The organism is Verrucosispora sp. FIM060022, assembly GCF_003977705.1.
GTDB classification, from domain to species: Bacteria; Actinomycetota; Actinomycetes; order Mycobacteriales; family Micromonosporaceae; genus Micromonospora; species Micromonospora gifhornensis.
Map to the genome: position 1 here is coordinate 1 of NZ_RQIV01000014.1, position 56,988 is coordinate 56,988.

Annotated in this window: 52 protein-coding genes and 4 pseudogenes; 25 read left to right on the forward strand and 31 right to left on the reverse strand. The window is 70.1% G+C overall.

The window, feature by feature from the left end; genetic code table 11:
- The 6 genes from EG812_RS26355 to EG812_RS26380 form a co-directional block, all read right to left on the reverse strand.
- Positions 1-4,540: type I polyketide synthase (locus tag EG812_RS26355; RefSeq protein ID WP_148113824.1), on the reverse strand; the 4,540-nt coding region annotated here is incomplete at its 3' end.
- Positions 4,537-5,604 (reverse strand): alpha/beta hydrolase, encoded by a 1,068-nt coding sequence (locus EG812_RS26360; protein ID WP_126713156.1) that lies wholly within the window; start codon positions 5,602-5,604, stop codon positions 4,537-4,539. The genes EG812_RS26355 and EG812_RS26360, both read right to left, overlap by 4 nt.
- Positions 5,601-6,356 (reverse strand): 2-oxo acid dehydrogenase subunit E2, encoded by a 756-nt coding sequence (locus EG812_RS26365; RefSeq protein WP_013733055.1) that lies wholly within the window; start codon positions 6,354-6,356, stop codon positions 5,601-5,603. The genes EG812_RS26360 and EG812_RS26365 overlap by 4 nt, the downstream gene beginning before the upstream one ends.
- The gene (locus EG812_RS26370) at positions 6,353-6,589 is read right to left on the reverse strand and encodes an acyl carrier protein (RefSeq protein WP_013733056.1); all 237 of its coding nucleotides are present in this window, start codon (positions 6,587-6,589) and stop codon (positions 6,353-6,355) included. The genes EG812_RS26365 and EG812_RS26370 overlap by 4 nt, the downstream gene beginning before the upstream one ends.
- On the reverse strand, positions 6,586-8,454 hold the full coding sequence (locus tag EG812_RS26375; protein WP_013733057.1) for an HAD-IIIC family phosphatase: 1,869 nt from the start codon (positions 8,452-8,454) through the stop codon (positions 6,586-6,588). Before EG812_RS26375 ends, EG812_RS26370 begins: the two co-directional genes overlap by 4 nt.
- Positions 8,451-9,476 carry a 3-oxoacyl-ACP synthase III family protein gene (locus EG812_RS26380; protein ID WP_126713158.1) on the reverse strand — a complete coding sequence of 342 codons (1,026 nt, stop codon included), beginning with the start codon at positions 9,474-9,476 and terminating at the stop codon, positions 8,451-8,453. Before EG812_RS26380 ends, EG812_RS26375 begins: the two co-directional genes overlap by 4 nt.
- Before the next feature lie 164 nt (positions 9,477-9,640).
- Here EG812_RS26380 and EG812_RS26385 point away from each other — a divergent pair, with 164 nt between their 5' ends.
- Together EG812_RS26385 and EG812_RS26390 are read left to right on the forward strand one after the other, a co-directional pair.
- Complete coding sequence (locus tag EG812_RS26385; protein WP_126713159.1) at positions 9,641-11,419, forward strand: RHS repeat-associated core domain-containing protein; 1,779 nt, start codon at positions 9,641-9,643, stop codon at positions 11,417-11,419.
- A complete protein-coding gene (locus tag EG812_RS26390; protein WP_013733060.1) occupies positions 11,412-11,837 on the forward strand; it encodes an allene oxide cyclase barrel-like domain-containing protein in 426 nt (141 codons plus the stop codon). The genes EG812_RS26385 and EG812_RS26390 overlap by 8 nt, the downstream gene beginning before the upstream one ends.
- A 46-nt stretch (positions 11,838-11,883) precedes the next feature.
- Here EG812_RS26390 and EG812_RS26395 read toward each other — a convergent pair whose 3' ends face one another.
- Positions 11,884-12,603, reverse strand: coding sequence for an AfsR/SARP family transcriptional regulator (locus EG812_RS26395; RefSeq protein WP_050814588.1), 720 nt, complete (start codon positions 12,601-12,603; stop codon positions 11,884-11,886).
- Between the two features lie 394 nt (positions 12,604-12,997).
- Between EG812_RS26395 and EG812_RS26400 the strand changes: the two genes are divergently transcribed.
- Complete coding sequence (locus EG812_RS26400) at positions 12,998-15,667, forward strand: helix-turn-helix transcriptional regulator (protein WP_126713160.1); 2,670 nt, start codon at positions 12,998-13,000, stop codon at positions 15,665-15,667.
- A 90-nt stretch (positions 15,668-15,757) separates the two neighbouring features.
- The gene (locus EG812_RS26405) at positions 15,758-16,948 is read left to right on the forward strand and encodes a cytochrome P450 (protein ID WP_013733063.1); all 1,191 of its coding nucleotides are present in this window, start codon (positions 15,758-15,760) and stop codon (positions 16,946-16,948) included.
- A 12-nt stretch (positions 16,949-16,960) separates the two neighbouring features.
- Here the strand turns inward: EG812_RS26405 and EG812_RS26410 are convergent, their stop codons facing one another.
- Positions 16,961-17,719: an AfsR/SARP family transcriptional regulator gene (locus EG812_RS26410; RefSeq protein ID WP_126713161.1), complete on the reverse strand. Its 759-nt coding sequence runs from the start codon at positions 17,717-17,719 to the stop codon at positions 16,961-16,963.
- Positions 17,720-18,438: 719 nt separating this feature from the next.
- On the opposite strand from EG812_RS26410, the gene EG812_RS26415 reads away from it, so the two are divergent.
- Positions 18,439-19,890, forward strand: a complete 1,452-nt coding sequence (locus tag EG812_RS26415; protein WP_126713162.1) for a hypothetical protein — start codon at positions 18,439-18,441, stop codon at positions 19,888-19,890.
- A 9-nt stretch (positions 19,891-19,899) separates the two neighbouring features.
- On the opposite strand, the gene EG812_RS26420 is transcribed toward EG812_RS26415, so the two are convergent.
- Positions 19,900-21,068 (reverse strand): IS3 family transposase gene (locus tag EG812_RS26420; RefSeq protein ID WP_126713163.1). Its coding sequence is split into 2 segments (ribosomal slippage): positions 19,900-20,781 and positions 20,784-21,068, totalling 1,167 coding nucleotides; the frame shifts between segments, so codons are not numbered across the junction.
- 55 nt (positions 21,069-21,123) lie between these two features.
- Here EG812_RS26420 and EG812_RS26425 point away from each other — a divergent pair.
- On the forward strand, positions 21,124-21,324 hold the full coding sequence (locus EG812_RS26425; RefSeq protein WP_126713164.1) for a hypothetical protein: 201 nt from the start codon (positions 21,124-21,126) through the stop codon (positions 21,322-21,324).
- A 433-nt stretch (positions 21,325-21,757) separates the two neighbouring features.
- Here the strand turns inward: EG812_RS26425 and EG812_RS26430 are convergent, their stop codons facing one another.
- The 5 genes and pseudogenes from EG812_RS26430 to EG812_RS29800 all read right to left on the reverse strand — a co-directional run.
- Positions 21,758-24,517: an FtsX-like permease family protein gene (locus EG812_RS26430; RefSeq protein WP_126713165.1), complete on the reverse strand. Its 2,760-nt coding sequence runs from the start codon at positions 24,515-24,517 to the stop codon at positions 21,758-21,760.
- On the reverse strand, positions 24,514-27,675 hold the full coding sequence (locus EG812_RS26435) for an FtsX-like permease family protein (protein ID WP_126713166.1): 3,162 nt from the start codon (positions 27,673-27,675) through the stop codon (positions 24,514-24,516). The genes EG812_RS26430 and EG812_RS26435 overlap by 4 nt, the downstream gene beginning before the upstream one ends.
- Before the next feature lie 8 nt (positions 27,676-27,683).
- Complete coding sequence (locus EG812_RS26440) at positions 27,684-28,406, reverse strand: ABC transporter ATP-binding protein (protein ID WP_126713167.1); 723 nt, start codon at positions 28,404-28,406, stop codon at positions 27,684-27,686.
- Entirely contained in the window at positions 28,403-29,332 is a 930-nt protein-coding gene (locus EG812_RS26445) for an ABC transporter ATP-binding protein (RefSeq protein ID WP_126713168.1), read from the reverse strand. Before EG812_RS26445 ends, EG812_RS26440 begins: the two co-directional genes overlap by 4 nt.
- A gap of 336 nt (positions 29,333-29,668) precedes the next feature.
- Positions 29,669-30,025 (reverse strand): annotated as a pseudogene (locus EG812_RS29800) (transposase); the annotation flags it as partial.
- Between the two features lie 367 nt (positions 30,026-30,392).
- Between EG812_RS29800 and EG812_RS29805 the strand changes: the two are divergent.
- The 3 genes from EG812_RS29805 to EG812_RS29815 all read left to right on the forward strand — a co-directional run bounded on the left by EG812_RS29805 (position 30,393) and on the right by EG812_RS29815 (position 31,483).
- Positions 30,393-30,938, forward strand: a complete 546-nt coding sequence (locus tag EG812_RS29805; protein ID WP_233579647.1) for a hypothetical protein — start codon at positions 30,393-30,395, stop codon at positions 30,936-30,938.
- A gap of 146 nt (positions 30,939-31,084) precedes the next feature.
- Positions 31,085-31,294 carry a hypothetical protein gene (locus EG812_RS29810; protein WP_233579649.1) on the forward strand — a complete coding sequence of 70 codons (210 nt, stop codon included), beginning with the start codon at positions 31,085-31,087 and terminating at the stop codon, positions 31,292-31,294.
- A gap of 6 nt (positions 31,295-31,300) precedes the next feature.
- Complete coding sequence (locus EG812_RS29815) at positions 31,301-31,483, forward strand: hypothetical protein (protein ID WP_233579650.1); 183 nt, start codon at positions 31,301-31,303, stop codon at positions 31,481-31,483.
- A gap of 313 nt (positions 31,484-31,796) precedes the next feature.
- Here the strand turns inward: EG812_RS29815 and EG812_RS26460 are convergent, their stop codons facing one another.
- Positions 31,797-32,447 (reverse strand): hypothetical protein, encoded by a 651-nt coding sequence (locus tag EG812_RS26460; RefSeq protein WP_126713169.1) that lies wholly within the window; start codon positions 32,445-32,447, stop codon positions 31,797-31,799.
- Positions 32,448-32,614: 167 nt separating this feature from the next.
- On the opposite strand from EG812_RS26460, the gene EG812_RS29140 reads away from it, so the two are divergent.
- The gene (locus EG812_RS29140) at positions 32,615-32,899 is read left to right on the forward strand and encodes a YxzC family protein (RefSeq protein WP_158632549.1); all 285 of its coding nucleotides are present in this window, start codon (positions 32,615-32,617) and stop codon (positions 32,897-32,899) included.
- A gap of 123 nt (positions 32,900-33,022) precedes the next feature.
- Here EG812_RS29140 and EG812_RS26465 read toward each other — a convergent pair whose 3' ends face one another.
- The 5 genes from EG812_RS26465 to EG812_RS26485 all read right to left on the reverse strand — a co-directional run bounded on the left by EG812_RS26465 (position 33,023) and on the right by EG812_RS26485 (position 37,166).
- Positions 33,023-33,694, reverse strand: a complete 672-nt coding sequence (locus EG812_RS26465; protein WP_126713170.1) for a DNA alkylation repair protein — start codon at positions 33,692-33,694, stop codon at positions 33,023-33,025.
- 482 nt (positions 33,695-34,176) lie between these two features.
- A complete protein-coding gene (locus EG812_RS26470; protein WP_126713171.1) occupies positions 34,177-34,830 on the reverse strand; it encodes an SRPBCC family protein in 654 nt (217 codons plus the stop codon).
- Positions 34,827-35,234 (reverse strand): ArsR/SmtB family transcription factor, encoded by a 408-nt coding sequence (locus tag EG812_RS26475; protein WP_013733115.1) that lies wholly within the window; start codon positions 35,232-35,234, stop codon positions 34,827-34,829. The genes EG812_RS26470 and EG812_RS26475 overlap by 4 nt, the downstream gene beginning before the upstream one ends.
- A gap of 339 nt (positions 35,235-35,573) precedes the next feature.
- Complete coding sequence (locus tag EG812_RS26480) at positions 35,574-36,338, reverse strand: hypothetical protein (RefSeq protein ID WP_126713172.1); 765 nt, start codon at positions 36,336-36,338, stop codon at positions 35,574-35,576.
- A gap of 147 nt (positions 36,339-36,485) precedes the next feature.
- Positions 36,486-37,166, reverse strand: coding sequence for a TetR/AcrR family transcriptional regulator (locus tag EG812_RS26485; protein ID WP_102656219.1), 681 nt, complete (start codon positions 37,164-37,166; stop codon positions 36,486-36,488).
- A gap of 125 nt (positions 37,167-37,291) precedes the next feature.
- Here EG812_RS26485 and EG812_RS26490 point away from each other — a divergent pair, with 125 nt between their 5' ends.
- Complete coding sequence (locus EG812_RS26490; protein ID WP_126713173.1) at positions 37,292-38,071, forward strand: SDR family NAD(P)-dependent oxidoreductase; 780 nt, start codon at positions 37,292-37,294, stop codon at positions 38,069-38,071.
- 33 nt (positions 38,072-38,104) lie between these two features.
- Here EG812_RS26490 and EG812_RS26495 read toward each other — a convergent pair whose 3' ends face one another.
- Complete coding sequence (locus EG812_RS26495) at positions 38,105-38,593, reverse strand: SRPBCC domain-containing protein (RefSeq protein ID WP_126713174.1); 489 nt, start codon at positions 38,591-38,593, stop codon at positions 38,105-38,107.
- Between the two features lie 141 nt (positions 38,594-38,734).
- On the opposite strand from EG812_RS26495, the gene EG812_RS26500 reads away from it, so the two are divergent.
- On the forward strand, positions 38,735-39,160 hold the full coding sequence (locus tag EG812_RS26500) for a winged helix-turn-helix transcriptional regulator (RefSeq protein WP_126713175.1): 426 nt from the start codon (positions 38,735-38,737) through the stop codon (positions 39,158-39,160).
- A 215-nt stretch (positions 39,161-39,375) separates the two neighbouring features.
- Here EG812_RS26500 and EG812_RS26505 read toward each other — a convergent pair whose 3' ends face one another.
- Positions 39,376-40,035, reverse strand: coding sequence for a class I SAM-dependent methyltransferase (locus EG812_RS26505; protein ID WP_126713176.1), 660 nt, complete (start codon positions 40,033-40,035; stop codon positions 39,376-39,378).
- A gap of 67 nt (positions 40,036-40,102) precedes the next feature.
- Between EG812_RS26505 and EG812_RS26510 the strand changes: the two genes are divergently transcribed.
- The 3 genes from EG812_RS26510 to EG812_RS26525 all read left to right on the forward strand — a co-directional run bounded on the left by EG812_RS26510 (position 40,103) and on the right by EG812_RS26525 (position 42,088).
- A complete protein-coding gene (locus tag EG812_RS26510) occupies positions 40,103-40,450 on the forward strand; it encodes a cold shock domain-containing protein (RefSeq protein ID WP_102656224.1) in 348 nt (115 codons plus the stop codon).
- A 250-nt stretch (positions 40,451-40,700) separates the two neighbouring features.
- A complete protein-coding gene (locus EG812_RS26520) occupies positions 40,701-41,261 on the forward strand; it encodes a hypothetical protein (protein ID WP_126713177.1) in 561 nt (186 codons plus the stop codon).
- On the forward strand, positions 41,258-42,088 hold the full coding sequence (locus tag EG812_RS26525; RefSeq protein ID WP_199743961.1) for a DUF5984 family protein: 831 nt from the start codon (positions 41,258-41,260) through the stop codon (positions 42,086-42,088). Before EG812_RS26520 ends, EG812_RS26525 begins: the two co-directional genes overlap by 4 nt.
- A 106-nt stretch (positions 42,089-42,194) precedes the next feature.
- Here the strand turns inward: EG812_RS26525 and EG812_RS26530 are convergent, their stop codons facing one another.
- The 4 genes from EG812_RS26530 to EG812_RS26545 form a co-directional block, all read right to left on the reverse strand.
- Positions 42,195-42,722 carry a hypothetical protein gene (locus tag EG812_RS26530; protein WP_126713178.1) on the reverse strand — a complete coding sequence of 176 codons (528 nt, stop codon included), beginning with the start codon at positions 42,720-42,722 and terminating at the stop codon, positions 42,195-42,197.
- A gap of 459 nt (positions 42,723-43,181) precedes the next feature.
- Positions 43,182-43,697: a PIN domain-containing protein gene (locus EG812_RS26535; RefSeq protein ID WP_126713179.1), complete on the reverse strand. Its 516-nt coding sequence runs from the start codon at positions 43,695-43,697 to the stop codon at positions 43,182-43,184.
- Positions 43,698-43,726: 29 nt separating this feature from the next.
- Positions 43,727-44,818, reverse strand: a complete 1,092-nt coding sequence (locus EG812_RS26540; protein WP_126713180.1) for a helix-turn-helix domain-containing protein — start codon at positions 44,816-44,818, stop codon at positions 43,727-43,729.
- A gap of 534 nt (positions 44,819-45,352) precedes the next feature.
- Positions 45,353-45,712 carry a winged helix-turn-helix transcriptional regulator gene (locus tag EG812_RS26545; protein WP_013733128.1) on the reverse strand — a complete coding sequence of 120 codons (360 nt, stop codon included), beginning with the start codon at positions 45,710-45,712 and terminating at the stop codon, positions 45,353-45,355.
- 80 nt (positions 45,713-45,792) lie between these two features.
- On the opposite strand from EG812_RS26545, the gene EG812_RS26550 reads away from it, so the two are divergent.
- Complete coding sequence (locus EG812_RS26550; protein WP_126713181.1) at positions 45,793-46,773, forward strand: zinc-dependent alcohol dehydrogenase family protein; 981 nt, start codon at positions 45,793-45,795, stop codon at positions 46,771-46,773.
- Between the two features lie 261 nt (positions 46,774-47,034).
- On the opposite strand, the gene EG812_RS26555 is transcribed toward EG812_RS26550, so the two are convergent.
- From EG812_RS26555 to EG812_RS29145, 5 genes are all read right to left on the reverse strand, one after another.
- A complete protein-coding gene (locus EG812_RS26555) occupies positions 47,035-47,919 on the reverse strand; it encodes a helix-turn-helix domain-containing protein (RefSeq protein ID WP_126713182.1) in 885 nt (294 codons plus the stop codon).
- Between the two features lie 14 nt (positions 47,920-47,933).
- Entirely contained in the window at positions 47,934-48,776 is an 843-nt protein-coding gene (locus EG812_RS26560; RefSeq protein WP_126713183.1) for an oxidoreductase, read from the reverse strand.
- A 257-nt stretch (positions 48,777-49,033) separates the two neighbouring features.
- A complete protein-coding gene (locus EG812_RS26565; RefSeq protein ID WP_126713184.1) occupies positions 49,034-50,185 on the reverse strand; it encodes a hypothetical protein in 1,152 nt (383 codons plus the stop codon).
- Positions 50,186-50,191: 6 nt separating this feature from the next.
- Positions 50,192-50,503: a hypothetical protein gene (locus EG812_RS26570; protein WP_126713185.1), complete on the reverse strand. Its 312-nt coding sequence runs from the start codon at positions 50,501-50,503 to the stop codon at positions 50,192-50,194.
- Between the two features lie 108 nt (positions 50,504-50,611).
- A complete protein-coding gene (locus tag EG812_RS29145; RefSeq protein ID WP_158632550.1) occupies positions 50,612-50,887 on the reverse strand; it encodes a hypothetical protein in 276 nt (91 codons plus the stop codon).
- Between EG812_RS29145 and EG812_RS30345 the strand changes: the two are divergent.
- The 9 genes and pseudogenes from EG812_RS30345 to EG812_RS26615 form a co-directional block, all read left to right on the forward strand.
- Positions 50,796-50,993 (forward strand): annotated as a pseudogene (locus tag EG812_RS30345) (TOTE conflict system archaeo-eukaryotic primase domain-containing protein); the annotation flags it as partial. The gene EG812_RS29145 and the pseudogene EG812_RS30345 sit on opposite strands and share 92 nt — an antisense overlap.
- Positions 50,975-51,172 (forward strand): annotated as a pseudogene (locus EG812_RS30350) (hypothetical protein); the annotation flags it as partial. The pseudogenes EG812_RS30345 and EG812_RS30350, both read left to right, overlap by 19 nt.
- Positions 51,173-51,231: 59 nt before the next feature.
- Positions 51,232-51,423: pseudogene (locus tag EG812_RS30145) on the forward strand (hypothetical protein); the annotation flags it as partial.
- Positions 51,424-51,565: 142 nt separating this feature from the next.
- Positions 51,566-52,828 carry an ATP-binding protein gene (locus EG812_RS26585; RefSeq protein ID WP_126713210.1) on the forward strand — a complete coding sequence of 421 codons (1,263 nt, stop codon included), beginning with the start codon at positions 51,566-51,568 and terminating at the stop codon, positions 52,826-52,828.
- A 650-nt stretch (positions 52,829-53,478) separates the two neighbouring features.
- Positions 53,479-54,000: a hypothetical protein gene (locus EG812_RS26595; protein WP_233579652.1), complete on the forward strand. Its 522-nt coding sequence runs from the start codon at positions 53,479-53,481 to the stop codon at positions 53,998-54,000.
- A gap of 54 nt (positions 54,001-54,054) precedes the next feature.
- Positions 54,055-54,696, forward strand: coding sequence for a DUF7003 family protein (locus EG812_RS26600; RefSeq protein WP_126713187.1), 642 nt, complete (start codon positions 54,055-54,057; stop codon positions 54,694-54,696).
- A gap of 218 nt (positions 54,697-54,914) precedes the next feature.
- Complete coding sequence (locus EG812_RS26605) at positions 54,915-55,442, forward strand: GNAT family N-acetyltransferase (protein ID WP_126713188.1); 528 nt, start codon at positions 54,915-54,917, stop codon at positions 55,440-55,442.
- Between the two features lie 80 nt (positions 55,443-55,522).
- Positions 55,523-55,921: a hypothetical protein gene (locus EG812_RS26610; protein WP_126713189.1), complete on the forward strand. Its 399-nt coding sequence runs from the start codon at positions 55,523-55,525 to the stop codon at positions 55,919-55,921.
- 173 nt (positions 55,922-56,094) lie between these two features.
- A complete protein-coding gene (locus EG812_RS26615) occupies positions 56,095-56,739 on the forward strand; it encodes an alpha/beta fold hydrolase (protein WP_126713190.1) in 645 nt (214 codons plus the stop codon).
- Positions 56,740-56,988 lie beyond the last annotated feature (249 nt).

Genomic DNA, 56,988 nt, shown 5'->3' on the forward strand with positions numbered 1-56,988 from the left:
GGGGGTTGAGGGCGTTGGTGACGGTGTCGAGGGCGTGGGCGAAGGTGGGGTTGGTGTCGTAGAGTTGGCGGCCCATGTTGAGGCGTTGGGTGCCTTGTCCGGCGAACAGAAACGCCACCTTCCCCGGCCGGATCGCCTCGGCGCGCCGGCGACCCGACTCCAGCTCCGCCAGTCCGGCCAGCAGTTCGTCCCGGTCGGCGCCCACCACGGCCGCGCGATGCTCCAGCAGGGGGCGGGTGGTGGCCAACGACAGCGCGACGTCCGCCGGGTCCAGCTCCGGGTTGTCCCGCACGAACCGGTGTAGCCGGCCGGCCTGCTCGGCCACCAGCTCCGGCTCCCGGGCCGAGACCAGCCAGGCCACGTGCCCCGTCGACGTACGCCGCGGCGGTGCCGGCTGCGGATCGCCGTGTTCGAGGATGACGTGGGCGTTGGTGCCGCTGATGCCGAAGGAGGAGACGGCGGCGCGGCGGGGTCGGCCGATGTCGGGCCAGGGTGTGGCTTCGGTGAGCAGGCTGACCTGACCCTCGGCCCAGTCGACGTGCGGGGTGGGTTCGTCCACGTGCAGCGTCGCCGGCAGGGTGCCGTGTTGCATCGCCTGGACGACTTTGATGACTCCGGCGATACCGGCGGCGGCCTGGGTGTGGCCGATGTTCGACTTCAACGAGCCGAGGTGCAGCGGCGTGTCGCGCCGCTGCCCGTAGGTGGCCAGGATGGCCCGGGCCTCGATCGGGTCGCCCAGGGCGGTGCCCGTGCCGTGCGCCTCCATGAGGTCCACATCGGAGGGAGCCAACCCGGCCACGGCCAGCGCCCGGCGGATGACCCGCTCCTGCGAGGGGCCGCTGGGTGCGGTCAGGCCGTTGGAGGCGCCGTCCTGGTTGATCGCCGAGCCGCGCAGCACGGCGAGGACCGGGTGGCCGTTGCGACGGGCGTCGGAGAGGCGTTCCAGCACGACGAGACCGGCGCCCTCGGCCCAAGCGGTGCCGTCGGCCGTGGCGGCGAACGCCTTGCAGCGGCCGTCCGGTGCGAGGCCGCGTTGTCGGCTGAACTCCAGGAACATGCCCGGCGTGGCGAGTACGGTCGCCCCGCCGGCCAGCGCCAGGGTGCACTCTCCCTGCCGCAGCGCCTGCGCCGCCAGGTGCAGCGCCACCAGCGACGAGGAGCACGCGGTGTCGACGGTGACCGCCGGGCCGGTCAGCCCCAGAGCGTACGCGACGCGTCCGGAGGCGACGCTCGCCGTGGTGCCGGTGAGCAGGTAACCCTCCGTGCCCTCGACCGGCTCGTGCAGTCGCGGCCCGTAGTCGTTGTCCACCACGCCGACGAACACCCCGGTTCGGGTGCCGCGTAGCGACTCCGGGTTCAGTCGGCCGTGTTCCAGCGCCTCCCACGCGGTGTGCAGCAGCAGCCGCTGCTGCGGGTCCATGGCGCTGGCCTCGCGCGGGCTGATGCCGAAGAAGTCGGCGTCGAACTCGGCCGCGCCGTCGAGGAATCCTCCCCGCCGCACATAGGTACGTCCCGGGGTGCCGGGATCCGGGTCGTAGAGCGCGTCGAGGTCCCAGCCACGGTCGGTGGGGAACGGGCCGGTGGCGTCCCGCCCGTCCCGCACGAGCTGCCACAGGTCGTCGGGTGAGCCGACCCCGCCGGGGTACCGGCAGGCCATGCCGATGACGGCTACCGGCTCGTCGCGGTAGCCGCTCTCCTGCTCCGGGTCGGTCGGTCCGCCGCCGGTCAGCGTCCGCAGGTGCGCCACCACGGCGCGGGGGGTGGGATGGTCGTAGACCAGGCCGGGGGAGAGGGGGACGCCGGTCGCCGCGGCGAGCCGGTCGCGGAACTCCACGCTGGTGACCGAGTCCAGGCCGAGATCGCGGAACGTGGTATCCGGGTCGATCGCTGCCGGGCCGACGCGGCCGTGGGCGACCGCGACGGCGGTACGCACCAGGTCGAGCAGTTCCTCGTCGGAGCGGCGGGGCGTGCCGTCGGGGGCGCGGGTGACCTCCGGTGCCGCGATCGCTGGGTTGTCCTGGTCTAGCCAGTGGCGGCTGCGCTGGAAGGCGTACCGGGGCAGGTCGACCGCCTGGCGGGCACCGAGCAGGGCGGTCCAGTCCACCGCCGCGCCCCGGGTGAACGCGGTGGCCAGCGCCGTCACGGCGGTGTCCGGCTCGGGGCGGTCGCGGCGCAGCACCGCGACGGCGGCGAGCTCCGCCACGTCGTGCGCCAGTGCGGTGAGCACCGCGTCCGGTCCGACCTCCAGGACTGTGCGGACGCCCCGGTCGCGCAGGTCCCGGACCGCGTCGGCGAACCGGACGGTGTCCCGGACGTGGCGTACCCAGTGCTCCGCGTCGGTCACGTCGGGGTCCGTCAGCGCGGACACCACGGGGATCGTCGGCTGCGCGAACTCGATGTCGGCCAGTGCCTGCGCGAAGGAGCCGCGCATCGGGTCCATCCGGGCCGAGTGGAAGGCGTGGCTGACCCGTAGCCGGCTGGTCCGCCGCCCCCAGCCGCGCACGGTCTCCTCGATGGCGGAGACGGGGTCGTCGTCGCCGGCCACCACGACCGACTCCGCCGCGTTCACCGCCGCCAGGTCGGCCCCGGGACGCAGGAGCGGTCGTACCTCCTCCTCGCTGGCCGACAGGGCGACCATGGCGCCGCCGGTCGGCAACGCCTGCATGAGCCGGCCCCGAGCCGCCACCAGGCGGGCCGCGTCGGGGAGGTCCAGCACGCCGGCCACGTGCGCGGCGGCGATCTCACCGACCGAGTGGCCCGCCACCGCGTCCGGTCGCAGACCCCAATGGGTGAGCAGCCGGAACAGCGCCACCTCCACGGCGAACAGTGCGGGCTGGGCGAACTCGGTGCGGTCGAGGGCGTCGGCGTCGTCGAGCACCTCGTCGAGGGGGCGATCCAGGTGCGGGTCGAGTGCCGCCGCGACCTCGGCGAACGCCTGGGCGTACACCGGGAACCGGGCGGCCAACTCCCGCCCCATGCCGGCCCGCTGGCTGCCCTGCCCGGTGAAGACGAACGCCAGCGTGCCGGCCGGGGAGCCGGTCACCGTGCCCGGGTGGGGCGTGCCGGCCGCCACCGCCGCCATCCCGGCGCGCAGGTCGGCCGCCGTCTCGCCGACCACCGCCGCCCGGTAGGGCAGCGTCGCGCGGGTCGTGGCCAGCGAGAACGCCACGTCGGCCGGGTCGGCGGCCAGGCTCGTGAGCTGCCCGGCCTGCGCCCGCAGGGCCTGCGGGGTGTGCCCGGAGACCACCCACGTCAGCGGTCGCGCCGCGGGAGCCGGCTTCCGCGCCGTCCGCAGCGGAGCCTCGGTGAGTACGGCGTGGGCGTTCGTGCCGCCCATGCCGAAGGAACTGACCCCGACGACCAGGGGCCGCGGCACGGTGTGGCTCTCGGTCACCACCCGCAGGTTCAGCTCGTTGAGTGGGATGCGTGGGTTCGGGGTGGCGAAGTTCAGGCTCGGCGGCAGCGTCCGGTGCCGTACGCAGAGCACGGCCTTGACGAACCCGACGATGCCCGCCGCGCCCTCCAGGTGCCCCACGTTGGTCTTGGCGGAGCCCACCAGCAGCGGCGTGTCGCGCAGCTGGCCCAGTGCCGCGCCCAGCGCGGCGGCCTCGACCGGGTCGCCGACGACCGTGCCGGTGCCGTGCAGCTCGACGTAGTCGACCTCGCCGGGCGTGGTGCCGGCCCGCTCGTGGGCCAGCCGGATCACCTCCCGCTGCCCGTCGCTGCCGGGCACGGTCAGGCCGTCGGTGACACCGTCGTTGTTGACCGCGCTGCCGAGCAGGACCGCGTGCACCCGGTCGCCGTCGGCGAGCGCCCGGTCCAGCGGCTTGAGCACCACCAGCCCGCCGCCCTCGCCGCGCACGTACCCGTTGGCCCGCGCGTCGAAGGTGTGGCAGCGGCCGTCCGGGGACAGCGCGCCGAAGCGTTCGGCGCCCAGCGTGCTCTCCGGCGCGAGGTTCAGGTTCACCCCACCGGCGAGGGCCAGTTCCGACTCGCCGCGGCGCAGGCTCTCGGCGGCCACGTGCACGGCGACGAGGGCGGAGGACTGCGCCGAGTCGACGGTGATGCTCGGGCCGTGCAGCCCCAGGTGGTACGAGACGCGGTTGGCGATGATCCCCCGGTTCGTGCCGGTCAACGAGTGCGGGCCGATGGCGTCGGGACCACGGCGGCGCAGCAGCGTCGCGTAGTCGTCGGAGATGGCGCCAACGAACACCCCCGTCCGGCTGCCGGCCAGCGCGTCCGGGCGGATCCGGGCGTCCTCCAGGGCCTCCCAGCTCAGCTCCAGCACCAGCCGCTGCTGCGGGTCCATGGCCGCCGCCTCGCGGGGCGGGACGCCGAAGAACTCGGCGTCGAACAGGTCCACCGCGTCCAGGAAGCCGCCCCTGCGGGCGCGCCCGTCCGGGTCGCGTCGGGACGCGGGCGGGTCGGTGATCGCCTCCCGCCCGTCGCGCAGCAGCGCCCAGAACGCCTCCGGGTCGGCGGCGCCGGGCAGCCGGCAGGCCAGACCGACGACGGCGACCGGCTCGTCGGGGGCGCTCACGCCCGTCCTCCCTCGACCTGGGCGAGCGCGCCGTCGACCGCCGCCCGGTGCCGTGGGTCGGCGCCGCTCATCTCGAGTACCTGGGCGAGGGTCCAGAGCCGGGTGTGCGGGAAGTGCGCGGGTGAGCCGTGCACGTCGTCGTGGGTGATCGTCCGGAAGTCGCGGACGTGCGTGCGGAGCAGGGCCGGGTCGGCGGGCGGGATGATCTCGTCGCGTCCGCTGGCCACGTACGCCACCGGGATCCGTACCCCGGCCAGGTCCTGCGGGGTCAGGGCCCAGTTGCGGACGTGGTCGAAGACCGTCGCCGGGGTGGTTTGCGTCAGCCGGGCCAGGGTGTCCACGGTGACGCGGGGCACCGCCGCCTGCCACTCCTTGTCGGTGAAGAAGGCCGCGACCGGTGCGCCGGCGGTGACGATTCCGCGCAGTCGGGGTTCGGACGGCGCCGCGCGCAGCGCCAGGTGCCCGCTGAAGCTCAGCGCCAACGCGTACGCCCGGGAGGCGTCCGCGCGTTCGGCCACGGCGTCCAGCAGCACGCCGAACAGGGCGGCGCTGTCCAGGTCGTAGCGCAGCTCGTTCTCGCCGACGCCCGGTAGCTCGGTGACCACGGCGGCGAAGCCGTAGCGCGCCAGCTCCGGCAGGATCGGCGCCCACTGCTCCTTGATGCTGACGATGCCGCCGGTCATCAGCAGCACCGGACGGCGTTCGGTCGTGGACAGCCCGGCGGCCCAGGCCCGGACCACACCGCCGGGCAGTCGCAGCTCCAGGCGTTCGATCCCCGGCACGGTACGACGCCACCGGTCGAACACCGCCACGCAGCGCCGCAGCGCCTCGGCCCGGCCCGGTGAGTCCACGAAGGGGAAGCGGGCCAGGTTGTAGAAGGTGGTGGCGGCGAGCAGGTCACCCGCCTGTTCCCGCTCCTCGCCGGCGCGGATCCACTGTGTCGTCCAGGAACGGGGCCCGTCGCCGTCGTCGTCGATACGGGCGAGCACGCCGTCCGCGCTGGCGTTCTGGGCACTGACGTGGGCGAGGACGTACTGCTTCAGCTCTGCGACGTCGTTGCTCATGCCGGGTTCTCCAGTTCCTGCTTGAGGTCGGTCAGCACGTCGGCCGCTTCCGCCCCGTCGATGACGCGGTGGTCGAAGGTCAGGCTGAGGCGCAGCACGGGTGCGACGGTGATCTGGCCGTCACGGACCACCGGCCGGTCGGCGACACGTCCCACGCCGATCGTCACCGTGGTGCCCCCGACGGAGTGGAAGCCGTCGACGTCGCGGTGCCCGAGGGAGGTCACCGCGACGGTGCCGGTGAGCAGCGGGCGGACGCGCAGGTCGCGCACGGCCCGCCGGAACCGGGCGTACGCCAGCGGCAGGGCCGAGGCGTGCACCCGACGGATGCCCGCGAACTCGGGAGCGCGTTCCGGGTCGACGGCGCGGATCCGGCTCAGGTGGGCCTGCACCTGGTCCACATCGGCCTCGTGGACATTCGGCACCACGGTCGCCAGCACGACGCGGGCCCCGTTGAGGACACCGTCCACGGTGACCTTGGCGTGCACGAACGGGTACCGGGCCACCCGGGCGCGCAGCCGGCCCTGGATCGCGGCGTTGGCCTCGGGATGCTTGGCGAGCACCCGGCCCGCCGCCACGACGACGTGGCTGACGATCGACTGCCGCCGTCCGTCCGCCCGCGCCCGGTTCCGCTCGGCCAGGACGCGGCTCATGTCCACCTCGGCGTCCAGGTGCACGGGCGCGAAGGACCGCACGGCCTCCAGGAAGAAGAGGGTGTGCCGGCGCTCGCGGGCGACGGGGGAGACGCTGGTCACCGATCCACCGCCGTCGCGTAGATCCCGCCCAGGCTGTCGGCGGTCAGGACGGCCGGGAGCGAGATGGACCGCCCGGTGGCGCGCTCCAGCGCCGAGCAGAGCGCGAGCAGGTGGACGGAGTCCCATCCGGCGACGTCGTCGAGGTGGCGGTCGAGGTCGCTCTCCTCGATGGGCAGCCCAAGCTCGTCGCGGACCAGGGTGACGAAGTCGTGGACGGATCGCAGGGTGCTCACGGGGTTCCTCCGGGGGGCCAGGAGCCGGTCAACTGGACGTGTTCCGGCGGTCGGGGCATGTCGGTCAGGTCGTGCCGGAAGTGGGTGGCGTCGAGACGCGTGAACCCGTTGCGGGGGTAGAAGTCGGCCACCTTGGCGTTGCGACGGCTGGGCAGGTACTCGGCGGTGACGGCGGACGCGCTGCTGCCGCGTGCGTGGCGCAGGATCTCGGCCAGCGTCGCCGTCTCCACCCCGCGGGAGAAGGCCCGGCAGCTCAGCACGAAGTTGTCGACGTGCAGGACGTCGTCGTCGTGGCGGAGGACGACCGCGCCGACGAGCCCGATGTCGCCGAAACGGTCGGCGCAGCGCACCGTGAGCACGGTTGCGGCGGGGTGGCGCAGCAGAGCGAGCACGTCGGCGGGCGCCAGTCGCCGGGTGGTCAGGTTGAACTGGTTGGTCCGCAGCGTCAACTGCGAGACGCGGGGCACGTCGGTCTCGTCGGCGACGGCCAGGTCCACCCGTACCTTGAGCTCCGCCAGGTAGTCGCGCAGCGAGTCGAAGGAGTGCAAGAAGTCGCGGCGCTCCACCTCCGCGCGGTACAGACCGGGTCGTTGCCGGTCCTCCGCCGTCAGCGTCACGGTGTCGAACCAGCCGTCGGCGAGCAGCCGTCCGACGTGATCGGCCGGCTCGTCGTCGACGGCGACCACCGCCACCTCGGGCAGTTCGCGGCGGACCAGGCCCTGCTCGAACGGGCTGTCGTCGACGAAGACGACGCTGTCGAGCCCGAGGTTGAGGTCCTCGGCGAGGGTGCGCAGGTTCTCGTGCTTGGGCCGCCAGTTCGCCACGACCCGGACGAAGTCGTCCTCCCGCAGTGTCATGCCTGGGTGCGCGCGCAGCGCCTCGCGTACCGGCTCGGGGTCGTTCTTGCTCACCGCGGCGACCAGCACACCCTGCGACCCGAGCTGGCGGACGACCCGCTGGAACTCGCGGAACGCCTCGCCCCGGTGGCTGTCGGCCACCTCGACGGCGAGCGGGCCGACCTCGCCGACGACCCCTCCCCAGACGGTCTCGTCCAGGTCCAGGGCGAGCACCTTGCGGGCCGCGCCGGCACGGGCCCGGGCCAGGTGGGCGACCTCGCGGGCGTAGGCGTGCAGCAGCGGCGGTGTCAGGTGCGCCTTGGCGTAGACGCTGAGCCGGGCGTCGCGGACCGCGAGCCCGGTCGCCGCCCAGGGGTCGAGGTCCACGACCACGACGGTCGGGTGGTCCTGCGACAGCCGCAGCAGGCGGGCGTTCGCCTCCCGCCACACGGCGCCGAGCAGGGCGCGGGACCGGTGGTCGATCAGTTGGGCGGGGAAGATCCTCGGCAGGGGGATCGTGTTGAGCACCACGGGGGTGGTCGAGCGGGCCAGCAGCCCCTCGATCAGGTCGATCTTCGCGGTGAAGGTGTGGGCCACGTCCTCGGGACGCCACGGTGTCGGCACCTGGTCGAAGACGACCTGGGCGTCGAGCAGGGTCAGCAGCAGCGACGAGTCGTCCGGGGCGGCGAGCGCGTCCAGGTAGCCGCCGAAGTCCCCGAGCCGGGGATCGAGCAGCAGGCCGTGCCGGGCCAACTCCACGGTGAGCAGCGGGACCAGCGGGGCCACCGTGCCGTACCCGCTGACGGTGATCGGCACGACCGGCACGTCCGGGTGCGCCGCCCGTACCGCGTCGGGGCCTACCCGTTCGAGCAGCCGACCCGCCCGGTGCAGCTCGGTGTCGGGCAGCTCGGCGAGCAGCGCGCGCAGGCGGGGGAACTCGGTGGGCAGCCGGCCGCTGCGGTACAGCTCGGACAGCTCAGCCGCCGCGTCCGACCCGGTGGCGGACGGGGCCGCGGCACCCGCTGTCACAGGCCCTCCAACGCGAAGCCCGACTTGATCCACTTGCTGGACTCGATGGACACACCCAGCGCCCGCTGTCCCCCGGCAAGTCGGGCGAGCGCCCGTTCGAGCTGGAGGAAGACGATTCCGTTGCCGTTGTTGCCGGTCTCCGCCACACAGCTCACCTCGGTGGCCTGCGGCAGCTTCAGGCGTTCCACGATCAGCGCGGTCATCCGGCCGGACAGTTGTGGCGGCAGCACGTAGTCGAGGTCGTCGCGCGCCCAGCCCAACTCGCCGAGCAGCTCCTCGACGACCTCGGCGGCCAGGTCCGGCACGTGGCGCTCGATGGCCTTGTAGTCCTCGGTCGCCGCGGGCCGGTTGCGGTCCTCGGTCGGCCCGAACCACTCCAGTGTCGCGCCGGGTTCCCGACCGAGGCCGACCAGCCGGGTGAAGACCGAGCGCAGCGCCGCCGCGCCCGCGACCTCGCCGACCCGCAGGACCGCGGCCCCGACGCCGTCGCCGAACAGGACGTAGTTGACGAACTCCGCGGGCGGCAGCTTCCGCAGGTCGGCGGTCAGGTCGTAGAACCGGGCCACCACGTCCCCGCCGAGCACGAGGGCGGTGCGTGCGGTGCCGCCGAGCAGCAGGCTGCGGGTGACGGCCAGGGCCTGCACGGCACCCGAGCAGCCGGACTGGAGCTGGTAGGCGGGCACCCCGTCGATGCCCAACCGGTCGGCTACCACGGTGGCTGTCGTCGGCATCAGGCGGTCCGGTGTGGCGGTGCCCAGCACCACCAGGTCGACCTCCTCGGGCGTGACAGCCGCGGCGTCGAGAGCCCGGCTCCCGGCCTGGTGGGCCAGGTCGGCCAGCGTGTGCCGGATCTCGCCACTGTCCAGATCGACCGCGAGGTGGCGGGTACGGGTGCCGATGAAGGCGTCGACCCACTGCTCCCACAGGCGGTCCATGCCCAGCCGCCGGCCCAGCGTCGCGTTGTCCACCGTCGGCCCGGGCAGCGCCGAGGCCGCCGAGAGTACCGAGACGGTCCTGGTCATTGCAGTCCTCCCGAGGGGGTCGGCGTGAGGCGGTCATCGTCGGCGCGACCGCTAAAGCGGGTCCAAAAGCGGGCGGCCCGACTGTGGCGCTCCGTCGACGCCATGCGTTTTGCTGTCCGCGCCGCGGCGAGTTGCCCGAGACCACCCGACCGAGAGGTCCTCGCATGACCCTTGCCCATGAACGAGCGGACGGGCGGAGCCTGGTGTCTCGCCACCCGGACCGCCCGGACCTGCCCCTGTCGCTGGCCGACGCCGCCGGCAACCGGGTGGACTACAGCTACGACGACGGCGGGCGGCTGCTGCGCGCCTACTCCCGGGCCTTCGACCGCGACATCGAGACCCGGACCTACCACCCGGACGGATCGCTCGCCTCGGCCACCGACGGTCGGGGCGCGACCACGGGGTACCACTACGACGGGCGTGGACGCCTGGTCGCCATCGACCCGCCCGAGCCGCTCGGCCAGATCCGCTTCGCCTACGACGACGATTCCCACGTCGTCCAGGTCACGCACGGTAACGGCCAGCGCGTCGGCTTCACGTACGACGCGTCGGGTCGACTGGTCGAGGTCCGTGACGACGACACCGGCCAGGTGCTCGGGGACTTCGCCCACGACTCCGCCGGCAACCTGACCCACCGGTCCGGCCCGGGCTGGTCGGAGTCGATCCAGTGGCGTGACGGCCGGCGCATCGGCTCGGTCCGGCGCGAGGGCCGCGAGGTGGAACAGGTCGGCTACCGCCACACCGCCTCCGGTGCGCTGGCCGCCCAGTTGGACCTCAACGGCACCACCACCTACGGTTACGACGCCGCCGGTCGGCTCGCGGTGCTCGACGACCCGTTCGGTGGCCGGACGAGCTTCGAGTACGACGGCGCCGGGCGGCGTACGGCCACGGTCTTCGCGGGCGGGGGCAGCCAGCGCACGGAGTACGACGCGCTGGGCCGGCCGGTGCGCCTCGTGGTGGCCGACGGGCGGGGCGACCCGGTCCACACGGTGTCGTACGACTACGGCGGTGGTGCCCTGCTCGCCGCCCGCACCGTCGACGGCGTGACCACCGAGTACGCCTACGACGGCCTGGGCCGGGTGGTCCGCGCCGGTGACGAAGAGTTCGGCTACGACCTGGCGAACAACCTGATCCGACTCGGTGGCACCACGTTCGACGTCAACGACGCCGGGCAGCACGTGCGCTTCGGTGAGACGGTCCTCGGCTACGACCGGTCGGGCAACTTCGTCGACGAGGTGAATCCGACGGTGCGCTTCACCTACAGCCCGACCAACCAGACCCGTACCGGGTCGGTCGACGGCCGGCAGGTGGTCGACATCCGCTACGACGGTCTGGACAATCGCGAGCCACGCCGGATCCACGAGACCACGCTGGACGGGCGGTCGGTGACCCACGTTCTGCACCGCACGTCGCTGGGCATCGTCCGGGTCACCGACGACGTACCCACGGCGTTCGTCAGGGAGCCCAGCGGCCGGCTGATCGGGTTGCGCACGGCGGACGGGACCCGCTACCAGGCGGTCACCGACCACCAGGGATCGGTGTTGGCGCTGCTGGCCACGGACGGGACGCTGGCCGCCACCTACACCTACAGCGCGTTCGGCGCGGTCACCGCGACCAGCGGCGTCGCGGCCGTCAACCCGTTCCGCTACCTGGGCGCCTACCAGTTGCTGCGGGGCGCCCACTTCCTGGAGTGCCGCATCTACAACGGGGCATGGGGGCGGTTCACCCAGCCGGATCCGCGGCACCAGGCCCGCGCCCCGTACACCTTCGCAGACAACGACCCGGTGAATTTGGGCAACCCGGCCCGCACCAATTTCTGGGCGACGCTGTCGCGGCCGCCGCGGGAGGCGGTCGCGGCGTTCCACGGCACCCCGCCCCCGCCGACGACGTTTCTCGGCACCGGCATTCCGTTCATCACCCGACGAGGAGACGACAATGACTGAGCGACTGGAGACGCGACCGCAGGCCCTGCTCATCAAGGTGCCCACCGAGATCGTGGTGAAGGTGGTCGACGACGTGGACGTGGCCGCTCCGGCGGTGGGGCAGGTGGGCAAATTCGACGACGAGTTGTACGACGAGGCCGGTGCCCAGATCGGCACGTCCAGCGGCAACTTCCGCATCGAGTACGTGCGACCGACCGACGGCGGACTGCTCACCTACTACCAGGAGGACATCACTCTCTCCGATGGGGTGATCCACGCGGAGGGCTGGGCGGACTTCAACGACGTGCGGACGAGTAAGTGGGTGTTCTACCCGGCGACCGGGGTGAGCGGCCGCTACCTGGGCCTCACCGGCTTCCGGCAGTGGCGGATGACGGGCGTGCGCAAGTCCGCCGAGGCGCGGATCCTGCTCGGCGAGTGACCGCGGCGGGGGGTGGGCGCCGTGGGCGCCCACCCCCCGCCTGCCTTCAGCAGGCTTGGGCTACCTCCCGCCGCCGGTAGGCCCGCAGGATCCAGTGGTGCAACTCGCGCAGCGACCGGTCCGGCTCCAACCCGAGTTCCTCGCGGAGCAGCCGGTGCGTGTGTTGGTAGGCGCGCAACGCGTCGGTCCATCGTCCGGCGCGGACCAGCGCGACCATCAGTTGCCGGTGGAAGTTCTCGTGCAGTGGATGGTCGGCCAGCACCGCGGTCAGCAGGTCGACCACCTCCTGGTGCCCGCCCAGCGCGAGTCGCGCCTCCACGAGCATCTCCAGGCACTCCAACCGGGTCTCCTCCAGCCAGCGGGCGAAGACGGCGACGGTCCGCCCGCCGGCCAACGTCAGCACCGGGCCGGTCCGCCACAGCGTCAATGCCCGTTCCAAGCACGCCACCGCCTCCCGGTACCGGCGCGCGCGCAGATGCGCCCGCCCCCGCTCGGACAGCGCGCGGAACTCGTGGGCGTCGACCTCGTCACCGGCCCGGATCCGCAGCGTGTAGCCGCCTGTGACGGTCGCGAGCCGACCTGCCGGGAGCAGGCGGCGCACCTGGGACACGTGCACGTGCAGGGCGGCCTGCGCGCGCCGCGGAGGGCGCTCGCCCCAGAGTTCGGTGCCGAGGTGCTCACTGCCGACGACCTGGTCGGAGCGAATCAGCAGCGTGGTCAACAACGCCTGCTGTTTGGGCGCGTTGACCGGTGTACGGGTGTCCACGCCCACCAGTCGTAGTGGTCCGAGTAATTCGTAGCGCATTGCTGCCCCCGATTTATCGGTTTTGGCTGATGCTAGTGCGCGGTCGTCGGGATCTGCATCAGAGAAAGTACGTACGCATCGATCGGTGGCCTTATTGGGGGCTGAATGCCCGGTCAGGATGGTATTTCGCCGGATCGTGGCGGCCTGCCACCGGGCGGGTCGGGGCAACTGTTAACAAGTCAATATGCGGTATGTAAACGGCGCGCAGCATTTTCTTCGGCCGCACGTCCGGATATTGAGATGCATTTTTTTCAGTCAATGGGGCTCGCTGATTATGCGCGGTTGTGACCACGACGCTGGTGGTTAAACTGGGACCAGCCGTGATCGGGGTCGGCAGGCGAAGGGTGGTGTGCTCGTGCGCGACACGGCAGAGCATCGGATCGGCACATCCGGGCGTCACACACCGCAGGCCCAGGCCACACCCGCAGATCGGCTGTCGCAGGCGCTCGCCCGGGCCCGCTCCGGGCGCGGTGGCGTAGTGGAACTGGTCGGTGAACCGGGGATCGGCAAGACGCAGGCACTGACCGAGCTGACCCGGCTCGCCCGCGTGGCGGGCATCCCGATCGCCGCCGGTCGGTGCACCGAGGTGACACCGGACAGCCCGCTGACCCTCGCCGCCGCGGTGACCGGAGCCACGGGGAGTCCCGGCGAACTGGCCGATGCGTTGCGGCAGGCCGCCGATCCGGCCGGGTTGCTGGTCGCCGTCGACGACTTCCACTGGGCCAGCGAGGATTCGGTACGGCTGGTGCGGGCGCTGACCCAGACGGCGCTGGACGTCGGGCTCCTGGTCGTCATCGCACTGCGACCGACGCAGACCCACACCGGGCTGCTCGCGGTGCTGGCCGACGGCCGCGACGTCGGTGTCGTCGAGCGCGTGGAGGTGGGTCCGCTGACGCTGCCGGAGTCCGCCCGGCTGCTCGGCTGCAGCATCAAGGACCCACAGGTCCGCAGGCTGCACGAGCGGGCCGAGGGCAATCCCCGGTACCTGCTGGCACTGGCCGCTCCGCGCGGTGCCGCCGCGACGGCGCTGCTCGGCGAGAAGGCGTCACTCGGGCCGGACGCGACGCGCGTCCTGGAAGCCGCCGCCGTGCTGGGTGGCTCAGTGGACGTCGCCGGCGTCGCCGAGGTGGCCGGTCTGCCGCGCGAGCGCGCCTGCGCGGCCACCAGCGTGCTGGTCCGCCGTGACCTGCTGCGCCCGGCCGACCGGCCGCGGGAGTACGTCTTCCGACATCCGGTGCTGCACACGCTCTACTACGACGACATCGACATCTGCTGGCGGGCGGCGGCGCACCGCCGGGCGCGGACCCTGCTGTTGTCACGTGGCGCCCCGCACAGCGTGGTGGCTCCGCACGTCGAGCGGGCACCGCAGGGCTCCGACGAGGATCTGACCGTGCTGGCCGGCGCGGCACAGGAGGCCATGGCGGGCACTCCCGCGCAGGCCGTGCACTGGCTAGGGGTGGCGTTGGATCTCGCGCCGGCCGGTGCCCACGCCCGCAACGAGCTTGCCTCCGCCCTGGTCGGCGCGCTGCTCGCGTCGGGGCAGCCCACCGCCAGCAGCGTTCTGCTGCACCAGATCCTGCGGTCCGACCCGCCGCTGTCCTGGGAGGCGCGAGCCCACGCGCTGGTGCCCGGCGCCCTGGCCGAGTGCCTGCTGGGGCGGGCCCGCGAGGGCGGCAGCCTCATCGCCGCCGCGCTGGCCGAGGCCCCCGAGGATCCGCCTGCGGTGCTGGTACGCCTCGCGGTCGTGCAGGGCGTGCTGGCGAGCCTGGAGGGAGTTGCGCTGACTCCCGGCGTGGCGGACGTCGCGCTGCGGGTGGCACGCGTACACGGCGACCGGCTCGGCGAGATGGGCGTCCTGTCCGTCCGCGCCTTCGGCGCCGGTGGCGGCGCCGCCAGCGCGGCGGACCTGTCGGCGGCCGCCGCCATCGCGGACGCGGCGGCCGACCCTGACCTGGCCGCAGATCCCGAGTGCCTGGTCATGCTGGCCTCGGCCGAGTCGTACAGCGGCCGATACCGCGACGCACGCCGTCACGCCGCACGCGGCGTCACGGTGATCCGGCGCAGCGGGGGCCGCCACCTGCTCCCGCTGCTCTACAACACGCTGAGCAACAGCTGCCGAAGGCTGGGCGAGTTGGACGCCGCGCAGGAGGCGGCCGCCGCGGCCGCGCGGATCGCGGAGCAGATGGGTGCGTGGCGACTGCACGGGCTGGCGCTGGCGCTGCGTTCGCTCAGTCTCGCCTGGCTGCTGCCGCAGGGCGACCGGGAGCCGGTCGACCTGGCGGAGCAGGCAGCGGCGATCCTCCCACCGGGCAGCTCGACGTGGAGCGCCACGGCCGGGCTGGCGTTGGCACAGGCGGCCCTGGCCGGCGGCGACCCCCGTCGGGCCGTGACCGTCATCCTGGACTTCGGTGGTGGTCCGGGCCTGGACGACATCCCCGACGTGCTGCGTCCGTGGAGCTACGAACTCCTGGCCGCCGCCTCCGGCCGGGCCGATCTTCCCCTGGCGGAGTGGGCGAGCCGCGCCGCGGCGGTCGTGGACCGGATGGGCGTGCCCTACCTACGGCCCTACGCCGTCTCCGCCCGCGCCCACCTGCTGCGCTCGCGCAACGACCTGGCCGGCGCGACCGCGCTCTTCCGCGAGGCCGCCGCGCTCTTCCACACCGCCGGTCTGGCCTTCTCCCAGGCCGTCGCCCTGGCCGAAGCGGCCCGTTGCCAACCCGGCGCGGGCCGGGCTGACCTGGCCCTCGCCCGGGAGGTGGCCCGGCGCTGCGGCGCAGGCCGAGCCCTGGCCGAATACCGCATCCGCCCGTCGGTGACGGAGGTGACCCACCCGATGCTGTCCGTCCTCACGCGACGCGAGCAGGAGATCGCGTCGATGGCGGGCACCGGTCGCAAGACCAAGGACATCTCCGACAGCCTGGCGATCAGCCCCCGCACCGTTGACGTCCACCTCACCCGCATCTACCGCAAGTTGAACATCGCCACCCGCGCCGAGCTGGCCCGGCTCATGGCGAGCATCGCCTGAAGAGCCCCGCCTCCGGTGTGGAGTCCGGCCGTCATCAGAGTGGCTTTACCGGTCTCTCCTAGGTTCTGACCACCCACCGAGGAGGCCGCCATGACCGACGTCCAGCTGCCCGCGTTCCCGATGACCCGCACCTGTCCCCACCAGCCGCCGGAGGGCTACGCCGCCCTGCGCGAGAATGGGCCACTGGCCCAGGTCCGGCTGGTGGGCGACCGTACGGCGTGGGTGGTGACCGACCACGACGTCGCCCGGACGTTGCTGGTCGACCCGCGACTCTCCTCCGACCGGCTACGACCGGACTTCCCGGTGCTGGTGCCCCGGATGTCCGCCGCCAAGCTGGTACCACTGGTCGGCATGGATCCGCCGGTGCACACCCAGCGGCGGCGCATGCTGATCGCGGCGTTCACCGTCCACCGGACCCAGCAGATGCGCCCAGAGATAGAAGAGATCGTCAGCGCCCGTCTCGACGCGGTGCTGCAGGAGGGCCCGCCGGTGGACCTGGTGCCCACCCTGGCCCTGCCCGTACCGTCCACCGTGATCTGTCGGCTGCTGGGCGTCCCGTACGCCGACCACGACTTCTTCGAGAGCCAGACCCAGCGCATGGTGCTGGGTTCGAGCACCGCACAGGAGGCGGCCGGCGCGGCCGCCGCCCTGACCGAGTACGTCGACACGTTGATCGGGGAGAAGCAGACCAAGCCGGGGGAGGGGCTGCTGGACGAACTCATCGCGAGCCACCTCGACACAGGGCAGATCACCCGGCGGGACCTGGCAGAGACGGTCATGTTCCTACTCGTGGCAGGGCACGAGACCACAGCCAATATGATCACGATGAGCATCGTCGGCCTGCTGGAGAACCCGGAACAACTCGACCGCCTACGCTCCGACTGGAGTCTGCTCCCGAACGCGGTGGAGGAGCTGCTGCGCTACCTGTCCGTCGCCGACGAGATCCAGCGGGTGGTCGCCGAACCCATCGAGGTCGCCGGCCATGTCCTGCGCGTCGGCGACGCGGTCTACCTACCCGCCGCCGCCAGCAACCGGGATCCGGCCGCCTTCCCCGATCCGGACGCGCTGGACGTCTCCCGCCGCGCCCGTCACCACCTGGCCTTCGGCTACGGCATCCACCAGTGCCTGGGCCAGAACCTCGCCCGGGCCGAGCTGGAGGTGACGCTGCGGGCCCTGTTCGAACGACTGCCCACCCTGGCGCTGGCGGAGCCACTGTCGTCGCTGCCGGTGAAACCGGGCGGCTCGGTGCAGGGCGTGTACCGGCTGCCAGTCACCTGGTAGGCGTAGGGCCCGTCAGGCAGCCGGCACCAGACCCACATCGGCACTCAGGATCGCGAGTTGAAGCCGGCGCATCGCCTCACCAGGCTCAAGCCCCAGCTCCTCGTGCAGCACCCGCCGCGTCGACTGGTACGCCGCCAACGCCTCGGCGCGGCGACCGGCCCGGGTGAGCGCCACCATCAACACCTCCCGCAGCGGCTCGTGCAGTGGGTGCTCCTCGACCCACTGCACGAGTTCGCCGATGAGCTCCCGATGCCGGTTCGTGGCCAGTGCCGCCCGCCCAATGGCGTGCAGGCAGTCCACCCGGACCTCCTCGGCCCATTCGGCGAAGTTACCGACCACGAGGCCGTTGCGGATGCCGGCGAGCACGGGACCCCGGAACAGCCCGACCGCGCGGCGCAGCGGGACCAGGGCCGCCTCCGGGTCGGTTTCCAGCAACGACCTGCCCAGCGCGTGCATCCGCTGCAACTCGACAGCATCGACGAGGTTCTCGTCGACCTCCATCTGGTAGCCCTGCGGCTTCGTGTGCAGCACCGCTGCGCCGGGGCGCGGGCTCGGGATCTGCTTGCGGATCTGCGAAACGTAGACGTGCAGCGCGGTGCGGGCGTGGCGGGGAGGGTTCTCGCCCCACAGCTCAGCGATGAGTTCGTCGGTGGTGACGGTGTGGTTGGCCCGGATGAGGAGCGTGGCGAACAGCGTTTCCACCTTCGGCGCGGTAATCGTGCGAGGTGCGGGATCGGCGATCCGCAATGCTCCGAGCAACTGGTAGCGCATGGTTTCCTCCGCAGGTCGGCGGCCACCGTATTCTGGCCGCTCACCATTGCCCGGGACATCAGAGAAATTGCGTACGGACCCGGGGTGCGTGGTGACAGCTGCAGCCAGGACGAGACGTTCCTGCGAGGACGGCAACCGGTGGGGTGGGCCGTCGAGCGACGCCCGAGCAGCGGACGGCAGGGGTCGGGCTGACCGACCGTGTATTCGGTGGCGACCTCTGTCGTCATGCTGGTGGCGCGGTTCGCGCTGCCCTCGTCGAACGGGAGGTTCCCATGCCACATCAACGATTCCGCAGCCCGTGGCGGCAGCTCGGCCTCGGCTTGACCGTCGCCGGCACGACAGGAGCCGCGACCCTCGCTCCCGGTCGCCGCCGCCGCGACCGCTGAACTGCCGACCTGTCAGGTCCGCGCCGGGGGCGTCAGCGAAGCCCAGGTCGCCGCGCTGGGCAAGGCGTTCGGCATCGAACGCCTTGCCCACCCCAGGACGGCAGCGTGCGGTTCGCGGGATTGTCCCGGCTCAGCTGGCGGCGCTGCTGGAACGCGGCGGTGCGGCCGGCAGTCGGCTGTGTTAGGCGCTCGCAGGGCCGGTCGAAGCGGGCAGCGTGACATCTCCGATCGGATCTAAGAAGCGGCACGTCGACAAGGGAGGTGACTACGAGACGTGCGACTACGCCCTCTACAACTGGAAGACATAGCGGGTGCGGGTGGCAAGGATGAATCATGGCACGTGAGCAGGTCAACCGGTTGGTCATCGAGCACGAGGAGATCGTCGGAGTCGACTACTCCACGCAAGGGCTGACCGAACTCGTCGCTGTCGGCACCCGCTTCGAGCGGTGCCGCTTCGACGGGCTCCGGTTTCAGTATGTGGCGCTGGGCTCCGGCATGGAGCTGTCGCAGTACGTCGAGTGTTCCTTCGACGGCGCGGTGCTCACCGGCACGGCCGGATATTCGCGGTTTATCGGCTGCACCTTCCGGAACGCGGAGATCCGCGACTTGACGGCGGATTACCTGGAGCTTGTTGAATGCGCGTTCACAGGGCGGATCAAGTCGACGACCTTCTGGGGCGCCCCACCGCCCGGCTCCGCCGAGCGATTCACGAGCAATCTGGCGTTCCTTGCCGAGCAAGGGCAGCCGGAGCCACCGGGGTACCGGACGCTCGCTCTGCGGGAATCCAACGAGTTCCATGGCAACGACTTCTCCGGGGTCGACCTGGTCGGTGTGGACTTCCGCTACGGCATCGACCTGACCAGGCAGCGCCTTCCGACCGGTTCAGACTACCTATACCTTGAAGACGCCGAGGCCGCTCTGCATCGTGCGCTTGCGCTGCTGGTCGACCGGCCGGCAGACGATCTCACGGCTCAGGTCGAGCGGTCGCTGCGGCGGATGCTCGACCGGGAGATCGGCACCGGCCAACGACAACTGCTGTTCCGCGAGGTGGACTACTCGAACAAGGGGGTGTTGAAGCCACACGCCCGGCTCATGTTCGATCTCCTGCGGAACGCCTCGAACTGGGATCCGGTGAAGGGGCAGCGGGTGGGCGGCATCGTCCATGCTGTTGGCGTGCACACACCGGAGGCGAACGAGGCGCTGCGCTGGCTCGCCGAGCAGGGCGTGACACAGTTAGGTCCCGGGCGATGGCGGCAGAGTCTGCCGTCGGGCGACCTGGAGCACAGCGACAACGATCTTGCCCACGGGTGGACGACCGCCATGCTGGACGAGGACCGTCTAGCCCCGGGGGAGCGGCTCCGATTAGGTCTTGGGCTTCTCGACCTACTTGACGAATACTGGGTGACCGTCGAGCTCCGTCACTTCATCGCTGACCAGGCCGACGCGGGGATCAGCGAAGCCTTTTGGGCTGGCTACCGGCAGCGCCTGGAAGCCCCCGACGCAAGCGAGCAGCTGCAGTACTCACTATGGGTTGACTGGTTCGAAGATCAAAAGACTGCGGGCGTGGCGTTCGCAGCGCTGCTCGGCGACGACGTGCGCTACCTACGGGCTGGATTGGGCCTGAGCGCGCTGGCCACCGGCCCCCTGCACCGCAGGGCAGCCCGAATTCTCGCGTGCTCGGGGCCCGTACGCTGGGCCTACAAACACGATGTCTATGAGGCCGTCGCCGCCGTAACCGAGCTGCACCCGGCGCTGTTCAAGGGGGTCTGCTGCACCGAGAGGTGACAGGTGTAGTCACGCGGCCTGACTGGCCGGTGGCGTCATGATGGTCTCGAACTCGATGGGGGTCAACCGGGACAGCGACCGCTGCCGACGGCGACGGTGGTAGGTCCGTTCGGTCCAGGTCACGATCGCTGCCCGTAGTTGCTGGCGGGTGGCCCACGTTCGCCGGTTGAGGACGTTGTTCTGCAGGAGTCCGAAGAAGGACTCCATGGCGGCGTTGTCGCCGGCGGCGCCGACGCGGCCCATCGATCCGACCATGCGGTGACGGCTGAGGGCTCGAACGAACTTCCTGGATCGGAATTGGGATCCGCGGTCGGTGTGCAGAATGCAGCCGTCCAGGTCGGCGCGTCTGGCGGCGGCGTTGTCCAGCGCGGTGACGGCCAGGCGGGACTTCATCCGCGAGTCGATGGAGTAGCCGACGATCCGGTTGGACCAGGCGTCCTTGATCGCGCAGAGGTAGAGCTTGCCCTCGGCGGTGTGGTGCTCGGTGATGTCGGCCAGCCACAGCCGGTTCGGGCCGTCGGCGGTGAAGTCGCGGCGCACGAGGTCGTCGTGCACTGGTGGGCCTGCCTTGCCGACCTTGCCGCGACGCTTGCGCTTGCCGAACGCGCTCCACCAGCCGTTACCGGAACAGATCCGCCACGCCGTGCGATCAGCCATCGGCTGCCCGGCGTCGCGGGCCTCGTCGGCCAGGAACCGGTAGCCGAACTCCGGATCGTCACGGTGGGCGTCGAACAACGCGTTGGCCCGGTACGCCGCCACCTCCTCGGCGCTGGCGACGGGTCGGGCCAGCCACCGGTAGTAGGGCTGGCGAGCGATCTTCAACACCCGGCACGTCACCGCGACGGGGATCCCGTCGGCGGCCAGCTCGCTCACGAGCGGGTAGAGCCTTTTCCCGGCAGATTCGCCTGCGACAGGTAGGCCGCGGCCCGGCGCAGGACCTCGTTCTCCTGTTCGAGGAGCTTGATCCGCTTGCGGGCCTCGCGCAACTCGGCCGACTCACCGCTGGTCGTGCCGGGCTTCGCGCCAGCCTCGACGTCAGCCTGGCGCAACCACTTGAACAACGTCATCGGGTGCACCCCGAAGTCCTTCGCGACCTGCTCGACCGTCACGCCCGGATCACGGTCACGGGCCACCCGAACGACATCATCGCGGAACTCACGAGGGTAGGGCTTGGGCACAGCGACATCCTTCCAGCCCGCCAACAAGGCAAGCCAACTCAGATGTCACCTACCGGTGCAGCAGACCCGGGGCTTGCTGACCAGCTACCACGACTTCTACGGCGACCTCGAACCAGCGGCGGCGCTCACGCTGCTGAACCGCCTGGACCTACCGCCGGAAACGGAGCACTTTGCCACGCTTCGCGCGGTCCTGAAGGCTGGTGCTCGCAATCACTATCAACACCCGGAGTTGTGGGACGCCCCGAGCCACGGCTAGCACTCGCACCGACTCTTGCACCGGCCTTGCGCCCACGTCGCAGATCAGTTGACGGACGTGTGTCGCGCATCAGCCGACGGAGGACAAAGTGGCCCACCCGGTCATTTGCCGAACTGTTCGTTCTCCGGATCAAGACGGCCCGTGTCCAGCCTGGTCAACCCGGGCGGCGCGATCGCCGCGTCTGCTCGGCGGGTAGGCGGCCCTCCGATGCAATCTGGACTGCTCCGGGGGCTGGGACTCGGACTTCTGCACCGACTGACCGGACGCCGACCATCGGCCCGTCAACGTCAAGCGCGCACTCGGTGGCTGAGGCGATTGAGGGCCGGCGACGCTGGCGGGAACGGCCGCATACCGGGCCCCGAGGCGACTTCATGCGCGTCCGCCTGCGCGCTGGTGGCCCTCGACGCCTTGCCATCGTGGCAGCATGAGCCGGTTACTCACCGGCGCGGAGTACCTCGCTGAGCCGGTCGTGTCGCCGCAGCGCCGCCTCGACCGGGACGACTGCGGTGGCCGCCGCCACCAGCGCCACACCTGTCAGGCCGAGCAGCCACCACGGCAGGACCGTCGCCGGGTCGGCGGCTTGACCGGTGAGCAGCTGTAGCTCGAGCGGGCCGAGCGTCAGGTGCGCGAGCAGGGCCCCGAGTAGCGGGCCGCACACCGCGGCGACCACGACCGGTGGCAGCAGTTCTCCTGCGGCGACCCAGCGGGCGTCGCGTGGCCGCAGGCCGAGGGTCCGCAGTCGGGTCAGGGTCTGCCACCGTTCCTGCGCACCGGCGGCGGCGGCGAGCGTGAGGCCGAGCAGTCCCAGCGCCAGCAGCACCGCAGCGGTCGTCCATGCCAGCCGTAGTGTTCCTGCGGTCAGCGGCGCCACTCGTTGCGCCTGCAGGATGTCGGTGCGCAGCACGATGCCGGCGGGGACGCCGCTGTCCGACACGGCCTGTGCCGTGCCGGGTCCGGTCACCCAGATGGTGTTGGGTACGGCGGGCAGCCCGGCCTCGGCGAGGGCAGCGGCGTCCACGATGACGACGTCGCCGGCGCCGCCGACGGGGGGCGCGGTGCCGACCGCGGTGAGCCGGATCGTCGGGCCGTTGTCGCGGGACAGTTGCAGCCGCGTGCCGGTGTGCAGGTCGCCGGTGCTCGATCGGACCAGCGCGGGCACGCCGGCGGGGTCAGGTCCGGGTGCTGTGAGCTGGGACAGTGCCGGGGCGTCGGGTAGCGGGGTGGTGGCCAGGAGGCGCCCGAACGCGGCGGCGTCCACGATGACCAGGCGTGGGGTGAACAGTGTCGATTCGGTGAAGAGCGGTGCGGAGTCGGTTACCTGTGCGGCGACGACCTGCTCTATCCCGGGTGCGGCGGCGATGCGTTCGGCGAGTGCGGGGGTCGCGTCCTGGACGTCGCTGCTGATGTCGAGGCGGGCGTCGGCACCGGTGGTGTGCCATGCGCCGTCATCGAGACCTCGGGTGATGGTGGCGCCGACGACAAGTGCGAACGATGCGAGCGCCGTGGCGCTGACGAGCACCAGCAGCGGCAGCGCGCGTGCGGCGGTGGTGGCCGCCCGGGCAGCGCCGAACACGGCCAGCGGGCGGCGCGAGCGCAGCGCCTGTCGGAGGACGATCCGTAATCCGACAGGCAGCAGCCGCAGCACGACGAGTGCGCCGGCGAGCGCGCCCAGGGCGACGGCGCTGATCGGGAGGACCAGGTCGCCGGTCAGCTCACCGGTGTCGCCGTGGGAGGCGTCGGGCAGGAGTCCGCGCTGGTGCAGGGTGCCGACGGCGGCGACCGCGGCGATCAGCACGGCGGCTTCGACGGCGGCGCGGCGCAGCCGGCCGGTGGTCAGGATCCAGCGCCGAGCGGCCGGGTTGACGGGTTGGTGTCGGTCGCGGCTGGCGCGGGCGGCGGCGAGGGTGCCGAACGTCGGCCCGGCGATGGCGCCGGCCAGGACCACGGGAATGGTCCAGGTCCAGGAGGCACCGGGTGCGGTGGTGTGGGCGAGTGCGAGGCCGACGGCGGCGGCCGACAGGGACACCACGGTGGACTCGATGATCAGTTCCGCGCCGAGGTCGGGTAGCGCCGCACCGCGTTGCCGGGCGGCGCTCAGCGCCGGGGTACGGCGGCGGACCAGCAGGTCGGCGGCGAGCAGCAGGACCAGTACGGTGGCGGTCAGGACTGCGGCGAGCAGGACGGCGGCCTGGGTGAAGGCGGCGCTGATCTGGGTGCGGGCGTCGCGCAGGACGGTGTCGAGCTGCGATTCCCACTTCAGGGAGCCGTCGCGGGCGGCTGATGAGCCGGAGGATGCCTTGAGTTTGACCACCTGGCTGGCGAGCGTCGTGGTGGCGTCCCAGGTGAGCGCGTCGGGTGCGGGGGCGAAGTGGACGGTGCGCCGCAGCTGGTCCTGGTCGAAGGCGAGTCGGGCGTCGGGTAGCGACTCGCGTGACAGCAGGGCGGCGACGCGGGTGGTGCCTGGGCCGTCGGCGCTGGGCACGGGGCGCAGCAGCGCCGGGGCGAGTCGCCAGGCAGGGTCGGCGTTGTCGGCGGGGCGGTAGATCCCGCTGATCCGGATGTCCTTGTCGCGTCCGTGGTCGTCCTCGGCCGGGATGCGGTCGCCGGGGCCGACCTGGAGGGCGGCGGCGTCGGCCTCGGAGAGGCCGACCTGCACCGGCCAGGGTGGCCCGTGGTAGGGGATCTCGATGGACCGTTCGGGGATCGTGGGGCCGGGTGCGCTGCCGGCGATCCAGGTCACGTCCGGGCCGCCGAGGTCATCGGCCAGGTAGGTGAGCTGGACGGTACGCGGCAGGTTGCCGTCGGTGATGCGCAGGATCGGGCTGTTGACCACGGCGATGGACGGCAGCAGCGCGGCGTCCAGGTCGGGTCCGAGCGTGTAGGTCGCCCGGGCGCGGAGGTCGTCGACGTCGTCGGCGAGGCGGGATATCCGCAGCCGTCCGCCGGTCGGGCCGGCGTCGCGTTCCCAGTCGGCGTGCACGAGGAGGTGCGACTCGTTGCCGGCGCGGCGGACCGTGTCCTGGACGGCGTCGTCGGCGGCGGCACGCAGCAGCGCCGGCACGGCTGCGGCGAGCAGCGCGACGACGGCGATGACGCAGGCGGTGAGCAGCAGCGCGCCCGCGTCGGTACGGCCACGGCCACGGACGCTGGGCCAGTGCGGCGCCGGCCACCGGCGGGTCAGCCACCGGTTCACGGCGCCACCCGCAGGTGCGCGGCGTCGGCCCGGCGGACCTGGACGCTGACCACCGCGGCGACCGTCAGCAGGCAGCCGGCCAGCAGGACGGCGAGCAGCGCGGCCTCGGCCGGCCACGGCCAGTGCGGTTGGGCGGCCGGGATGGGTGCGGCGCCGGTGTCGGAGCGTACGAGCAGGGGAGCGACGAGGCGGGTGGCGAGTGCGCCGACGGCCGTGCCCGCGGCGAGCAGGGGCAGCAGGATGACGGCGTGCTGGCCGAGGAGTACGGCCCGGATGCCGCGTCGGGTCATCCCCAGGCCACGTAGCCGCGCCACCTCTACGGCGCGGACCTGCAGATCGCAGGTCACGTGCGCGACGATGCCGGCGAGCAGCAGCAGGGCCGAGGCGGGGACGACGAGCCGGAGTGCGGCGGGCAGCGCGGCGTGCAGCGGGCCGCTGGTGAGACGGGCGGTTTCCGCGTCGCGGGTGGTGACGGTGCCCAGGTGCAGGGCGGTGGCCCGCTCGGCGGCACCGGGGTCGGTGGGGTGGCCGACCCACCAGGCGTCGACCGGGAATGTCAGGTCGCCGGTGACGGCGCGGGCGCGGGACAGCGTGTCCAGGTCGGCCAGGACGGCGGCGGCGCCGGGGGCGGACGGTACGGCCGGCACGACCTCGGTGACGACGATCGGGACGGGCGTGGTGCCGACGGTGATGCTGAGTTGGCTGCCGATGTCGGCGCCGACCGCGGTGGCGAAGCGGGTGCCGACGGCGACGGGCACCGGGCCAGGGTCGGGGAAGGCGGTGGCGACGAGGGTGCGGGCGGCGTCCGCGTCGCCGAGGTCGACGGTCGCCGCCATCTGCAGCGCGGTTCCCGTCGCCGTGGCGGAGAGCACGACGGTCGGGTCGCGCAACTTGGTCGGGATCGGCGGCGCGGACGTGGCCGTCCACGGCGATCCGTCCGCCGATGTGGTGGGCGGCACGGTGAGGGTGACGGCGATGCCGATGGGGCTGCCGACGGTGGCTTCGGGGCCGGCGGTGACCGGCAGGGACACCGCGACGAGGTGCAGTCCGTCGGCGGTCGCGCATGCGGGCAGCCGGTGCTCGCGGCCGTCGAGCGGCACGGGGGGACCGGTGCAGGGTGTGCGCAGACCGGTGGCGTCCTGCAGCAGCAGCTGGGGTGTCACGGTGAGTGGGATGGGGCCGGTCGCGGTGCCGCTCAGGACGAGTGGGGCGCCGGCTGCCACGGGCAGGCCGGTGACCGGGGTGGGTGGGGCGAGTGGTGCGCCGACGTCCGTCCAGGTGCGGTCGTGGTCGAGGCGTCCGCGCAGCAGCGCGTCGGCGCGGGTGGTGTCGACGGCGACCAGGCGTGGTGCGTCGCCGGCGGTGCCGAGCCACTGACCGACGGCGGTACCCCGGTCGAGGACGGGACTCACCGTGCCGGCGGTGGCTGCGGCGAGGTTCGCGCCGTCGCCGGGCACGGGCGTCGCGTCGAGGGACACTGCCAGGTCGGTGCCGACGGCGAGCGCGGCCTGGTCACGCTGCGACTGGTGCCAGGTGGTGTCGAAGGCGAGACCGAAGGTTGCGGCAGCGCAGGCCAGAGCGACGAGGAGCCCGGCGGCGACGGCCTGGGGTCGGCGGGCGGCCTCGGCGGCCGCCAGCGTCAGCGCCAGCCCACGGGTCCGGTACGCCAGCCGGTCGGTGCCGCGCAGGGCGGGCAGTACCACCCGCAGCGCCAGGGCGGCGCCGGTGGTGAGCAGCAACGCCGGTGCGAGGATGCGGACCGTGTCGGCGCGGGGGCTGGCGGTGGTGGGCTGCGCGTACAGCTGCCACCATGCGGTGGCGGCGAGTGCGGCGAGGATCAGGTCGGCGCCGGATCGGGCCAGCAGTTCGCGGCGGGTGCGGCGGTCCCCGGGTGCCGGACCGGGTCGGATCGCCAGGACGGTGAGGACCGCGGCGAGGACCAGCGCGCCGGCGACGATCGCGAGGACCTGGGCGGCGGTGACGGTCGGCGTGGTGGTGAGGTCGGCGTCGTCCAGGGGAGGCAGGTGGGTCAGGCCGGCGTGCAGGGCCGACGAGGCCGGTATCGCGAGCACGACGGCGACGGCGGCGACGAACCCGCCGTCGAGTGTCGCGGTGGCGGCCAGTTGACGGCGGCTGGTGCCGAGGGCGGTCCGGAGGGCGGTTTCGTCGGCGCGTATGCCGGCGGTCAGCCGGCCGGCGAGGACGAGTGCCGTCGCGGTCAGGACACCGCCGAGGACGGCGATGGCGAGCACGAGGGCGGCGGTGGCGTGCCGTTGGTCGCCGGCGGCGCGCAGGGTCAGCGGCAGGTCGGAGGCGACCCGTGCGAGCCGGACACGGTCACCGAGGGTACCGGCCAGCCGACGGTCCGCGCCGCGGACAGCGTCGGCCACGGTCTGCAGGTCGCGGCGGTGGGCGTGGGACAGGTCCGGATGGGCGGTGACCTCCATCCGGCCGATGGTGGCGCCGGTGGTGAGCAGGTCGGCGAGGTCGACGAGGAACGGGCCGTAGGCGTTGACCGGCTGCTGGAAACGGCCGTCGTGGTAGCCGGTGGCGGAACCTGCCGCGGCCAGCGGGTCGCGGTCCCAGCCGCGCCCCGGCAACGGGCGCACCACACCGACGACGGTCACGTCGATGGCCGGGACGGGATCGTGGGCCAACTCGGCGCCGAGACGCACCCGGCGACCGGGGGTGAGGCCGATCAGCTGGGCGGTGGACTCCAACACCACCGCGTCACCACGCTCACGCGGCCAGCGCCCGGTGACCAGCTCGGCTCGGGTCGGCAGGTCGTCCAGCCCCGACAGGTACGCCTGGGCCGCGACGGTGGTGCCCGGAGCGAGTGCGGCCGGCAACGCCCGCAGCACCGTCGACGCCCGCGCAGTGGTGGTCACCGGAAACGGTGCGAGCGTGGCGGCCAGCACGGCGCGGGTGTCGGCGTCGACGGACTGCGCGTCCGGGCCCTCGACGGTGCCGGTGTAGACGGTCACGTCGACGGCAGCCGGGGCGGCGCGGGCCATGGCGACCTCCAACGCCCGCTCCGTGGTGCGGGTGCTCAGCAGAGTGCAGGTGCCCAGCAGGGTCGCGCCGACGGTGACGACCCCGACGAGGGCCGCCAGCAACGGCCACTGCGCACGGGCGCGCCGCCGAACGAGCCTCAGCATCGCCCGCGTCACCCCGCATCCGGCACAGGCTCGCCCGGCTGCCCGGCTGCCTCGTCATGGAGGTGCCCGTCATGGATCCGGATCACCCGGTCGGCCAACGCCATCATCACCGGATCGTGGGTGGACACCAGCGCGGTGACACCTTCGGACTCGACCACCCCACGCAGCAGAGCCATCACCGACAGGCCAGTCTCCGCGTCCAGCTGCCCGGTGGGCTCGTCGGCGATCAGAAGCCGGGGCGAGGCGGCCAGCGCGCGGGCGATCGCCACCCGCTGCTGCTGCCCGCCGGACAACTCGGCCGGCCGCTGCCGGGCATGGTCGGCCAAACCGACCAACTCCAGCAGCAACTCGACCCGCCGCTCCCGCTCGGCCGCAGCGACGCGGGCCAGCCGCAACGGGGCGGCGACGTTCTCCGCCGCCGACAGCACCGGAATCAACCCGAAGCTCTGGAAGACGTACGACACCTTCTCCCGCCGCAGCCGGGACAGGCCGTCCTCGTCGAGCGCGGTGACGTCCGCGCCGTCGACGTGCACCGTGCCGGCGTCCGGGCGATCCAGACCACCGATGACGTTGAGCAGAGTGGTCTTGCCCGAGCCGGACCGGCCGACGAGCGCCACCATGCAACCGGCGGCCACATCGAACGACACACCGCGCAGCGCGTGCACGACGGTCGGCCCGGTGCGGAAACGCCGATGCACGCCGCGCACGCGCAGCAGCGGCTCGCTGCTCATTCGCCGTTGCCCGACGGGCGGATCGTGATGTGGTCGGCTTCCAGGGCCAACCGGACCCGTCGGGTCAGCGCCAGCGCCTGACGGAAGTCGCGGGGCACCTGCACCCGCCCGGCACGGTCCATCACGGCGTACTCCTCGGCGACCATGTGCGTGTCACCCACCGCATCGGTGGTGGTGCGGCGCAGCACCTCGCTGCTGGTACGCCCATCCCGGATCGCGACGGTCCGTTCGACCTGGCCGCTGACCTCCGGGTCGTGGGTCACCACGACAACGGTGACGCCGTAGCGCCGGTTGACGTCCCGCAGCACGCCGAAAACCTCCGCGGACGTGGCGGCGTCCAACTCGCCGGTCGGCTCGTCGGCGAGCAGCACTTTCGGCCGGTTGGCCAGTGCCACCGCGATCGCGACCCGCATCTGCTGCCCTCCGGACAGTTGCCCCGGGCGGCGATCGGCGCAGTCGGCGACACCGAGGCTGTCCAACAGCTCAGCGACACGCTTGCGGCGCTCCTCCTTGCCGGTCCGGGCCGCCGTCATGGGCAGGTCCACCATCTCCCGTGCGGTCAGGTACGGGATCAGATTGCTCGCCGTCTGCTGCCGGACGAACCCGACGGTGTGCCGCCGGTAGTCCACCCGGTCCGCGCGGGACATCCCCAACAGGCTCCACCGGTCGACCCGCACCCGCCCGGCGGTGGGGGCGTCGATACCGGCCAGGATGGACAGCAGCGTCGACTTGCCCGACCCGGAGGCCCCGACGACGGCGACCAACTCGCCGCTGTCCACGGTGAGGTCCAGTCCCTGCAGGGCCTGCACCTCGATGGAACCGGTCTGGTAGATCCGCACCAGGTTCTCGCAAACGATGAGCGCGTCCCGGCCGAACTCGGACGCGCGTGCGGGCGGCTGCGGCAGGGACAGCGGTGTGCGGGACATTGCTTCCTCCGTCCGGGTCGCGCCGACGCCGAGCCCGTCTCGGCTGGTGCTCAGGCCCACCGACCGGGGTACAGGGTGTTGCCTGGCCAGTACACATAGCTGCCGATGTGTCGAGAGCCCCGATTGCCCGTGCTGGCCCAGATTGAAGCAGTTTCGCAACCAGCGGCGGCGTTGACCATGCCCCGGGACGACTTTCCTGCGGTACCGGACGAGGGTCTACTCGTGAACGCGTCGACGGGGCGGCGACGACTCGGTGCGGCGGCTCGTCGAGGCGGCGCTGCAGGGCGGTCAGCCCGGTCCTACTGGGGGTGGTTGCACAGGCTGCTGCGGTCGATGCCGCCGACGTCCGCGTCGGACGTTCCGGCCGGCGAGACGCACCCGCAGCGTGAAGAAGTGCCCGGGCAGTTCAGAGGTGCCGGTCCGGGCGCGGTCGGGTACGGGTAGCCGGGCACACCAGCGCACCAGAGTCGTGGCGTCGGCCAGCGCCAGGTCCTTCAGGCTGTGAGCTGGGTGCAGGTAGCACGGTGTGAGGTGCTTGCCGACGCCGGCGTAGGGAACCTCGACGGGGTGGGCGTCGCCGGGTTACGCGGTGGTGGACGACGTGGTCGCCACGATGTAGCCGATACCGCGTGCGGACAGGCCCTGACGGAACTCGGCGACCTGCCCGTATCCGACACCAGCCGGGGGCGGCCTGCTGATGGGTTCCCTTCATACTCCTGCGGCGGAGACCGGTCGTCTTGGTGGTGTTGGTTGTTGATGAGTCGGTGGAGGGTTGTCCGGTGGAAGGGGAAGGCGAGTCGGAGGGTGTGGGCTATGGAGGTGGATGGTCCACCAGGTGAGGGCGATGAGGTAGCCGGTGATGAGGGCGCCGTGGGTGGGCAGCCCGTACGTCGGTAGCTGGCGTCGAGCAGCTCGCCGACCCCATCCCCGCCGGGCAGATAAGCAATCCTGGACGTCCGCGGCACCTTGCACCACGCGCCTCGCGGCAAGACAGCGCACCCGCCCGACAGCGGTTCGCGCCAGCGTGACAAGACGCCGCCCGTGGTGCGATCTTTGGCGGGTGATGGAGGAAGCGCGGCGTGAGCTGGAGCGGATGCGGGGCTCCTCGGTTGTGTGGCGGGAGCTGCGCTATGAACGGGCCACGGGGGCCGATGGCTATGACTGCGACGGTCATGCGGCGCGGCGGGCGGCGGTGTTGTGGGCGTTGCAGTACGACCGGCGGGCAGAGGATCTTCCACTGGTGCGCTGGTTGGCCGAGCAGGAGGCGTTGTGCCGACGCGAGGCACCGTTCCAGGGGCTGACTGAGGAGACCGAGCTGGTCGGCTTCCTGCTCGCGGAGCATCGACGAGTAGAGGATGTGTGGCTGCACTGGGAGATGAAGCGGGCCAACTTCGACACCTGGTGTGGCTACGACATTGAGCACCTGTTTGCTGCCGGGGTGCAGGCCACCGTCGGTTTCGTGCGCGACAGCGCGCATGCCGAACGGAACGATGTGCTGGAGCGCCTACTGGACGAAGAGGGCCAGCCGCGCAACGTGAGCGGTCACGTTTCCCGGCCGATCCTGCCGCCGAGGACCCGCTTCGGTGGGTGCAGCGGGCCAAACTAATGGGAGACGGTGAACTCGCCCGCCGGTGGCTGGACCGCTGGGCAGCCGGTCGCCAGCGAGACAAGAGCACACTGAGTCAGCTTCGATACCAGTTAGCCGATTTGGGGGCTTTCGCTGAGGCGGCCGAGGCGCAGCGGGAAAGCATCGTGTTTGCCGACAATCCCTGGGACTCCGCTTCGGCGTGGCAGTCCCTGGCCCAGCTGGAACGTCAGGCCGGCGGCCACCGTGCCGCGTGGGAGGCGCTGCGTGCGTGTCGCCGAGCCCTGGATGGCGTGGCCGGCTGGACGGCGGTGGGCCTGGGCCGGATGTACGTCGAGGAGCTGTTTCTCCTGGCCGGCTCCGCAGACGCCGAGTAGGCCGATGTGGTGTTCACCGAGGCGGACAGGCAGGCGCGCCAAGTTCCCGGGTTGCCCCTGGTGGTGTTGCAGGCCGCCGCGGAAGCGGCCGGCAAGGTCGGGAACCAGGCCAGGGTGGAGCACTACCTGAAGCTCCGCGACGCTGAGCAACGGCGCATCGACGTCGAGATGAGCCGAGCTCGCTCCTGATACCGCGGCATCCCCGCCAACAACGTGCGCTCATCGGCGGGATGAGGATGTCTCAAAACGGCTCTCGACCGACCCATGCCCGGGGTACGGCCTGGTAGGACCCTCAAGGTTGTCCAGCAGCCGACTCCCGAGCGTGACGCAGCCGGCCGGAGTAGTCGGGCATGACGATTTCGGCTGATCGGCAGGATCGGATGTCGGCGGTCGTCACCGACGCCACCTTCGGCCGCGACCGCTTCGTGTGGCCAGATGAGGTTACTGGTCCACCGTTCGCCAGTGGCCGATCGAAGGTCGGAGGGGAGATGCCTCGATTGCGTTAGACGTCGCCCGTCCAGGGTTTCCCGATGCCCGCGCGTGTCGCGCTGTGTCCGGGCGGTAGGTCAAGGACGTCGATCAGGCTGGGGTCCTCGTCGACGGCATGGTGCAGGTGTCCGAGTTTGCCGGTGCTGCCTGTCGCGTCGGTGGCTCCGACCAGCTGCCAGACTCCGTCGTCGGCGTCGTGACTGATCAGCAGGACAGGCTCGTGGCGTTCGAAGACTTCAGGGGTCTGGATACAGGTGGTGCCCAGTAGCCAGTGCCGCATCCACCAGGCTCGCCGATCGTGTTGCATGACGTGGTCGGTGACCCACCAGACGAACGGCAGGTCCTCGTGGGCGCGTGACTGGACTGCGGTCAGGTCCGGACCGCCCTGCGGGACCCGCTCGAACGGCTCGTCGACGAGCGAGAACGCGTGCGTACCCTCGTTGGCGAAGATGACGGCGTGGAAGGTGCCGCCGCCAGGATTGCCGGCACCAATCCCGATGGACAAACGGGCGACGTGCGGGTCCGAGCCGGTGGTCCAGCCGAACGCGTACGAGGCGAGCTCACCGCCTGGTCCCACGAACTCGCCGAACGCACGCCGGTCCATGCCCGTGACGTCGGCGGTCGGCACCTCAACGAGCGCACCCTCCAGCACCTGGATCTCCACGCCGGCAACATAGCTGATCGAGAACAGCGGGTCGGTCCGGGTCGAGGACCTGAGTCAGTTCGCGCTACTGGGAACGGTGTACCGGCCGGGATTTGAGTTCCACCGGGATCGTGCCCCGGCCGTGCACCCGGGAGTGGTACGTCCTGTGGATCTGTCAAGGTTGCGGGATGTCCTTGAGTCCTCACCCGCCGCCGAATCGCGACCAGATCGAGTCGATGCTCCTGGCGCTCCTGGACGGAGGTCAGTCACGCGACGAGGTCGACCGATGGGCAGCTCAGTGGGTCACCGATCCGGATGGCGGCGGTGTGGAAGACGCGGATGTCTGGTGGGCGTTGACTCAGCTGCACGGCATCGACCTGCGCCACGCCAAGGACGGCCCGTACCTGCACGACGACGAGCAGGTACGACACTGGCTCCATGCCTTCCGCGCGCGCCGTCCCCGGGCGTCCTGACCACAGGCACGCCCGATGAGCGGGTTTGCATGGGTGGCCTGCGTGAGCTCTGCGCTTCGCGTCGATCGCCACCTTCTGTCGATCGTGCCCGAGGGGCAGCGGGGGAGCGTGGGCAGGAGGTTCCTACCTGTCGTGCTGTCGGCGCACCATCTCGCTGATCCAGATGGGCGCGAACGGAGACGTGCAGTTCGGCGGAGTCGGGTAGTCCTTGAGTACCTCCAGGCGCTCGCCGATGTCGATCGCACGGGCACGTTGTTCGGCGTGCTCGATTCCGATCTGAGCCAGGCAGTGGTTCATCGCCCACTGCAGGCGATCCGGGGCGTCTTTCATCTCCGCCTCGATGACATCGAGTAGTCCTGCGAGGTCGAGGCCCTCGGGTTTCTTCGTTACGCGTTCGGTGGTCAGCGCCCAGCCGGCACTCGCGATCACCGGATCCGGATCGGCGGACCAGGCCAGACGCAGCTCTTCGGCGTGCGGGTTCTTCTTCACCACATAGTTGACGAACCAGTCGTGCACCTTGGGTGTGCGCGCCTCGCGCAACATGACGTCCAACTCGTCACGCTCGAACGCCTTCGGGCGGCAGATCAGGATCGCCAGCAGCCTCGCCGCGGTGTCGTCCGTCTTCCAGAGTTGGCACGCGAGTGCCTGCTGCGTTTTCAGTCGCTTCGCGAGCTCGCGCAGCTTGCCGAGGTGCACACCGTGGTCGTCCCCGTGTTTTTCGTTCACCTCGCGGGTCTTCGGGTCCTCGATCGCGGCGAGTTCGGCCATCACCTCGGCCACTGTCGTCCCAGTCATTTCAGCCTCCTGTCCGTCATGCGGGGGTCACTCGCGCAGCGGGTGCCATCCGCTGGCCCTCCGCGTCCGTGGGAGTTCGCGGTGGGTCGGGCGCGGACGGCTCGGTCGGTGTGCCCGGTGGGAAGCCGTCGGCGGGTCGGCGGAGAAGGCGGCCGCGCCGAGCATTGCGCCACCGAACACCGGTCATCCGTGGGTCCCCAGGCACCGCCCGGCCGCACCGCCGGGCCAAGGGTCCGGTGCAGCCCGATCACACACGCCACGGTCAGCAGACCGCTGACCACGAGGTTGGCGATCTGGATTCATCCTTGGTCGCCGGTGCCCAGCATGCTGGCCGGGTGCCGGCTGCTGTCTAATCCGTCCCTGGTGAGTATCTGCAGGACGACCACGACGATGTAGAGCGGTCCGGCGACGCAGCAGCCTCGTCTCCCGGGCGGCGGCGCTGGGCGCCCTGCCGGCGGCGGTGGTGATGACATCGTGGGTCATCAGCTGTCGCCTCTGGTGTCGGGGGCGTAGTGCTGTACCGCGAAGGCGACGGCCACGGCGATGTCGTCGTCGCTGGTTCCCCAGGCGGCCTGGATGGCGGGAGCCCAGGCCTGGCAGCTGCGGATGGCGAACTCCTTCGCCTCGGGCGTGTCCTCCCACGTGGCAGGGTCAACGTTCACGCCGTGCAGGAAGAGGTCGAGGCCGAGCAGCGCGAGGTCCCAGCCGCCGCCGATTCCGATCGTTCCACCGGGACCGTAGGTGCGCACCAACTCGTCGACGATCTCGGCGGGTGAGGCGTGTTCCAGCTCAAAGACGGTGCGGCCGTCGTCGCCGGGTGCCAGGCGCACCTCGACCTCGGTCGACATGCCCTCGCCGAGGACCCAGGTCACCTTGAGCAGGCGGGGTTCCTCGCAGCGCAGGATCTCGCCGCCGGCGTTGTCCTTGAGCTGGAACGTGCCGCCGACCCGCAGGTCGCCCTCGATCGGGCCCAGCCAGCGGCTGAGCCGCTCCGGTTCGGTGCAGGCGCTCCACACGTCCTCGATCGGGGCGTCGTAGACCCGCCGCAGCAGCAGCGATCGCCCTGCGCCAGCGGCAACCGCCTGGTTGCCGATCTCCCGGTGGGTGGCGTTGACCTGGTTGATGATGTCGATCACGTCGATTCCTCGCTATCTGACTCGGCTGCCTGACGACGTTCCGGTGTCTCGCCAGGGTTTCCAGGGTTGTCGCGCGGTTCGCGGCGTTGGCGCTTGCCACGGGCGAGTTCGGTGGCCAACGCGTCCAGGCGCTGGCTCCAGAACTGCCGGAAGCGTCCGAGCCAGATGTCGACCTCCTGCAGCGGCGCGGCCTCCACGGCGTAGAGGCGGCGCGTACCGTCCGGGCGGACGGTGACGAAACCCGACTCCCTCAGCACTCGCAGGTGTTGCGACACCGCAGGTGCTGAGATGCCGAACTCTGCCCGGACCACCTCGCTGATGGTTCCGGCGGCCTGTTCGCCGTCGGCGAGCAGCTCCAGTATTCGGCGCCTGACCGGGTCGCCGAGGACATCGAACGCGTGCACCCGGGGAACTATCCCAGTCTGGACTTAATTAAGTCAAGCCTGAACTATGCGGTGCTGTGCTGATCCGCCGTACACCATGCGTTCGGCTGACGAGGCAGCCACCTGGTCGAAGCGGACGGCTTCAGGTCGCCGCAGCCTCCGCTGCTCCAGCGGCCGCTTCCGAGCCGGCCCAGGACCACCCGCTTGGTGACCGCGCTGGTCGACGGCGTCGCCAGTCGGGGCGTGGCCTGCGGTTACCATGCCGTCCCCGGGAGTCCTGACCACGGACATGCCCGACATGCAGCAGACCAGGACGCCCAACCCCCCGCTGCCCTCGTCGTTCCGGTCTTCGCAGAGGGCTCAGCTGCTGGCGTGTGTGGCCGGCAACTCCGGTGGCTGGGGGGTCGGCTCGTCGTCCGGGTGTGCAGGCGGCTGGAACGCGATGTCGGTCACGTCGGCGATCAGTTCGGTGAAGTCGGTGCCGTACGCGGCCGGCTCGATGATGCGCAGCACCAACGCGAACGGCCGGTCGGCGCCGAACGTCCGGGCGAGGTCGGGGTGGTGTTTGGTCAGGTATCGGGCGCCGGCGAGGTTGCTGCCCGCGGTCAGGCCGCCGATGAAGAAGACCGGGCGCCCGCCGGTCGGCCCCCAGAATCGGGCGAGCAGGACGTAGCTGGTCTCTGGGCTGTAGACGTACTCGGTGCCGCCGACGGTGAACGACATCCGGCGTTTGTCCTCGTCGAAGATCTCGTACGTCACGCCACGGAGGATCGCGCGTACGTGTGTGGCGCTGCGCGGGCTCGCGCCGGGGCCGCCGACACAGAACTCGGTCAGCCGGCCGATCTCCCCGGTCGGCTGGTTCTCGCCGACCCGGTCGGCGTGGGCGCCGCATTCCCGGGCGATGGTCGCCAGTTCCACCAGCGCGGCGACGTCGCGGCGGTGGACGCTGAACTCGCGCGGCGACGACGCGTGCCGGGACACCACCAGCAGACAACTCGCCCCGGCGGTGAGCCCGAAGAAGGCGCGTGCCCGGTTCAGCTTGCGCCGACGCAGCAGGAACCCCGTGAGCCAGACGGCCGTGCCGGCGATGACGCTCGCCAGCAGATTGATGAGAAGATCGCCCATGCCTCGATGATGTCCGACCGAGCGATGACGTCGAGGACGGTCTCCAGGCACACCGTTGGCGGGGATCGGGGAGAGCGCCTGTACCTGAGGACTAACCTGCCAGCTGGCAAGGCTCCGGCTTGCCGCGGAGTCTGTTGCCAGGACTTCTCAGCGGCCCTGCGTGTCGTCTGCGGTAGATGCGGTAACGACCTCGCGGTCCCGGTGGTGACCATCGGTGCCGTACCGGGCAACCATGGTTCGGACGGCTTCTTCCACCACCGCGGTCGTGCGGGCAGGGGACACCGTCCAGTCCGGCAGCAGAAGGCTCGGCCAGAACAGGTAGTTGGAGATCATCCCGAGGAACTGGGTAGCGGCCATCTCCGGGTCAGCGATGTCTGCGGCTCCCGCGTCGTGCTCGGCCACCAGGTAGATCCGGACGGTCTCGAAGTACGGCAGTTTGCCCTGTGAGAAGTGCGCCTTGGCCAGTTCGGGAAACCGTGGCAGTTCGGCGATGACGATGCGGAACAGGTCGGTCATCTCCGGCTGGCTCACCAGTGTCGCGTAGCGCCGTCCCAGAACCGTCAGGCCGGCTGCCAGGTCACCGGTGGGTGGCACGTCGGCGACGTCGTTCTCGGCCCATGAGTCGATGACGATGGCATCGAACAATGCTGCCTTCGTCGGGAACTGCTTGAACAACGTTGCTTTTGACACGCCAGCACTGTCGGCAACACGGGCCAGTGACGTCCGGTCGTAGCCCAATTCGAGGAAAAGCTCAGTAGCGGCCTGCACGATGAGCGCGCGCTTCTCCTCCGCCACGCGCTGGTGATAGGCCGACGGCACTGGGGTCATGCGCCCATCATAGCGAGGCGAGTGGGTTGACTCACCATCTGCAGGGGCGTAGCCTCGGCAAGGTGAGTCGCTCGACTCGCCACCTGGTTTCGGGTGTCGCCCCCCATGCGTACTCGGAGGATCTGATGTCCCGCTTCGTCGATCAGACCGTTCTCGTCACCGGTGGCACCGGTGGGCAGGGGGCCAGCCACGTTCGCGCCTTCCATGCCGAAGGCGCCAACATCGTCATCGGTGGCACAAATGCCGAGCGTGGGGCTGGCCTCGCCGCCGAGTTGGGAGATCGGGCGCGTTTCGTCCGCTTCGACGTGTCCGAGGAGGAGTCGTGGGCCGCCGCCGTCGCGGAGACCGAGAAGGCCTTCGGCGCGCTCACGATCCTGGTCAACAACGCCGGGGTGCAGAACCCGCCGGCCCTCATCGAGTCCACCGACCGGGCTACGTGGGCTCGCATCCTCGACATCAACCTCACCGGCACGTTCCTCGGCATCAAGGCAGCCGCACCAGCGCTGCGGCGCGCGGGTGGAGGAACGATCATCAACATCGCTTCCACCATGGGCATCGGCGGTACTGCCTTCTACGCGCCCTATGTCGCCAGCAAGTGGGCGGTTCGAGGGCTCACTCGAACTGCTGCCCTTGAGCTGGGCCGCGACAACATCCGCGTCAATGTCATCCACCCCGGCGTTGTCGCCACCCCGTTCATCACCGAGCCGGCGGCCGGCAGCGACACCGCGATCGCCGACTTCTACTCGCCCGAGCCGTTCGCCGTCCCGCGACTCGGAGAGCCCGCCGACATCACTGCGCTGCTGTTGTTTCTCACATCGCCGGACGCGACGTTCATCACCGGTGCCGAGTATGTCATCGACGGCGGACTGCTCCTCGGCCCCGCACTGCAGAAGGAAGCGGCATGAACCCCGCAGCCCACACGGCGAGTGCAGGCACTATCACCGCGGTTGCTGACGTTGCCGGCCGGATTGCAGCACCGCGTCGAGGCCGTTCAGCCGCAGCACGCTCGCGCCGCGCAGGTGCGCCAGGTCCGTACTGCCGTCCCCCGTGTACTTGAGGAATGCCACCTGTTCGGTCCATTCCAGACGGGTGCCGTCCGTCTCTGGGTCGAGCCGGACGGTGACCAGTGAGGTCCATCGCAGGTCGCCGTCGACGATGGCCTCGTAGCCGTAGACAATCCGGTGTGCGTCCGCGATGTCGATGTACCGCGACCGGTACTCCAGCCGCTCGGGCGCCGTGTCCAGCCCGGTGAAGGTGCTGCTTGCCGTCTCGCCTCCGCCCACCCGGAAGTCGTGCTCGTATGAAGCTCCGCTGCCAGGAAGCCGGAACCATCCCCGTCTGATCGCGGTATCGGCGAACGCGGTAAAGACCTCGCCCGGCGGCACGTCGAGGTGCCGCGAGATCGTGAAGGTGTCGTGTAGGACCATGCCGTCCTCCCGCTGTCACGGCCACCAAGGGGTGGCCGCACGTCCGTTACGATCAGTAAGAAACGTGCGGCCGGCGGATTTAGTCCGGCTCGCCCATACGCACTTTGAAGTCAGCTACTGACGCACGAGGAACAGAGAGTTGTGACAAGCCTCCTCGGCACCGAACTCGCACAGCGTGGGGTCGCGCCGGACTGCATCCAGACGATCGAACTCGTCCGCGACGTGCTGGCGCGGGTGGGCGACAAATGGACGCTGCTGACCATCACGGTCCTGGCGTCCGGACCACTGCGCTTCACCGCGCTGCACGAGCAGGTCACCGGCATCTCGCAGCGGATGCTCAGCCAGACGCTGCGCGCCCTCACCCGCGACGGGCTGGTGACCAGGACCGCATACCCGCAAGTGCCCCCGAGGGTTGAATACGCCCTGACGCCGCTCGGCCGCTCACTGAGCGAGGCCGTGGACGGACTCGTGCACTGGGTCCGTGGCCACCAGAGCGACATCCTCCGCAACCGCCACGAGTTCGACCAGGCACCCGCCGAGAACCCAGCCACCCCATCCCACGCGTAGCCACGCCCTATCACCCACGACTGCCGCACAGCGATCATCAGTCGAGCTCAGACACACTGCCATCGGCAAAACCGTGAGCGGCGCCGCGACGTACGGGCGCAGATGAGTCGTAGGCCCCTTGGGCGCGGACATCCGCCCGTCGGCCCCACCGACCGTTCGACGTACCCCGGCATCCTGTCACGCATCGCGCGCCCGGCCGGCAGCAAATCCGCACCCTACGCGTTCGTGGAGCCGGTCTTGCGGACCAGCATGTACCCGTACCGGGGCTCCGCGTCTTCGGGTGGGGTTTCGCCCTGGAAAACCAGGGCGAAACCGGCGGCGGTGAAGCGGTCCTCCATCTCCCGGGCCGAGAGCCAGTACCGATCGAAGTCGATGCCGAGACTGCCGACGCGGCTACCAGGACTGTTGCGATGCCCTGTCCCGTCGCCGTGCTTGAACGCCGCCACCAGGTAGCCGCCCGGCCGCACGACCCGGGCCAGCTCGGCGAACGCCCGTACCCGGGCGTCCGGTGCCAGGAAGATCAACGAATACCAGCACACCACCCCGGCCAGCGACGCATCCCCGAACGGCAGCTCCCGCAGATCGGCGACCGCATACCCGAAACCCGGATGCTCCCGCCGCGCCACCTCCACCATCCCTGGCGACAGATCCACCCCGCGCGGCGACAGGCCCCGGTCCGCGAGGTACGGAAGAAGTCGTCCGGTGCCGCAGCCCACGTCCGCGACCTCCGCGCCCACGGTCAAGGTCAGCTCGGCGAACAGGTCGAGCATCGCGCGTTCGACCGGCATGCTCTCCAGCACCCCTACCAGGTTCTCCGCGTACCACTCCGACAGCACGTTGTGCGCGTCCCGCAGTTCCTCGGTACTGGCGTCCATCCCCCGCTGACCCCCCCGTTGCCGGCCGTCGCAGCGGCGAATCTACCGCAGGCCGCCGAGCTGATCGATGCTCGCGGGCACCGGGCAGAATATTCGGGTGGCAGGCTCAGGAGTCGTTCGGATCTATCACGGCGATGAAGGCTGGGGTGTCATCGATGGGGCCGAGGTTCCCGGCGGGTGTTGGGTCCATTTTTCGGCTATCGCCATGAACGGATACCGGCAGCTTGCTGCCGGACAGGGGGTCTCCTTCATCGCCGAGCCGGTGGCGCAGGACGGGTTCGCGTATCGGGCGGTAAAGGTGTGGACGACCGAGACAGAGCCCCTTGACGAACAAAGCGAGAGTGCCCAGTCCCGCGCGTACCACAGCACGATGACACTGGCCTTTGACGAACCACCCGAGCGCGGCGGGCGCTGACAACCTGTCCGACCCAGCGGCCACATGATCGAGCATCCCGTCGATCGGCCACCGCACCATCAGTGCAGATCCGAGGCGGCGGGATTGGATACTGCCGCAGTGACGGTCAAGGCGCTCATCTTCGACTTCGACGCCCTGCTGATGGACACGGGTACGACGCTGCTGGAGAGCTGGCGTGGGAGTGGCGGCGGCATGGCCTGAAACGATTCGCGCTGAGCCGCCAGGGTGTATCCACGTAGAGTCCCTGGCCGTGGACGAGGATCGCTTCGAGCGTTACGACCGGTACGAGCGGGCACTCATAGAAGTTCTTGACCTGCTCGGCCTTGCGCACCCGCCCGCACCGTCCGGCGACGAGCGCACCAACCAGAAGGTCCGCCGACACTGGCAATGCCACGTAGCCCTCATGATCATGCGGGAGGCCGCGCCACAGCAGCCCGAGGAACTGTTCGAACCACTCATGCGCGCCGCCGTCTACGAACCCGACCCCAGCCACACCCAACGGCACATCAGGCCAGCGCTGGCTGCCTTCGGCCGCAGACGCGTTCAGACGAGGCTTCTCGAATACCTCCGGACGGGAACCACATACGAGATCATCGGCGCAGCAGACGCCTGGTACTGCTCATACCTCCGCGTCGCGGACGCCGAGGTCGAGGACGATCCGTGCACCGACCTGCGGCGCGACTTCCAAGAAATCGGCCTGCACATATACCTGACCAACGACGATCCACGAGTCCGCCGCCGCCTCATCTCGCTGCTGAACCTCCGCGCCGACAGGAACACCCCAGAGCTGCGCCGGGTACTGCCGCAATGATCAGGTTCCGGTTCGAGCTGTACCCATTGGACGAGGTGTCGCCGTGGGGCGGCGACCAGCCGAGCCTGCACTGGTTCGGGCTGACCGAGGGCTGGTACTGGCTCGAAACAAGCGGGCAGGAACTGCTGCGCCGCACCCGGCTATCCGACCCGCATCCCTACGTCGACTACTACCTGGCCCGGCTCTGGGAAGACCTCATCGTCCTGACACCGGAGGTGCTGGTGCCGGTGCCCGACGATCTGCAGCCGTTCATCGCCTCCCACCGCGCGCAGTGGACGTGTGACCCGCTCGAGTTCGTGGAAGAACCGGATGAGAGACGGCCCGACGACGGCAACGCGGACGTGCCCGACCATCCGGTCGTCACGGCCGCGGTATGGCACGGCGAGCACCACCTGGACTTCGGATACCTGCGAAACCCTCCCACGCTCCGGCTCTGGCGCACCATCTGCGGCGATCGCGACGAGATCACCTTGGACTGGCGGCACGAGGACGACGGCGAGATCGGCTTCACCGCCGACTCCACAGTCCGGCTCAGCCTTCCGACCACCGCTTACCTGGAAGCCGTACACATCCTCGACCGTGAGCTGATGGACGCCATGGGGCAGCGGGTCGAGGATCTGGAACACCGCGGTGGGCTACCTGGTGTGGACATCGACCTCGTCGACCTGCGGCGGGAACACGAAGACCGGCGGCATTGGTTTGCCAGGAACCTCGACCGTGCCCCGAAGACCGACTGGAATGCTGTCCGCCAAGGTGCCCGTCTGCTGCTCGGTGACGTTCCCACGGGCCGACACCTCCATGGACCAGGCAATCCTTCGGGCACCTGACCGGGGAACAGCATCCGCTCACCGGCAGTACCGGCAGGCTGAACAAAGCGACCTGATCACGTTCTGCAACACGCGGCCAGCGGCCAGAAGAGGATGGCCGCAGGGCTCAGCCGCGGCTGGCGTACAAGTAGACGGTCACCGCGTCGGGGGCATCGAGGTTGAACAGGACGGCTCGACGTGTGCCGTCGGCAGTGGGTTGCTCTTCATCGATGCCGGAGACGGACTTGGCGGTTTCGGGATCCCACAGGTCGCCGCCGCCGACGTTGTGTTTTGCGTCGACTGCCCGTAGCCCGGGTACGGGCGCCGCAGTGAACTTCGCCGTGGCGATGAAGACGTCGAGCTCGGTTCGGGGTATCCGAAACTTCGCCGAAAGCACCGTTTCCAGGCCGTTGCTGTAGGCGGCGGTAAGGAGCACGGTTCCGGGCGGCAGGGTCACGTGAGCGACCGCTTCCACCTGAGCGGCGCTGGCGACCTGCGGCGTGGACTGCACTGGGAGCAGGTCGATTCCGCTGGTGCTGGCGACGAGTCCGGCCCCACAGCACATGACCAGCGACAGCACGAGGCTGATGCACGCGAGTACCAACGCTATGGTGCCGCGCCGATTGCGGGTGGCCGGGACAACGGTCTCGCTCATCGCCGACACCATACGGTGTGCCCGTTGATCGGCACGTCCCGACACCGGGTAGCCTCGGAAGCAGTCACCGTCCGTGGCACGCGGCCGGCGGTAGAAACCGACGTCTCCTGGGGCTTGCTGATGGCGAGGGTTCGTCGGCACGTCAACATCAGCTGCTCGCCGTTCCGCACTTTGGTGCGTGGCAGAAGATGGGCCTGGGCGGCCAGACCGGTCCTGTGTGGGCATGCTCGTGCCTGACCGGGCGTACCGCCGATTCGAACGCCTCGTCTTCAACGGCGAGTCAGGCTCTCCGGCGGTCGAGCACCACGGCGTGGCGAGCTACCGCCCTTTCTTCGCCGGTCAGCGTTGTCGTCGCGGCGCCGGTCGGATGAGAGCAGCTTCCGGTTGACCACGCGAAGACCCTGGCCGCCGCATACGAGGCACTGCCCCTTCGTTAAGCCGAGTAGTTGTCAGCAGCGACTACAGGAGATTGTGCTTACGGGCGAAGTCCGGGAACTCCGCTCCGGAGCAGGGCAGACGAGCACCCGTTGCTCTCAATGCCTCAATGAGGTTCCCCGCAGCCGTCAGGGTCTGCTTGCCGTCTCGGCAGGCCGCCGCGAGAAGCCAGATGGTGCCGTGAACGCGGGCACCGTAGGCACGGGCGACCTGCGTCGCGTTCCTGTCGTCCGTGATGGCCACGCCTTCCCGCAGTTCGGCGGCCGCGAGGACGGACGCTTCCCCGAGGTCGCGCTCACCTGAACCGAGCCGCGCGGCCCATTTGGTAAAGCACCGCACCTCATCGAGCGTGTCCAGCTGGGCAGTGGTCAGCCAGTCCGCCTCGCAAGCGACGGCCAGTTCACGATGATCCTCAGATCCCGCCCGCAACTCCTCCCGAACCACCTGCGTCGTCCAACATTCGGCATCGAGCAGCAGATCCTGCAAGACGTCCAGCCGGTCAGCGAGAGTGAAGTGGCTGAGAATCATGGTGTCGAGCACAAGGACGGAGGTGACGTGCGGTGGGCGACTCACGGGGCGATTTCCAGGTCGTCGTCCTGCGGTAGGTCCGCCTCGGCGATGTGGCCATGCATCAACTCCAAAGCCCTGGTACGTGTGATTCGCCTGTTCCGCAACGCCCCCATCACGGCCTTTGCGTATGTGGGCGATACCCGTACCGACTCGAGGTCGGGCTGCGGTACCCAGCCCACCGCCTCCATGAACTCCGCGTGGGTCGGCCGAACCTGGCTCCAGGCCCTACGGGTCTCTGCGTCGATGGCCCCTGCCTGCTCAGCCTGCCGCAGTGCCAGCAACCAGGAGGTACGGTATCGAGCCGCATAGCTCACGATCTGATCCCGGCTCACCGTCCCACGGGCTGCGGCAATCGCTTGCACGGGCAGCAGCAGTTCGGCGGCGAAGGCGTCAATCACCGTCTCTCGTTGTGCACGTGAGGCACTCAGGCCGAGGTCGGCGGAATATTCATCACCAATGATGAGGTGCCCCAACTCATGGGCAGCGGTAGCCCGACGGCGGCCAGGATCGCCCGTGGTGCTCACGACAGCAACGGCGATGTCGCCCTCGATGAGCGATGCGCCGTCGCCTGGCAGGTCGGTGACCAGAACCCACTGACCTGCGCGCTCGCAGACGTCCATGATGCTGTCGATCGGTCCATCGCCGAGATCGAACCGCTGCCGCAACCACCGGGCTGTCTGACGCGCATCGTCCTCGGATGTCACCGAATGCGGGTAGCGAAGCAGCGGACGGGCACGCAGGACGCCAATGTCCAGCAATTGCTGGACATTGTGCAACCACTCCACCAGAGCGATTTCGAGGCGTTCCGATGACCGTGCTGCCTCAGTGTCGGTTTCCTCGGTCAGCGGCGCCGCCCGTCGGGACAACACCGTGGGCGGCGGCTGGATCAAGTACTCCATCGACACCTTCAGCGCCCTGGAGAGCTTAGCCAGCTCCAGGGCGTCCAAACGGCGGCTGCCGGCCTCAACCTTGGCCAGCATGGTGCGGTCTAGCCCCACCATCGTGGCGAGATCCTGCTGTGAGATCCCCAACGAAAGGCGGGCTTGTCGTACCTGCTCACCGACGAGGGGCCAGTCCCAGCCATCAGCCATGGTGCGATAATCGCACACTCCGCGGCGGAATGGGTCAACACAGGGAAGTCCTGGATTCGGCGTATCCGGCTGACGCCGGAGGGGTACCGCAGGGGCATCGCACGTTTCGCGACTTCGGGGGCAAATCCGAAGCCGCGGACCCTGACGCCGAAGCTCGTCATCCGGCAGCACGGGCACCGGCCAGCAGACGCTCGACCGACACGCCCACCGTCGAGCAACTCGTCGTGCTCAGCTATTTCGCTCCGACAAGCACCGCGCTGCCTCCGGCCTTCCCGACGATATTCCGGTCTGGCAACCAGCGCCGTTACGCATCAGCCGCGAGCTGGCGCCGCCTCGCAGGAGCAGCTGCGCCGTGGTGGCGCCGAACAACTCCGTGTAGCCCAAGGCTCAGGTCGTCGTCGTGCTCGTGTTTCGCACCTGCGACCCCGCGCGAAGCTGTTGCCTATCCGTCCGCCAATGAGCTCGTCGTGGCGAGGGCGCACGCGAGGCGTTGGGGCGCAGCGTCGCCTGGACCTCTTCGGTGGGTTGGCTGGTTCAGTGCTCGTTCTGTTCCTGGAATTCGACGATGGCGGCGCCGTTGTCTCGGGCCCAGTCGGTCAGGACCTTGATCGGCTCGACCAGGGTCTGCCCGAGTGGGGTGAGGCTGTACTCGACGCGTGGGGGCGCCTCGGCGTAGGCGCGGCGTTCGACCAGGCCGTATGCCTGCAGGCGACGCAGGGTCTGGGTGAGGACCTTGTGGGAGATGCCGCCGATGAGGTGGGCCAGCTCGCCGGGGCGCCGGGGTTGCAGGCTGAGGGCGAACAGCACGATCACCGCCCACTTCTCGGCGATGATCTCGACGGCCAGGCGGGTGGGGCAGTCGGCGAGGAAGACCTGACCGTGGGCGTCGTGCACAGATCGAAAGGTACCAGCGGGTTCCTATCGGCTCCGTAGCGTTTTCCGGTGAAGCCCACCAGGAGCACAAGGAGCCATCCATGCCACGAGTAGTCGTGTTCGACGAGACCGGCGGTCCGGACGTTCTGCGCGTCGTCGACGAGCCGGTCGTCGAGCCTGCAGCCGGCGAGGTGCGCGTACGCATCGAGGCCTTCGCAGTCAACCCGCTCGACCAGATGGTCCGGGCCGGGCAGTCCCCGCGGCCCGTGCAGTTGCCGCATGCGCGGCTGGGCGTCGAGGGAACCGGTGTGATCGACGCGCTCGGGTCCGGGGTGACCGGACTGGCCGTCGGCGATCCGGTCATCCTCGGTGCGGTACCTGACTTCGAGACCAGGGGCGCGTACGCGGAGTACACCACGCTGTTGGCCGACCGGGTGGTGCCCCGGCCCGCCGGGTTGGAGCCCGTCGGTGCGGCGGCGCTGTGGGTGTCGTATTTCACCGCCTACGGCGCGCTGGTGGACAGGGCCGGGATGCGGCCGGGGGACCAGGTCCTGATCACCGCGGCGTCGGGCGGTGTCGGGCGGGCCGCGATCCAGATCGCCCGCCAGATCGGCGCCGTGCCGATCGCGGTCACCCGGCAGAGCGCCAAGGTGCAGAGCCTGTTGGCCGCCGGAGCCGCCGCGGTGATCGCCACCGACCGGGAGGACATCGGGGAGGCCACCCGGCGGCACACCGGTGGGGTGGGCGCCGACATCATCCTGGACGCCGTCATGGGCCCGGGCCTGGCCGAACTGTCGCTGGCCGCGAAGCTCGGCGGCACCCTGGCCACGGTGGGCTGGCTGGACCCGCGGCCGGCATCCTTTCCGGCGAATCCGTCGCTGACCATTCACCGCTACATGAGTTTCGCGGACATGGTCGACCCGCAGACCGCGCGGCGCGTCGCCGCGTTCCTGGCCGCCGGTGTCCGCACCGGCGTGCTGCAGCCGACGGTGGACCGGGTGTTCCCGTTGGACGACATCATCGAGGCGCACCGGTACCTGGAGAAGGGGACGCCGGCGGGCAAGATCGTGGTGACGCCGTAATCGGCGAGGTGCGGTAGGCGTCAGCGGGTCAGGTACGGCATCTTATGGCGCCTGGTGTCTGCCGGCAGCGGCACGACGGAGGCTCCCGTGGCATTGACCAGACAGGCCGAGGCCGGTGGAACCTCGTGGACGACGATGCGCCCATCTGCTCCCTGCAGATCAGCCGCGGCAGTCTGCTCAGGGCTCGGGCACCGGTGACGAGTGCGGATGCCGTTGGTCTGCGTACTCTGTGAGATTTTCCTGCCGCCGTGCCCGGCCCTGTCAGCTCCCGGGGTGGTGCGAGGTGAGCCTTGCCGCGGGTTCTTCCCGAGTGGTCCGGGTCCATCCGCTGAGGAAGGCCAGGGCCTGCGCGGAGCCGGAGTTCGGTTCCGCGGTGTAGACGAGCAGGGTTTGATCGGTCGTGCCGCGCACATCGAGGACCTGGAAGTCCAACGAGAGTTCTCCTGCGGTGGGATGGAGGAAATGTTTGCGCCCTGACCGTTGTGCGCGAACGCGGTGGGTGGACCACCAGTGGCGGAAGTCTTCGTCCTTCATGGACAGCTCGCCGACGAGACGGGCTAGTGCCGGGTCCTGCGGGTAGCGGCCGGCATCCATCCTGAGGTAGGCCACGCATTCTTTGGCGACCGTCTCCCAGTCGCGGTAGAGGCTGCGTACTCGCTGGTCGAGGAACGCCAGCCGGATGTGGTTGCGGTGCTGCGGCGCAAGAACGCTGAAGTCTGTGAAGAGGGCGGCACCGAGAGTGTTCCAGCCGATGATGTCCATCCGTCGGCCCAGCACCAGGGCGGGCACTGCGGTCATGCTGTCCAGCAGCACCCGGGTGGCGGTGGAGACTCGTTGCGCGTCGGGCGGTGCAGGGTTCGCCCGTGCTGCGGGGCCTTTGGCGTCGGCCGCGCAGCGAAACAGGTATTCCTGCTCGTCAGGGCGCAGGTCGAGTGCCTGCGCCAGCGCCTGAAGGATCTCCGGTGAGGCCGTCTTCGCGCGGCCCTGTTCCAGGCGCACGATGTAATCCACACTGACTCCCGCCAGCATGGCCAGCTCTTCGCGCCGCAGCCCGGGCACGCGGCGGTGACCGGTACTCGGCAGCCCGGCGGCCTCAGCGCTCACCTTGGCACGGCATGATCGCAGATAGTCACCCAGCTCGGTCATGGCGTCTCCTCTTCTCAGACCAGGACGTCGTCGTAATCGGTGGACAGCGCCAGGTCCCGCCACGCCTCCGACTCCGCCCGCAACTGGGTGATCTTGTTCTCCAGCTTCTGAAGGCAGTCACTGCCCAGCTGAGCCCGCACTGGCGGATTCTCCGCGTCAGCGAGGGTCAGGAACGCCGCGGCACCCTTGACCGGATCCCCTGGCTGAGCGTGATTGAGACCAGGCACCGCGCCGCGCACCGCTCCAGCGGTGCCGGCGTAGTCATCGATCACGGTGCCCTCGGTGCGTAGGCTCCGGTCATCGAGGAAGTCGGTGCGGAAGTAGCCCGGCTCGACCAACGTCACGGCGATGCCCAGTCCCGCGAGTTCGGCGCGCATGGCCTCGGAGATCCCTTCGACGGCGAACTTGGTCGAGCAGTAGATGCCAAAGCCTGCCGAGCTGCTGAAACCTCCCAGAGAGCTGACGTTGAGGATCCGGCCCGAGCGCTGCGAACGCATCACCGGCAGCACCGCGCGGGTGACGTTGAGCAAGCCGAAGACATTGGTGTCGTAGATCGCGCGAACTTCGGCATCGGAGGACTCCTCCACCGCGCCAAGCAGGCCGCGCCCGGCGTTGTTGACGAGAACGTCGATTGCGCCGAAGGCCTCGACCGCGCAAGACACTGCTGCGCGGGCCTGCTCCTCATCGGTGACATCGAGCGCGACCGCGAGCAGGCGGTCACCGTGATCGGGCAACGCCGCTGACACCGCCTCGGGGTTGCGGGCGGTGGCTACGACGGTATCGCCGCGATCCAACGCCTGACGGGTGATCTCCAGGCCGAAACCGCGCGAGGCGCCGGTGATGAACCAGGTAGTCATGAAGCGCTCCTTGAACTGAAGAGACCATGGGTCCCTTCGTGTGATCGATATTCGCTGTGTGTGGCGACCCCTTTCATGCTGGCCAGGTCCGCACTGCTCAGCCAGGGACGGATATGCATAGGAACGGCCAAGGCACCCGGCCCGCCAATACGGGTGCAGCAGAGACGTGCGCGCTCGGCAGACGGGCAGCCCGGCTGGATGGCCTTGAGAGCCGGCGTAGCGTCTTCGAGTTCAGAAGCCGGCCAGGCCCCTCTTGGTCAGGTGTCGAGGCCTGCGAGGTTGAGGCGTTCGAGCAGGCTGGGCTTGCGGGCGTGCATTGCCCGTAGCTCGGCCAGCCGGTGTCGGAACGATGAGCTGTCCCCGTCGCGTTCGCCGAGGTCGCGCAGGTCGACGAGGAGTTGAACGGCGGTGTCGTACTCGCGGGGTTTCTTGGTGGCGATGAGTTCGTCGATCCGTTGCCATGCGGCGGGTTGGTCGACTGCGAGGGTGTCGAGGTGTCGTTGTCGGGCGGCTGCGGCGGACCGTTCGCGGCGAATCCGTTCGCGTTCCCGCTGCTCGGCATCCCGTCGTTCCCGCACGGCGCGCAACTGCGCGGCGGTGGCGAGCAGTTGACCGGCAGTACGGACGGCCGTCGGGGTAGACGCCTCGGCGGAATGCGCGTCGCGGTAACGACGCAGCAGTCGGTTGCGTAGATGGCTGTCGCCGCTGGTGATCAGGTCGGTCAGGATGGCGTCCTTGTCCCTTGCGGGCAGTCCGACGACCCAGGTGCGTAGGTGCGCGGCGGTCGGTTCGCCGGAGGCGGCCGGCGTCGACCCGGCCGCCGCGGCCGCGATCAGGTCGGGATCGATGCGCAGGAATTCGGCGGCGGCGGTGAGGGGCGCGTTGAGGGCGCCCAGTCCGGCCGGGACGGGTGGTTCGGGCTCGTCGTCGGCGATCTCCTCGGACTGTACGCAGCGCAGCCAGGCCAGGTAGAGCAGGCGCAGGTCGCCCGCGGCGAGGCTGGCCCGGACCGGGATGATGGAGGTGAGCAGACCGTGGCCGTCGAGCTCCCACTCGTCGACGCCGTCCTCGTCCTCGTCATGCAGGTCGATGATGATGTGCGTGCCAGCGGTCCACATGGCCGCGCTGTCACCCTGGCAGTACCGGGCCACCGTGGCGGGGTCCAGCACGTGTTTCGGTAGCCGCAGCATAAGCTGGCGGGTGCCCCAGTTCGCCAGGTACAGGTGCGCGTCGAAGTACCGTTCCATCAGCTTTCGCGGGTCGCCCTTGAAGTCGCCCCACTCATAGGTGTTGACGAAGCTGGTGGCGGTGATGTCGGCCCGGGTCGACAGCGACCGCAACTCGGCCCGCTCCCGGCCGGTGAGGGGCCGGTCGAGGGCGGTGAACTCGTAGTACTGGTACTCGCTCATCGTGGCCTACCTTCCGGCCCAGTGCCGGTAGGCGTCGATCCACCCGGCGCCGTCCGGTGGCGGGGTGGGGAGCGGCAGGTCGAGTAGGCCGATCCGCTGCCGGTGGTGGCCTCGGGCGCAGACCGCGACGATGGTGTCCGCGGTCAGGTCGATCGTCCGCACGGTGACCTCGACGCCGAGGACGGTGGTGGTGAACGGCACCGCCAGATGTTCCTCGATCATGGTGAACAGGCCGGTGAGCTGTTCGTCGTCGCCGTACGCGTCGACCGTGGCTTCCTCGATCATCGCCTGCAGCGCGGCGGTCCCCTTCGATGCCATCGGCGGAGGATAGCGGACCGGTGTCGCGGCGTTTGAAGCCCGATGCGCGAGGATGGTCGCATGGGTTCGATGGCCGAGTTCGTCGATCTTCGGCGGGAGGTGGAGCGGTTACGGGCGGAGAACGCCCGGCTGGCGCGTCTGCTGCAGGCTGCGCGGTGCGGACACGTCTGCGGCGCCGGAGCAGTTGTCCGCGCCGGTGGAGCCGCCGGGGCTGGTCACCATGGCCTCGCCGACCCGGGACAAGCTGGCGTTGTTCGCCGACCGGTTCAGGGCCCGGGCCGACGTGTACGCCGTGCGGTGGGAGAACGCCCGTACCGGCGCTGCCGGGTGGATGCCCGCTGTCGCCGGCGGTTGGCGTAAGGGGATGGACCGGCGCGGTGCCACCCACCTGCCCCGCACGGCTGAGGTCGTCGCGGCGCATCTGGTCGGCGACGTGTTCATGGGCCTGTACCCACTGATGCCCGGCAACACCTGCCACTTCGTCGTGGCCGACTTCGACGGGCCGACGGCGATGCTCGACGCCCTCGCGTACGTGAAGGCGGCGGGCCAACGCGGTGCCGGCCGCGTTGGAGATCCCAGTCAGGCCGCGGAGCCCACTTCACCGGCGCCGTTTCCGCAGCCACCGCGCGGGCCGTGGGCACGGTCCTGCTGCGTGAGGCGATGGTGCTACGCGGATCGATGGACCTGCGCTCGTGCGATCGATTGTTCCCCAACCAGGACGTGCTGCCCGGACCGCACGCCAGGCCAGCATGTACAAGGCGGTGCTCACCGAAGCCGCTACGGTTGAGGACCTGCACACCTGGCTCGATGCGCACCTCCTCCGGCGGCTCTGGCTCAGCCTCTGGCTGCCACCCCAGCTTCGCCAACGCTGGAAGGACGCCTTTCCCGAACTCGCCACGATCCATAGCAACGCGACGTAGCCGTGGACTTCTTTTACGAACCGCCCCGTTCGTCTGGCCCGCAGATCGAACATCAAATGGCCGCGTATCGAACGTTTGTCGCGCCGCAAATCGAAAGCAGATAGCCTCGCAGATCGGAAGTGTGGCGGGTTATGATGACGCCGTGCCCACACCGCATCTGATCCCCCGCCGCGTCGCCGCGCAGGTCAACGCTGCTCTGGCGGACACCCGCGTCGTCTTGATCAGCGGGGCACGCCAAGCGGGCAAGAGCACCCTGGTTCGCCTCGTTACCGGCGATCGTCTGGCCGAGCGCCGCGATCTTGATCGGGCTCAGGACCGGGCGGCGGCGATCGCCGATCCGGTCGGGTTCGTGGACTCCTCCGAACTCCTGGTCATCGACGAGATCCAGCGCGCTCCGGAGCTCCTGTTGGCCATCAAGGCTGCCGTCGACGAGGATCCCCGTCCTGGCCGGTACCTGCTCACCGGATCGTCTCGGCTGTTCGGCATGGTGGCTGCGCCGGACGCGCTGCCCGGTCGGATGGAAACCGTCGAGCTCTGGCCATTTTCCCAAGGCGAACTCGACGGAGCCCTGGACGGATTCATCGACGCCGTCTTCGCGCTCGGCCCGAACCTGCGACACAAGTCGGACGTGACCCGCGCCGACTACGCGGCCCGAATCGTGCGAGGCGGCCTACCCGAGGCCACCGCCCGCACCGACCCGCGCCGCCGCCAACGGTTCCTCGACGCCTATGTCCAGGCGCTCATCGACCGCGACGTGCGGCAGCTGTCCGACATTCAGCACAAGGGCGAGCTACGCAGGCTGGTACGCCTCCTCGCGGCCAGGTCCGCGACCATCATCGCCGCGAACTCCCTCGAGTCCGCCCTCGGACTGAGCCGGCCGACGATCGTCCGCTACCTCCAAGCCCTGGAAGAGATCTTCCTGATCAAACGGATTCCCGGCTGGTCCCGCAACCTCGGCACCCGTGCCACCGCCGCGTCGAAGCTGATCTTCGTCGACTCGGGCATCGCCGCCAACGAAATCGCGACCGACGCCCGGGCACTGCTCCGGCCGGGCGCACCGTTCGGGCCGCTGCTCGAGTCATTTGTGCTGTCCGAGTTGTCCCGGCAGCTCACCTGGTCCGAGCAGTCCGTTGACCTGTCTCACTACCGCGACCAGAGCAGGTACGAAGTCGACGCGGTGCTCGAGAACCGAGCTGGTCAGGTGGTCGGGATCGAGGTCAAAGCAGCCAGCACCGTCGGACCCGACGACTTCCGCGGCCTACGCCGACTCGCCGACCGCCTCGGCGACGACTTCATCGTCGGCATCGTCCTCTATACCGGAACCGCCACGCTGCCGTTCGGCGACAGAATCCGCGCCATGCCGGTCAGCGCCCTATGGCAGGTTTCCACCTCGACAGCAGACTGACCTCACCCGCAGGCCGCTCCCCAGCCGTCAGGGGAGTGGGCATGCCCTCAACCGGGCGAGGTCGGTGGTGTGGTGGCGACGAGTAGGGCGAGTTCCCGGACCAGGTCGTCCAGGGACTGACCGGTCTGCGCGCGGACCAGTCCGAGGGCAAGGTCGGCGAGCACTCGGCAGAAGAGCGGCCCGGCTGGATAGGCTTGAGAGCCGGCGTACGTCTGCCGTGGCAGGTCTCTGGCACCGGAACTCGGGCCCGGAGGCTTTCCTGGAACTGCGAACCAGGCACGGCTCGTGCTCGATGCCGAAAGGGGCTGACCCACCTACGACGCAGGTCTCGAGTTCAGGGGCTGGCCATGCGGGCTACGGCCGAGACTCCCCAAGCGAGTACCTGCCTGACATACCGGCCGCGCTCCACCTCATCGGGGGGAGCACTGACAGATGAGATGGACGATCCTGAAAGGGGATCGCTGGAACTTCGCGTGTGCTCAGGCAGCAGATCCGGATGCCGGTTCGGTCCCTCAACGCTCCCGGCGTGATGGTCGAGACTGTCGGTCGTCGCTCTTATGATCACGGCCATGTCGGCTGCCTTCACCGCCTTGTGGACCCATGACGTCTGCCGGGAGCTACGCAGGCACTGCGTCGGCCAGCGGCCGCCGGTGGCGTTCAGCGGGGTGCATCAGTCTCTGCCCAGTTGGACCAGCGTCGGTGTCGGCGACGATGTCTTCGCCCTGCATGTCAACCGACACGTGGTCTACGTGGTGAGTCGTCTGCGTGTCGTCGACAAGCAGCGGCGCGCCTGTTGCGGCGCTGCTCCAGCAACCTGGCGTGACCCGGCCTATCCCGGTCACGACGACTGGGCGATGCTCGGCGCCGGCGGATGCGGGGCGAGCCCGGTGCATGTCGAGGCGACGCCGATCCGCTTCGACGTCGCCGTTCCCGGCGACCTGCTCGGCGCGCTGACCTGGCGCAACCGGCGCGGAGAACAGCGCACCTTGAAGTACGTCGTCGACGGTCGTCTCGAATGCTCCATCAGCCTCCAGGGCGTCTATCGTCTGACCGACGACTCCGCCGCTCGATTGGGTGCCCTGCTCGATAGTTCACCGACCCCGACCGAACGGGGTAGACCCGCCCACGTGCATCAGGATCGGCAGCCGCCCTTGACGGTCGACGCGCCTTGACGGCGGATGTGGACGCCTCAGGGTCGCGCCCGATGCTGACTAGACTGCTCAGTTGTGCGCTCGGCTGAGGTCCTCGAACAGCTCGACGCCGCTGCCGAGGAGTTCCTGTTTCCGGACCTCGGCCACGGCTACTACTACGCCGTCGATGCTCGGCTCCATGGGTACCGGGACGCTGGGCGGTGGGCCCTCATCGTCGAGACGGTCGGCTACTCGCCCCGGGCCGGCAACCTCATCGACGTGCTCCACGTGTTCGGCGACTGCCTGGCCAGCGGCGAACCTGGCTACGGAAACGGTGACTTTCACGAACGAGTAGACAACTGGAACCAGATAGAGGACCCCGACGAGCCCGAAACCTACCGCGGAGGGCCGGTGGTTATTCGCGGCCGGACGATCGCAGTTGCTGCCGAGCCGGGCGAGGATCTGGTCAACGTCCTGCGTCAGCTTGTTCCGCGTCATCGCGAGTTGCTCCTGGCCGATGAGAGGGAGTTGCGGCGCCGAATCCCAGTCGACCTACCCGAGGTGCTGCGGCTCGACCAGTGGAACCACCCCGACCTGGTGAGCGGGCTACGCCCCAGCGAGTCTGAGACCTTCCACCAGATCGCCGATGTCCTGGCGACCGGAGACCTCAGCCGATACGCGCCCAGCTTGCCGCCCAACACGCACTGGTCGAACTGGCCGGAGTCGGGGAGCCTGTAGCCGGGCGGCCCACCTCTTAGCGGGAGAGCGAAGGCCGTGCACCTGCGGAACCAGCATCCCTCGGCGCGGCTGGAGCACTTCCCGTGCGTTCGAGCCAGCGTGGCTCGGACATCCGCTCATCGGTACGTTCGGGCGCGGGGTCCGGGATCTCCGTCATGCTCCGTAGCGCCCTATCTGCGACCACGAGCGGATGATGGGCAGTGAATAGGGTGGGTGGCATGCGCACGATCGTTAGTGACCGCCTTCTCCTGCGTCCATGGCAGGACGACGACGCCGACTTCCTCCTGGACCTGGAGTCAGGCTCGCAGATCGTAGTCTCCTCCGGCGCGCAACCGACGACCATGAAAACGAGGAAGGACGCGCTCGCGTCGATCAGACGTCGGCGTGCCATCGAACATCCCATTCACGGGAACTGGGCGATCGCCACGGCGAACGGTCGACTGGTCGGCAACCTCCTGCTCCTGCCAATCCCCCCATGGGCGGAACAATCCTTCAGCGGGTCGAACGATGTCGAGATCGGCTGGCACGTGCACCCGGACGCTCGGGGGCAGGGCTATGCCACCGAAGCCGCGGATGCCGTCCTTCGCGATGCCTTCGGCCGTGGGCTGCCGAGGGTCCTCGCCGTGACGGAGCCGGACAATCATGCCTCACAGGCCGTCTGCAGGCGACTCGGCATGACTGCTCTCGGGCGTACGACGAGGTACTACGACACCATCAACGAACTCTTCGAGAAATTGCCCAGTTGATCGGAAGGCCGTGACGGCTGGCGCGCTTCGGGTAGGGCTTCGCCTGAAAACCAGGTCCTGACAGCCGCTACCTTCGGGGCGTGGACGATCCCGAACGCCCCAGCGAGCGCCTCGTCGAGCAACGCCTGCGCAATCGCGCCATGGAAGCGCTGGTCGCCCTGAGCAAGGGTGATTCAGGCGTTCGCAGCGTCGGCGTCGGCGACTACATCAACCTGTTCTTCGACGTGATCGACGACGACATCCCGTGGCAGTGGCGCGACTGGTCGTGTTTCACGCCCGAGGAGGTTGAGCGACTCGATGCCGTACATGGACTACTGCAGGCGGCCTGCGTGGTGACGCCCTGGAATGACACTGACGACGACTTCATCGCCTTCGGCTGGCCGGGCAGGATTCAACCCGCTGCTCGCGCGGTGTTGGACGTCATGCAGGCACGGGGCCGATTCCGGGAGGACGCCGAGGAAGAGAATCCCTCCGAGTAGTACCGCTTAGCGACTGGACAGCGCTGAGGCGCGCAGCGCGGCAGATCCGGTCGTCGCGGGACAACGCTTCCGGCCCGGTGCGTGATTCTGCCGTGAGGTCGCCGGTAGGTGGCCGGGTGTGGCGTATCGGGCGGCGCTACTGACTGTCGTACCCCTGTGTGAGGCTGTGACGCATGGCGACTTTCGTTCTGATCCACGGTGGTGGCGGCAGTTCCTGGGACTGGCATCTGCTGGGCCCTGAGCTGGCCGGACGGGGCCACGACGTGGTGGTGCCGGAGCTGCCGATCGAGGATAGGGCGGCAGGCTTCGCCGAGTTCTGTGAAACGGTCGTCAATGCCGTCGGCGATCGCAGCAACCTCGTAGTCGTCGGACACTCGTATGGTGCGTTCACGGCGCCGCTGATCGCTGACAGGCTGCCTGTGCGGCTCATTGTCCTGCTTACTCCCATGATCCCGAAGCCGGGTGAGAGTCCCGGCGACTGGTGGGGCAACACCGGTCACCGCAGCGCGGAGGGGTTCAGTGAGGAGGAACAGTTCTACAATGGCGTGCCGGCCGAAATTGTCGCGGAGGCTTCGGCGCATGGCCGCGACCAGGTCAGCGCAGAATGGAACGAGCCGTGGCCCCTGGGTGCCTGGCCGGACGTGCCGACGAGGGTGCTCATCGCCCGCGAAGACCGATTCTTCCCGCCCGACTTCCAGCGCCGCGTGGCGGCCGACCGCCTCGATGCCGTACCGGATGAAATCGACGGTGGCCACGCGGTGGCGCTCAGCCATCCGAAGCAACTCGCCGACCAGCTGACCGCGTACTTGCCGCGCTGAAGGCGCTGCGCCCGGTGCCGGTCGCGTGAATACAGGCGGCGCGGATCGCGGCTACTTGTTTCATTGACCTGCGACCGTTGCCCGGCCAGGCTTCGGTCGAGGCGCCCGGGTTGTCGCTCTCATTGCGGCTGCCCACGCTGGTCGTGTGGCTCTCATTTGGCCTGCGCGGCCCGGGCGTCGCCCCAGGGCGGGGAGAGGCTCAAGAGGGGTTTGCTCGGCTCGAAGTAGCGTTGCCCTCCCGGCTCGACA

Bases quoted from the DNA above. Each gene is read 5' to 3' on its own strand.
- EG812_RS26360 (WP_126713156.1), bottom strand. From the start codon at position 5,604: ATGAGCAACGACGTCGCAGAGCTGAAGCAGTACGTCCTCGCCCACGTC.
- EG812_RS26380 (WP_126713158.1), bottom strand. From the start codon at position 9,476: ATGACCAGGACCGTCTCGGTACTCTCGGCGGCCTCGGCGCTGCCCGGG.
- EG812_RS26385 (WP_126713159.1), top strand. From the start codon at position 9,641: ATGACCCTTGCCCATGAACGAGCGGACGGGCGGAGCCTGGTGTCTCGC.
- EG812_RS26390 (WP_013733060.1), top strand. From the start codon at position 11,412: ATGACTGAGCGACTGGAGACGCGACCGCAGGCCCTGCTCATCAAGGTG.
- EG812_RS26405 (WP_013733063.1), top strand. From the start codon at position 15,758: ATGACCGACGTCCAGCTGCCCGCGTTCCCGATGACCCGCACCTGTCCC.
- EG812_RS26410 (WP_126713161.1), bottom strand. From the start codon at position 17,719: ATGCGCTACCAGTTGCTCGGAGCATTGCGGATCGCCGATCCCGCACCT.
- EG812_RS26415 (WP_126713162.1), top strand. From the start codon at position 18,439: ATGGCACGTGAGCAGGTCAACCGGTTGGTCATCGAGCACGAGGAGATC.
- EG812_RS26435 (WP_126713166.1), bottom strand. From the start codon at position 27,675: ATGCTGAGGCTCGTTCGGCGGCGCGCCCGTGCGCAGTGGCCGTTGCTG.
- EG812_RS26440 (WP_126713167.1), bottom strand. From the start codon at position 28,406: ATGAGCAGCGAGCCGCTGCTGCGCGTGCGCGGCGTGCATCGGCGTTTC.
- EG812_RS26445 (WP_126713168.1), bottom strand. From the start codon at position 29,332: ATGTCCCGCACACCGCTGTCCCTGCCGCAGCCGCCCGCACGCGCGTCC.
- EG812_RS29140 (WP_158632549.1), top strand. From the start codon at position 32,615: ATGTCCTTGAGTCCTCACCCGCCGCCGAATCGCGACCAGATCGAGTCG.
- EG812_RS26465 (WP_126713170.1), bottom strand. From the start codon at position 33,694: ATGACTGGGACGACAGTGGCCGAGGTGATGGCCGAACTCGCCGCGATC.
- EG812_RS26480 (WP_126713172.1), bottom strand. From the start codon at position 36,338: ATGGGCGATCTTCTCATCAATCTGCTGGCGAGCGTCATCGCCGGCACG.
- EG812_RS26485 (WP_102656219.1), bottom strand. From the start codon at position 37,166: ATGACCCCAGTGCCGTCGGCCTATCACCAGCGCGTGGCGGAGGAGAAG.
- EG812_RS26490 (WP_126713173.1), top strand. From the start codon at position 37,292: ATGTCCCGCTTCGTCGATCAGACCGTTCTCGTCACCGGTGGCACCGGT.
- EG812_RS26495 (WP_126713174.1), bottom strand. From the start codon at position 38,593: ATGGTCCTACACGACACCTTCACGATCTCGCGGCACCTCGACGTGCCG.
- EG812_RS26505 (WP_126713176.1), bottom strand. From the start codon at position 40,035: ATGGACGCCAGTACCGAGGAACTGCGGGACGCGCACAACGTGCTGTCG.
- EG812_RS26510 (WP_102656224.1), top strand. From the start codon at position 40,103: ATGCTCGCGGGCACCGGGCAGAATATTCGGGTGGCAGGCTCAGGAGTC.
- EG812_RS26525 (WP_199743961.1), top strand. From the start codon at position 41,258: ATGATCAGGTTCCGGTTCGAGCTGTACCCATTGGACGAGGTGTCGCCG.
- EG812_RS26530 (WP_126713178.1), bottom strand. From the start codon at position 42,722: ATGAGCGAGACCGTTGTCCCGGCCACCCGCAATCGGCGCGGCACCATA.
- EG812_RS26540 (WP_126713180.1), bottom strand. From the start codon at position 44,818: ATGGCTGATGGCTGGGACTGGCCCCTCGTCGGTGAGCAGGTACGACAA.
- EG812_RS26550 (WP_126713181.1), top strand. From the start codon at position 45,793: ATGCCACGAGTAGTCGTGTTCGACGAGACCGGCGGTCCGGACGTTCTG.
- EG812_RS26555 (WP_126713182.1), bottom strand. From the start codon at position 47,919: ATGACCGAGCTGGGTGACTATCTGCGATCATGCCGTGCCAAGGTGAGC.
- EG812_RS26560 (WP_126713183.1), bottom strand. From the start codon at position 48,776: ATGACTACCTGGTTCATCACCGGCGCCTCGCGCGGTTTCGGCCTGGAG.
- EG812_RS26565 (WP_126713184.1), bottom strand. From the start codon at position 50,185: ATGAGCGAGTACCAGTACTACGAGTTCACCGCCCTCGACCGGCCCCTC.
- EG812_RS26570 (WP_126713185.1), bottom strand. From the start codon at position 50,503: ATGGCATCGAAGGGGACCGCCGCGCTGCAGGCGATGATCGAGGAAGCC.
- EG812_RS26605 (WP_126713188.1), top strand. From the start codon at position 54,915: ATGCGCACGATCGTTAGTGACCGCCTTCTCCTGCGTCCATGGCAGGAC.
- EG812_RS26615 (WP_126713190.1), top strand. From the start codon at position 56,095: ATGGCGACTTTCGTTCTGATCCACGGTGGTGGCGGCAGTTCCTGGGAC.